General features: G+C 74.0%; 48 protein-coding genes and 2 pseudogenes (1 of these 50 running past the window's edge). 21 read left to right on the plus strand and 29 right to left on the minus strand.

What is annotated here, in order from left to right:
- The first annotated feature begins 169 nt into the window (after nucleotides 1–169).
- Nucleotides 170–934: a cytochrome P450 gene (locus ACFYNS_RS01765; protein WP_388600070.1), complete on the plus strand. Its 765-nt coding sequence runs from the start codon at nucleotides 170–172 to the stop codon at nucleotides 932–934.
- A gap of 66 nt (nucleotides 935–1,000) precedes the next feature.
- On the plus strand, nucleotides 1,001–2,497 hold the full coding sequence (locus ACFYNS_RS01770) for a M28 family peptidase (RefSeq protein ID WP_388600072.1): 1,497 nt from the start codon (nucleotides 1,001–1,003) through the stop codon (nucleotides 2,495–2,497).
- A 94-nt stretch (nucleotides 2,498–2,591) separates the two neighbouring features.
- Here ACFYNS_RS01770 and ACFYNS_RS01775 read toward each other — a convergent pair whose 3' ends face one another.
- The 3 genes from ACFYNS_RS01775 to ACFYNS_RS01785 all read right to left on the minus strand — a co-directional run bounded on the left by ACFYNS_RS01775 (nucleotide 2,592) and on the right by ACFYNS_RS01785 (nucleotide 4,771).
- Complete coding sequence (locus ACFYNS_RS01775; RefSeq protein WP_360298253.1) at nucleotides 2,592–3,089, minus strand: NUDIX domain-containing protein; 498 nt, start codon at nucleotides 3,087–3,089, stop codon at nucleotides 2,592–2,594.
- 65 nt (nucleotides 3,090–3,154) lie between these two features.
- Nucleotides 3,155–3,772, minus strand: a complete 618-nt coding sequence (locus ACFYNS_RS01780) for a hypothetical protein (RefSeq protein WP_360298252.1) — start codon at nucleotides 3,770–3,772, stop codon at nucleotides 3,155–3,157.
- Nucleotides 3,773–3,961: 189 nt separating this feature from the next.
- Nucleotides 3,962–4,771: an aspartate/glutamate racemase family protein gene (locus tag ACFYNS_RS01785; protein ID WP_360303730.1), complete on the minus strand. Its 810-nt coding sequence runs from the start codon at nucleotides 4,769–4,771 to the stop codon at nucleotides 3,962–3,964.
- Between the two features lie 134 nt (nucleotides 4,772–4,905).
- Here ACFYNS_RS01785 and ACFYNS_RS01790 point away from each other — a divergent pair.
- Nucleotides 4,906–6,054: pseudogene (locus tag ACFYNS_RS01790) on the plus strand (glycosyltransferase).
- A 55-nt stretch (nucleotides 6,055–6,109) separates the two neighbouring features.
- Here the strand turns inward: ACFYNS_RS01790 and ACFYNS_RS01795 are convergent.
- On the minus strand, nucleotides 6,110–7,510 hold the full coding sequence (locus tag ACFYNS_RS01795) for a TerD family protein (RefSeq protein WP_388600075.1): 1,401 nt from the start codon (nucleotides 7,508–7,510) through the stop codon (nucleotides 6,110–6,112).
- 399 nt (nucleotides 7,511–7,909) lie between these two features.
- On the opposite strand from ACFYNS_RS01795, the gene ACFYNS_RS01800 reads away from it, so the two are divergent.
- A complete protein-coding gene (locus ACFYNS_RS01800; protein ID WP_360296515.1) occupies nucleotides 7,910–8,572 on the plus strand; it encodes a DUF6643 family protein in 663 nt (220 codons plus the stop codon).
- Between the two features lie 80 nt (nucleotides 8,573–8,652).
- On the opposite strand, the gene ACFYNS_RS01805 is transcribed toward ACFYNS_RS01800, so the two are convergent.
- The 5 genes from ACFYNS_RS01805 to ACFYNS_RS01825 form a co-directional block, all read right to left on the minus strand.
- Complete coding sequence (locus ACFYNS_RS01805; RefSeq protein ID WP_388600289.1) at nucleotides 8,653–8,955, minus strand: DUF779 domain-containing protein; 303 nt, start codon at nucleotides 8,953–8,955, stop codon at nucleotides 8,653–8,655.
- 128 nt (nucleotides 8,956–9,083) lie between these two features.
- Entirely contained in the window at nucleotides 9,084–10,607 is a 1,524-nt protein-coding gene (locus tag ACFYNS_RS01810) for an aldehyde dehydrogenase family protein (RefSeq protein ID WP_360296521.1), read from the minus strand.
- Between the two features lie 92 nt (nucleotides 10,608–10,699).
- Nucleotides 10,700–12,046, minus strand: coding sequence for a GAF domain-containing protein (locus tag ACFYNS_RS01815; protein WP_388600077.1), 1,347 nt, complete (start codon nucleotides 12,044–12,046; stop codon nucleotides 10,700–10,702).
- 191 nt (nucleotides 12,047–12,237) lie between these two features.
- Entirely contained in the window at nucleotides 12,238–13,623 is a 1,386-nt protein-coding gene (locus ACFYNS_RS01820; protein ID WP_388600079.1) for a family 2B encapsulin nanocompartment shell protein, read from the minus strand.
- Nucleotides 13,624–13,731: 108 nt separating this feature from the next.
- Nucleotides 13,732–15,144, minus strand: coding sequence for a family 2B encapsulin nanocompartment shell protein (locus tag ACFYNS_RS01825; protein WP_360296530.1), 1,413 nt, complete (start codon nucleotides 15,142–15,144; stop codon nucleotides 13,732–13,734).
- A gap of 492 nt (nucleotides 15,145–15,636) precedes the next feature.
- Between ACFYNS_RS01825 and ACFYNS_RS01830 the strand changes: the two genes are divergently transcribed.
- Nucleotides 15,637–16,239, plus strand: a complete 603-nt coding sequence (locus tag ACFYNS_RS01830; RefSeq protein ID WP_360296533.1) for a hypothetical protein — start codon at nucleotides 15,637–15,639, stop codon at nucleotides 16,237–16,239.
- A gap of 183 nt (nucleotides 16,240–16,422) precedes the next feature.
- Nucleotides 16,423–18,903 (plus strand): right-handed parallel beta-helix repeat-containing protein, encoded by a 2,481-nt coding sequence (locus tag ACFYNS_RS01835; RefSeq protein ID WP_388600084.1) that lies wholly within the window; start codon nucleotides 16,423–16,425, stop codon nucleotides 18,901–18,903.
- Here the strand turns inward: ACFYNS_RS01835 and ACFYNS_RS01840 are convergent.
- On the minus strand, nucleotides 18,873–21,356 hold the full coding sequence (locus tag ACFYNS_RS01840) for a hypothetical protein (RefSeq protein ID WP_388600086.1): 2,484 nt from the start codon (nucleotides 21,354–21,356) through the stop codon (nucleotides 18,873–18,875). The genes ACFYNS_RS01835 and ACFYNS_RS01840 overlap by 31 nt on opposite strands.
- Before the next feature lie 222 nt (nucleotides 21,357–21,578).
- On the opposite strand from ACFYNS_RS01840, the gene ACFYNS_RS01845 reads away from it, so the two are divergent.
- The gene (locus tag ACFYNS_RS01845; RefSeq protein ID WP_360296539.1) at nucleotides 21,579–22,436 is read left to right on the plus strand and encodes a DeoR/GlpR family DNA-binding transcription regulator; all 858 of its coding nucleotides are present in this window, start codon (nucleotides 21,579–21,581) and stop codon (nucleotides 22,434–22,436) included.
- Between the two features lie 163 nt (nucleotides 22,437–22,599).
- Here the strand turns inward: ACFYNS_RS01845 and ACFYNS_RS01850 are convergent, their stop codons facing one another.
- Nucleotides 22,600–23,739 (minus strand): PLP-dependent cysteine synthase family protein, encoded by a 1,140-nt coding sequence (locus tag ACFYNS_RS01850; RefSeq protein WP_360296542.1) that lies wholly within the window; start codon nucleotides 23,737–23,739, stop codon nucleotides 22,600–22,602.
- 154 nt (nucleotides 23,740–23,893) lie between these two features.
- On the opposite strand from ACFYNS_RS01850, the gene ACFYNS_RS01855 reads away from it, so the two are divergent.
- Together ACFYNS_RS01855 and ACFYNS_RS01860 are read left to right on the plus strand one after the other, a co-directional pair.
- On the plus strand, nucleotides 23,894–24,205 hold the full coding sequence (locus ACFYNS_RS01855) for a hypothetical protein (protein ID WP_360296544.1): 312 nt from the start codon (nucleotides 23,894–23,896) through the stop codon (nucleotides 24,203–24,205).
- A 144-nt stretch (nucleotides 24,206–24,349) separates the two neighbouring features.
- Complete coding sequence (locus ACFYNS_RS01860; RefSeq protein ID WP_360296546.1) at nucleotides 24,350–24,943, plus strand: ATP-binding protein; 594 nt, start codon at nucleotides 24,350–24,352, stop codon at nucleotides 24,941–24,943.
- Between the two features lie 48 nt (nucleotides 24,944–24,991).
- On the opposite strand, the gene ACFYNS_RS01865 is transcribed toward ACFYNS_RS01860, so the two are convergent.
- The 5 genes from ACFYNS_RS01865 to ACFYNS_RS01885 all read right to left on the minus strand — a co-directional run bounded on the left by ACFYNS_RS01865 (nucleotide 24,992) and on the right by ACFYNS_RS01885 (nucleotide 30,576).
- Complete coding sequence (locus tag ACFYNS_RS01865; RefSeq protein ID WP_388600090.1) at nucleotides 24,992–27,586, minus strand: ABC transporter permease; 2,595 nt, start codon at nucleotides 27,584–27,586, stop codon at nucleotides 24,992–24,994.
- Nucleotides 27,583–28,329 (minus strand): ABC transporter ATP-binding protein, encoded by a 747-nt coding sequence (locus ACFYNS_RS01870; protein ID WP_360296551.1) that lies wholly within the window; start codon nucleotides 28,327–28,329, stop codon nucleotides 27,583–27,585. Before ACFYNS_RS01870 ends, ACFYNS_RS01865 begins: the two co-directional genes overlap by 4 nt.
- The gene (locus tag ACFYNS_RS01875) at nucleotides 28,326–28,631 is read right to left on the minus strand and encodes an SHOCT domain-containing protein (RefSeq protein WP_360296554.1); all 306 of its coding nucleotides are present in this window, start codon (nucleotides 28,629–28,631) and stop codon (nucleotides 28,326–28,328) included. Before ACFYNS_RS01875 ends, ACFYNS_RS01870 begins: the two co-directional genes overlap by 4 nt.
- A gap of 165 nt (nucleotides 28,632–28,796) precedes the next feature.
- Complete coding sequence (locus ACFYNS_RS01880; RefSeq protein ID WP_360296557.1) at nucleotides 28,797–29,342, minus strand: GNAT family N-acetyltransferase; 546 nt, start codon at nucleotides 29,340–29,342, stop codon at nucleotides 28,797–28,799.
- Nucleotides 29,343–29,346: 4 nt separating this feature from the next.
- On the minus strand, nucleotides 29,347–30,576 hold the full coding sequence (locus tag ACFYNS_RS01885; RefSeq protein WP_360296559.1) for an ROK family protein: 1,230 nt from the start codon (nucleotides 30,574–30,576) through the stop codon (nucleotides 29,347–29,349).
- Nucleotides 30,577–30,593: 17 nt separating this feature from the next.
- Here ACFYNS_RS01885 and ACFYNS_RS01890 point away from each other — a divergent pair, with 17 nt between their 5' ends.
- The 3 genes from ACFYNS_RS01890 to ACFYNS_RS01900 all read left to right on the plus strand — a co-directional run bounded on the left by ACFYNS_RS01890 (nucleotide 30,594) and on the right by ACFYNS_RS01900 (nucleotide 33,390).
- A complete protein-coding gene (locus ACFYNS_RS01890; RefSeq protein ID WP_388600096.1) occupies nucleotides 30,594–31,883 on the plus strand; it encodes an MFS transporter in 1,290 nt (429 codons plus the stop codon).
- 99 nt (nucleotides 31,884–31,982) lie between these two features.
- A complete protein-coding gene (locus ACFYNS_RS01895) occupies nucleotides 31,983–32,813 on the plus strand; it encodes an alpha/beta fold hydrolase (RefSeq protein ID WP_360300369.1) in 831 nt (276 codons plus the stop codon).
- 112 nt (nucleotides 32,814–32,925) lie between these two features.
- Nucleotides 32,926–33,390: a DUF4442 domain-containing protein gene (locus tag ACFYNS_RS01900; RefSeq protein WP_360300371.1), complete on the plus strand. Its 465-nt coding sequence runs from the start codon at nucleotides 32,926–32,928 to the stop codon at nucleotides 33,388–33,390.
- 111 nt (nucleotides 33,391–33,501) lie between these two features.
- On the opposite strand, the gene ACFYNS_RS01905 is transcribed toward ACFYNS_RS01900, so the two are convergent.
- The 5 genes from ACFYNS_RS01905 to ACFYNS_RS01925 all read right to left on the minus strand — a co-directional run bounded on the left by ACFYNS_RS01905 (nucleotide 33,502) and on the right by ACFYNS_RS01925 (nucleotide 38,279).
- Nucleotides 33,502–34,167, minus strand: coding sequence for a response regulator transcription factor (locus tag ACFYNS_RS01905; RefSeq protein ID WP_360300374.1), 666 nt, complete (start codon nucleotides 34,165–34,167; stop codon nucleotides 33,502–33,504).
- 28 nt (nucleotides 34,168–34,195) lie between these two features.
- Nucleotides 34,196–35,488: a sensor histidine kinase gene (locus ACFYNS_RS01910; RefSeq protein ID WP_388600101.1), complete on the minus strand. Its 1,293-nt coding sequence runs from the start codon at nucleotides 35,486–35,488 to the stop codon at nucleotides 34,196–34,198.
- Nucleotides 35,489–35,603: 115 nt separating this feature from the next.
- Nucleotides 35,604–36,311: a TetR/AcrR family transcriptional regulator gene (locus ACFYNS_RS01915; RefSeq protein WP_360300379.1), complete on the minus strand. Its 708-nt coding sequence runs from the start codon at nucleotides 36,309–36,311 to the stop codon at nucleotides 35,604–35,606.
- A gap of 220 nt (nucleotides 36,312–36,531) precedes the next feature.
- Nucleotides 36,532–37,584, minus strand: coding sequence for an endonuclease/exonuclease/phosphatase family protein (locus ACFYNS_RS01920; RefSeq protein WP_388600291.1), 1,053 nt, complete (start codon nucleotides 37,582–37,584; stop codon nucleotides 36,532–36,534).
- Nucleotides 37,585–37,634: 50 nt separating this feature from the next.
- Entirely contained in the window at nucleotides 37,635–38,279 is a 645-nt protein-coding gene (locus ACFYNS_RS01925) for a M15 family metallopeptidase (protein ID WP_360300381.1), read from the minus strand.
- A gap of 86 nt (nucleotides 38,280–38,365) precedes the next feature.
- Here ACFYNS_RS01925 and ACFYNS_RS01930 point away from each other — a divergent pair, with 86 nt between their 5' ends.
- From ACFYNS_RS01930 to ACFYNS_RS01940, 3 genes are all read left to right on the plus strand, one after another.
- The gene (locus ACFYNS_RS01930) at nucleotides 38,366–39,061 is read left to right on the plus strand and encodes a response regulator transcription factor (RefSeq protein WP_360300384.1); all 696 of its coding nucleotides are present in this window, start codon (nucleotides 38,366–38,368) and stop codon (nucleotides 39,059–39,061) included.
- Nucleotides 39,054–40,151, plus strand: coding sequence for a HAMP domain-containing sensor histidine kinase (locus ACFYNS_RS01935; protein WP_360300387.1), 1,098 nt, complete (start codon nucleotides 39,054–39,056; stop codon nucleotides 40,149–40,151). The genes ACFYNS_RS01930 and ACFYNS_RS01935 overlap by 8 nt, the downstream gene beginning before the upstream one ends.
- A gap of 180 nt (nucleotides 40,152–40,331) precedes the next feature.
- Nucleotides 40,332–40,784 carry a nitroreductase family deazaflavin-dependent oxidoreductase gene (locus ACFYNS_RS01940; RefSeq protein WP_360300390.1) on the plus strand — a complete coding sequence of 151 codons (453 nt, stop codon included), beginning with the start codon at nucleotides 40,332–40,334 and terminating at the stop codon, nucleotides 40,782–40,784.
- Between the two features lie 284 nt (nucleotides 40,785–41,068).
- Here the strand turns inward: ACFYNS_RS01940 and ACFYNS_RS01945 are convergent, their stop codons facing one another.
- On the minus strand, nucleotides 41,069–42,517 hold the full coding sequence (locus ACFYNS_RS01945) for a geranylgeranyl reductase family protein (RefSeq protein ID WP_388600107.1): 1,449 nt from the start codon (nucleotides 42,515–42,517) through the stop codon (nucleotides 41,069–41,071).
- Nucleotides 42,518–42,672: 155 nt separating this feature from the next.
- On the opposite strand from ACFYNS_RS01945, the gene ACFYNS_RS01950 reads away from it, so the two are divergent.
- Nucleotides 42,673–44,124 (plus strand): dipeptidase, encoded by a 1,452-nt coding sequence (locus tag ACFYNS_RS01950; protein WP_388600109.1) that lies wholly within the window; start codon nucleotides 42,673–42,675, stop codon nucleotides 44,122–44,124.
- Nucleotides 44,125–44,409: 285 nt separating this feature from the next.
- On the opposite strand, the gene ACFYNS_RS01955 is transcribed toward ACFYNS_RS01950, so the two are convergent.
- Entirely contained in the window at nucleotides 44,410–45,456 is a 1,047-nt protein-coding gene (locus ACFYNS_RS01955; protein WP_388600112.1) for an NUDIX domain-containing protein, read from the minus strand.
- Between the two features lie 286 nt (nucleotides 45,457–45,742).
- On the minus strand, nucleotides 45,743–46,312 hold the full coding sequence (locus ACFYNS_RS01960) for a TIGR03086 family metal-binding protein (protein WP_388600113.1): 570 nt from the start codon (nucleotides 46,310–46,312) through the stop codon (nucleotides 45,743–45,745).
- 62 nt (nucleotides 46,313–46,374) lie between these two features.
- On the opposite strand from ACFYNS_RS01960, the pseudogene ACFYNS_RS01965 reads away from it, so the two are divergent.
- A pseudogene (locus ACFYNS_RS01965) lies at nucleotides 46,375–47,259 on the plus strand (DUF6597 domain-containing transcriptional factor); the annotation flags it as partial.
- 188 nt (nucleotides 47,260–47,447) lie between these two features.
- Here the strand turns inward: ACFYNS_RS01965 and ACFYNS_RS01970 are convergent.
- Nucleotides 47,448–48,392 carry an ROK family protein gene (locus tag ACFYNS_RS01970; protein WP_388600115.1) on the minus strand — a complete coding sequence of 315 codons (945 nt, stop codon included), beginning with the start codon at nucleotides 48,390–48,392 and terminating at the stop codon, nucleotides 47,448–47,450.
- A gap of 351 nt (nucleotides 48,393–48,743) precedes the next feature.
- Between ACFYNS_RS01970 and ACFYNS_RS01975 the strand changes: the two genes are divergently transcribed.
- Nucleotides 48,744–49,748, plus strand: a complete 1,005-nt coding sequence (locus ACFYNS_RS01975; protein WP_360303787.1) for a LacI family DNA-binding transcriptional regulator — start codon at nucleotides 48,744–48,746, stop codon at nucleotides 49,746–49,748.
- A gap of 131 nt (nucleotides 49,749–49,879) precedes the next feature.
- Nucleotides 49,880–50,386: a MarR family winged helix-turn-helix transcriptional regulator gene (locus tag ACFYNS_RS01980; protein WP_360294465.1), complete on the plus strand. Its 507-nt coding sequence runs from the start codon at nucleotides 49,880–49,882 to the stop codon at nucleotides 50,384–50,386.
- Nucleotides 50,387–50,566: 180 nt separating this feature from the next.
- On the opposite strand, the gene ACFYNS_RS01985 is transcribed toward ACFYNS_RS01980, so the two are convergent.
- On the minus strand, nucleotides 50,567–51,844 hold the full coding sequence (locus tag ACFYNS_RS01985) for a DUF6986 family protein (protein ID WP_388600118.1): 1,278 nt from the start codon (nucleotides 51,842–51,844) through the stop codon (nucleotides 50,567–50,569).
- A gap of 382 nt (nucleotides 51,845–52,226) precedes the next feature.
- Here ACFYNS_RS01985 and ACFYNS_RS01990 point away from each other — a divergent pair, with 382 nt between their 5' ends.
- Nucleotides 52,227–52,676: a subtilase-type protease inhibitor gene (locus ACFYNS_RS01990; protein ID WP_074999670.1), complete on the plus strand. Its 450-nt coding sequence runs from the start codon at nucleotides 52,227–52,229 to the stop codon at nucleotides 52,674–52,676.
- Nucleotides 52,677–52,795: 119 nt separating this feature from the next.
- Here the strand turns inward: ACFYNS_RS01990 and ACFYNS_RS01995 are convergent, their stop codons facing one another.
- The 3 genes from ACFYNS_RS01995 to ACFYNS_RS02005 all read right to left on the minus strand — a co-directional run bounded on the left by ACFYNS_RS01995 (nucleotide 52,796) and on the right by ACFYNS_RS02005 (nucleotide 55,218).
- Nucleotides 52,796–53,758 (minus strand): electron transfer flavoprotein subunit alpha/FixB family protein, encoded by a 963-nt coding sequence (locus tag ACFYNS_RS01995; protein ID WP_388600121.1) that lies wholly within the window; start codon nucleotides 53,756–53,758, stop codon nucleotides 52,796–52,798.
- An 89-nt stretch (nucleotides 53,759–53,847) separates the two neighbouring features.
- Nucleotides 53,848–54,639: an electron transfer flavoprotein subunit beta/FixA family protein gene (locus tag ACFYNS_RS02000; protein WP_074999672.1), complete on the minus strand. Its 792-nt coding sequence runs from the start codon at nucleotides 54,637–54,639 to the stop codon at nucleotides 53,848–53,850.
- 210 nt (nucleotides 54,640–54,849) lie between these two features.
- Nucleotides 54,850–55,218: a thioredoxin family protein gene (locus ACFYNS_RS02005; RefSeq protein WP_360294454.1), complete on the minus strand. Its 369-nt coding sequence runs from the start codon at nucleotides 55,216–55,218 to the stop codon at nucleotides 54,850–54,852.
- Nucleotides 55,219–55,372: 154 nt separating this feature from the next.
- On the opposite strand from ACFYNS_RS02005, the gene ACFYNS_RS02010 reads away from it, so the two are divergent.
- On the plus strand, nucleotides 55,373–55,980 hold the 5' portion of the coding sequence (locus ACFYNS_RS02010) for a lysophospholipid acyltransferase family protein (RefSeq protein ID WP_360294452.1). Its footprint extends 112 nt past the window's final position; 608 of the gene's 720 nt are visible here — the first part of the coding sequence; its start codon is at nucleotides 55,373–55,375; its stop codon lies beyond the right edge, outside the window.

Genomic DNA, 55,980 nt, shown 5'->3' on the forward strand with positions numbered 1-55,980 from the left:
GCCCCCGCCGGCGCCCCCCCCGCGCGCCGCCCCCGGCCCCCCCCCCCCCCCCCCCCCCCCCCCCCCCCCCCGCGCGCCCCCCCCCCCCCCCGGCCGCCTGGCCGGGCTGCGCGGCGCCGGCTCCGTCGACCTGGTCAGTGGATTCGCCCGCCCGCTCGCGCTGCACACGATGTGCGATTTCCTGGGCGTCGCGCCGCCCGACGGACCCTGGTTCGAGGAGCTGTCCAACGCGATCGTCCGCGGCATGGACGCGGGGCTGGAGCCGGAACGCGCCGAACCGGGCATCAAGGCCAGGGCCGAGTTGAGCCGGATGGTCTCCGGGTGGCTGGAGACCGCCGACGAGGACGGCTTCCTCTGCGCCGCCCGCGCAGCCCGCGCGCAGGCCCCGGAGGTGTCCGAGGCGGTGCTGACCAACTCGCTGCGAGGCGTGCTGCACGCGGGGTACGAGTCGGTCAGCCGACTGCTGGGCAACGCACTCGCACGGCTGGTGGACGACCCCGCGCTGTTGGACCGCGCCATGGCGGAGAACGCGCTGGATCCACTCGTCGACGAGTTGCTCCGGCTCGACGGGCCGGTACAGGCGGACGCCCGGGCCTGCGTGGCCGACAGCGAGCTGAATGGTCAGCGGATCCGGCGCGGCGAGGTGGTCGTGCTGCTGCTGGGCGCAGCCGATCGGGATCCGGAGGTCTTCGCCGACCCGGACGCGGTGGACCTGACCCGGCGCAAGGGAGCGCATCTGGCGTTCGGCCGGGGCGCGCACGCCTGTCTGGGTGCGGGGCTGGCCACGCTGCAGTTGCGTGCGGTGCTCTCGGCCCTGCACACGGCCGGGATCGGCTTCCGGCCCCAGGGGCCCGCGGAGTACGAACCCACCGCGACGCTGCGCGGGTTGCGCACGCTGCCGGTCGCCGTGAGCGAGCCGGCTGCCTCCTTCTGAACCCCGAGCCGCAGCTGTCTCCCGGCTCCGCGGAACGTCCCGGACCGCCGTGCGAAGGGAAAGCCCGTGCCCGTCTTCGACCGTCCGCTCCGCCACACCCTGGGACTCGCCGCGGCTGCGGCGCTGTCGCTGGCCTGCCTGTCGGCGCCGCAGGCCGGTGCCGCGCCGCTGCCCTCCTCCGCACCGGCCGGCACCGCCGCCACCGGCCGGGCCGCCCTCTCCCCCGAGCAGTTGGCCGACCGGGTGCGGGGCCGGGACGTGGCCCGCCATCTGCGGGCCTTCCAGCGGATCTCCGATGCCAGCGGCGGCAACCGGGGCTACAACCGGCCCGGATTCACCCGCTCGGTACGGTACGTGGCCGGCAAGCTGGCAGCCGCCGGGTACCGGGTCGAGCGACAGCGGGTGCCCTACACCGACTTCGACATCGCCAAGGAGCGGCTGTCGGTGCGGACGGGGAGCGGCGATGGCCGGAATGTGCCCGTCCTGATGACCCGCTTCACTCCGTCGACCTCCGCGGCCGGTCTCGACGCACGGGTGGTCGCGCCGCCCCGCGGGAAGACAGGGTGCGCGGCGTCCGACTACGAGGGTGTGGCCGCGCGCGGGGCGGTCGTCGTACTGGCCCGCGACGCCTGCGGCTTCGGACATCAGCAGCAGGTGGCCGCACAGGTCGGCGCGCGGGCGGTGGTGATGTACTACCCGACCCCGTCGCCGCGGAACAACTACCGGCTGATGGGCCTGCCCCGGGAGAACTTCGTGATCCCCATGGGGATGGTCTCCCAGACCGACGGCGAACGACTGGCGCGGCAGGCCGCCTCGCACGACGGCGCCCGGGTGCGGCTGACACTGCGCGGACAGGACGTCCGGCGCACCACGGTGAACCTGATCGCCGAGACCAGGGGCGGCGATCCGGACGACGTGGTGGTGATGGGCGGCCACCTCGACAGCGTGCCGGAGGCGCCGGGCATCGACGACAACGGCTCCACCGCCGCCACCGTGCTGCAGACGGCGCTGGAGTTGGCACCGCACCAGGACCGGGTGCGCAACAAGGTGCGGTTCATGTGGTGGGGCGCCGAGGAACTCATCGACGTCGGCTCCGGCTACTACGTCGACCACCTCTCGCCCGCCGAGCGCGGCAGGATCGCCGCCGTCCTCAACGCGGAGCTGCTCGCCCCGTCCAACTACGGGCGCTTCGTATGGGACCCGGGAACCGGGGGCAGCCACCGGATCGCCGAGCTGTTCGCCGGGTACTTCGAGCGGCGCGGACTGCCCTTCGAGCGGCAGGATCCGGGCGCGATCGGCTCCGACCACCTGGTGTTCCAGGAGGCGGGCATCCCGGTCGGCGGGCTGGACGGGGGCAACCTGCAGGTGAAGACCCCCGAGCAGCAGGCCCGTTTCGGCGGCACGGCGGGGCAGATGTTCGATCCCTGCTACCACCAGCCGTGCGACCGGCTGGCGGCCATCGACCGGACGGCGCTGGACACCAACGCCCGCGCGCTGGCCTGGGTCCTGGGCGAACTGGCTCTCAGGGACGGCGGCGTGCGCGGGATCCGGGCCGCCGGGTAGCGCGGCGGTCACCTGCGGGACCCGGTGGCCGGGTTCCGCAGGTGACCGCGTGTGGCCTGGGGCCGTCAGGCCGCAGCCGTCGGGCGGCCGCCCGTCAGCCCGCCGCGTCCGGGGACGCGGTGAAGGAGGCCGGTCCCTCCTGGGAAGCCTGCTTGATGCGGAAGTGCGCGTACTCCTTCATCGACGGCAGCTCGTCGAGTCCGAACCAGCCGACCTCCAGCGACTCCTCGTCGTTGACCCGCACGGCACTCGCCGCCGCCGCGGTGGCCCGGCAGCGGAAGACGATGTCCATGAACTGGCAGATGTCCCCGTTGGGATAGGTGACGGGCTTGTCCAGCGCGTACACCCCGACCAGACGCTCCGCCACACACCGGACGTTGGTCTCCTCCTGCACCTCGCGCACCGCGCAGTCGGCCGGCTGCTCGCCGGGCTCCGGGATGCCGCCGATCACCGACCACCGGCCGGTGTCGGCCCGCCGCCCCAGCAGCACCCGCCCCCGGTCGTCGAAGACGATGACGCTGACGCCGGGCAGGTGGAGGAGCTGGTGACCGGCGGAGCGCCGCAGGTCGCGGATGTAGTCGGGAGTCGCCATGCTCCGACCCTAAGCCGGGCCGGGTCCGCGCGCCGATCGAGGCGGCCGCGGGCGGCCCGCGGGAGTCAGGCCGCCCGCAGCGCGTGCAGCCGGGTGCGGATGTGGTGGACCGCCGCCTCCGCGTCGTCCACCGTGACGGTGAACAGCCGGCCGTCGCCCAGCCGCAGCACCAGCCCCTCCCCCCGTCGGATGACGACGGCGGTGCCCTTCTCGGGCCGCCAGCGGTAGCCCCAGCCGCCCCAGTGCCGCGGGGTGACGCGGGGAGCGTGCTCGGCGTGTACGACGTCGCGCAGGTGGATGCGGCGGCGCGGCACACCGGCGTGCCCGCACCGCACCTCCAGCGTGTCGTTCTCCACCTTCACCTCGACGTGGACGAAGGCCAGGGTGCCGAAGAGGACGAGCAGGCCGACGGCGACACAGCCGACGACGGACATGATCCGCGGCACGGCCCCACCGGGCCAGGTCATGTCCACCGCGAGATCGATGCCCAGCGCCAGGCATCCGGCACCGAAGGCGGCCAGAGCCCACTGCAGCCGGCTGCTGGCCCGCCCGGTCCACACCTGCGCGCCCGGCGGGGGGACGACGTGCCGCAAAGGCTCGGGGGTGGGGCGGCGGGCGGCTTCGCCGCGTGGTCCGGCGCCGCCCTGGGCGGATGCGGCGCCGTCACGGGGACGGTCACTCATGTTCGGCAGCGTACTCCCGGGAGCCCGCGCCGGCAGCCGGAGCGGGCCGTGTCAGGCACCCGGAACCGGACCGGGCCCCGGCCCGCAGCGGCCCCCGGGCCCCGCGGGCCCAGGTCCGGCGCACCCCGGGCGGGCGCACCCGCGGCAACCGGTCCCGGGAGCGGCCCGCGGCCGCCCCGGGACGGGCGGTCAGGCCCGCGCGGCGGGGGTGACGCTCCCCGCGACCAGCAGTCGGCCCTCCGGGTAGCCGACGGCCGCGTCCGGCAGGGCGGCCGTCCTGCCGCTGTGCAGCACGGTGAGCTCTCCGGTGGGCGCCGCGTCCGGCTTCGGGCTGACGCCGGCGCGGCGCAGCGCCTGGGCGCAGACGGCGGCGGCCGAACCGTACAGCGCCGGACCCTCGGCGCGGGTGCCGCGCAGCGCTTCCTGGATCCGGCCGCCGACCAGCTCGTAGTGGGTGCAGCCGAGCACGACCGTCGCCACGTCCGCGGGAGTGCGCTCCGCGGCCGCTCGCACGGCGTCGGCGATCAGGGTTTCGGAGCCGCTCTCCACGGCGTCCGCGAGTCCGTGGCAGGGCACTCCGGTGATGTCGGCGCCGTTCCCGAACTCCTCGATCAGCCGTCGCTGGTAGGGACTGCCGGTGGTGGCGGGGGTGGCCCAGATGGCGATCCGCCCTCCGGTGCGCACGGCGGCCGCCGCCGCAGGCTTGACGGCCGGGACGGTGCCGATCACGGGCAGTCCGGGCTCCAGTTCGGCACGGAGCGCGGGCAGCGCGTGCACCGAGGCCGTGTTGCAGGCGACGATCAGCGCGGCCGGGCGGTACTGGGCGGCGGCGCGGGCGCAGTCCAGCGCACGCGCGGCGATGTCCGCGCCGTCGCGGGGCCCCCACGGCAGTCCGTCCGGGTCGGAGGAGAGCACCAGCTCGGCGTCGGGGCGTGCGCGGCGCACCGCCGCGGCCGCGGGCAGCAGGCCGATACCGGAGTCCAGTAGCGCGATCTTCATGTGGAGGAACTGTACTTCACGGACGAAGACCGCCCCCGGCCACCGCTGCCCCGGGCAACGGTCCGTGCACACGGTTCCGCGTCCGGCGCGCGGCGGAACGCCGCCGCGGGCGGGTGTACGGCAGACTCCGCACGATGAGCGCGCTCACCTGGACCTCGGCCGTTCCGCTCGCCTCGCTGGCCACGTGGGCGTGGCTGCTGCTGGGGCAGGGATTCTTCTGGCGGACCGATGTCAGGCTGCCGCGCCCGGGCGGGCCGGAGCCGGCCCACTGACCCGCCGTGTGCGTCGTGGTTCCCGCCCGGGACGAGGCGGAAGTGCTGCCGCTGACCCTGCCGACGCTGCTGGCCCAGGACTACCCGGGGCGGACGCGGATCGTGCTGGTGGACGACGGGTCCCGGGACGGCACCGGCGCCGTCGCCCGGGAGCTGGCGGCGCGGGCGCCGGAGGGTCCGCCGCTGACGGTGCTCGAGTCCGGCGAGCCCGCGCCGGGCTGGACGGGGAAGCTGTGGGCGGTGCGGCAGGGCATCGGACACGCCCGCCGCGACCCGGTGGAGCCGGAGTTCCTGCTGCTGACCGACGCGGACATCGCGCATGAACCGGACTCGCTGCGCCGCCTGGTGCACGCCGCGCTGGGCGGGCAGCTCGACCTGGTCTCGCAGATGGCGCGGCTGCGAGTGCGCACGGGGTGGGAGCGGCTGATCGTGCCGGCCTTCGTGTACTTCTTCGCGCAGCTCTATCCGTTCCGCCGGGTCAACCGGCCCGGCGCCCGCACCGCGGCGGCGGCGGGCGGCTGTGCGCTGCTGCGGACCGCGGCCGCGGTCCGCGCCCAGGTGCCGGACGCCATCCGGGACGCGGTCATCGACGACGTCTCGCTGGGCCGCGCCGTCAAGCGTTCGGGCGGCCGGATCTGGCTGGGCCTCGGCGACCGGGTGCGCAGTGTGCGCCCGTACACGGGGCTGGAGCCGCTGTGGCGGATGGTGTCGCGCAGCGCCTACGCACAACTGCGCAACAGTCCGCTGCTGCTCACGGGCACCGTGCCGGGGCTCGTGCTGATCTACCTGGTGCCGCCGGTGTGGGCCTGCGCGGGCTCGCCGGTCGCCGGAGCCGGATGGCTGGCGATGACCCTCTCGTACGTGCCGATCCTGCACTACTACCGACAGCCGGTGTGGCTGGCGCCGCTGCTGCCGGTGACGGCGGCGCTGTATCTGGCCATGACGGTCGACTCGGCGGTGCAGCACCACCGGGGCCGGGGAGCCGCGTGGAAGGGCCGCACCTACTCCTGAGGGCGCGGCTTCCCGAGAGCGCGGGCGGATCACCGCAGCGCGGCCCGGGGGCCCGTCACTTGCGACCCGGTGTCCACTGCATGCCCCAGCCGTACTCCTCGTCCACGGTGCGCTGCGGGCTGACACCGCGCCGGGGGACGAGGTAGCGGGCCTCGCGGCGCACCATCAGCTCGCCCCGCTCGTTGCTGATCAGGGCGAGGGCGCAGACGGTGGAGGGGACGGTGCACTCGTCGAGGGAGAAGTCGACCGGCGCGCCGTGCTGCGGCTGCAGGGTGACGGTCGCGTGCAGCCCGGCGAAGCTGCGGGCTCCCTCGTAGATGGTGACGAAGATGAGGATGCGGCGGAGTTCGGCGGCGTGGTCGAGGTTGATCGTGAGGTTCTCGCCGGTCTCCACCGCGCCGGTCCGGTCGTCGCCGTCCAGGTGGATGTAGGGCGGCCGGTTCAGCGAGCCGAAGGAGTTGCCGAGGGCCTGGACGACGCCCTTGCGTCCGTCGGCGAGTTCGTAGAGGGCGCACAGGTCCAGGTCGGGGCCGGTGAGGGCGCCCATGGCCCGGGTCAGCCGCCCGGCCAGGCCCTTCGGCGGCTGGGCCTGGGTGGTCCAGTTGAGGTTGACCCGCATCGCGCCCGAGGTGCCACCCTGTTTGGTGAGCGAGACCGAGGGCGCCTCCTTGGTGAGCGTCACCTTGGTCAGCCGCACCGGTGCGGACCCGGTGGCCGCGGGCGGCGCCGCGGGAGGCGCCGCGGGAGGCGCGCTCGGCGCCGTGGCGGGGGCCGGTGCGGCGGGCGCGGAGACCTGGGGCACCTGCGGGGCCCGCACGCCGGGCGGTGCGGGGACGTGCGGCGTCGGAGCGCTGCTCGGGTCCGGCGGCGGGGTGCCGGTGCCGGCCGTGGTGGGCGTGCTGCCGGCGGGCGCGGAGTCGTCGACGCTGATGCCGAAGTCGGTGGCCAGCCCGGCCAGTCCGCTCTCGTAGCCCTGCCCGACGGCGCGGAACTTCCAGGCGCCCTGCCGGCGGTAGAGCTCGCCGAGCAGGTACGCGGTCTCCCCCGCCGCGTCGGTGGGATCGAAGCGGGCGATCTCCTGGCCCGACGAGGGTCCGCCGACGGTCGCGTCCAGCAGCCGCACGTACAGGCCGGGGACCTGGCCGAAGCTGCCGCCGTCCGCCGAGGCGGCGACGACGATGCGCGTGATGTCCGCTTCGACACTGTCCAGTTCGACGGTCAGTTCGTCGGTGCAGGCGGCGCCTATCGGGTTCTTCCCCTCGTGCCGGACGGCGGAGGAGGAGTGCCGCGGCTGGTTGTAGAAGACGAAGTCGTCGTCGGAGCGGACCTTGCCCTGCTCGGTCAGGAGCAGCGCCGAGGCGTCGACGTCCGGCACGAGGGGGCCGGACGACCAGCCGAGTTCGACCCGCACCGCCGTGGCGGGTACGGGGACGTTCGTCCCCTTGCGCATCGTCATGGCCACTCCCCCTGGGTTCGGTTCCTGCGTACCGCTTCCCAACCTATTGCACCGCGCCACCGCTGCCGAAGCCCCCTCACCCCGACTCTCGCTCGAACATCTGGCAGAGGTATGGGCGTTCTATGTCCTAGCCGGTGGGCTTATGCTTCTGTCAGCTTCCCCTCCCGCGCGCCCGCACCAGGGACAGGCGGGAACAAGCCATGCACCTGTGCCTGATCAGCCGTCATCGTGGTCGGCATGGGGGGTATTCGCCCTGTTCGGGCTCTCCCGCGTGCGCCCCTGGCGCGGCTGCCTCCGATGGGGCGAAAACCGGCTCCTGCCTGCGCCGACAGGGAAGGCGTAGGCGTTCCTTCCGCACCTCTCTAGTGCCGATGCCGAATTTGGGCTTAACTTATGAGTATGACCTCCCCCCGCAGCTCTTACAGCGGCGGCTACTACGCTGCACCCTCCTACCCCGAGACGCCGATCTACGACAGTCTCGTCGCTGAGCGGGGCACGCCGCAGATCGCTCCCATCCGGGTGCCGTCGGCCTACGACACGGGAGGCACGGGCAGTGCGCTCGCGGCGCTGCCACCCGCCCTGCCCTCGGGCCCGGCAGCACCCCAGCAGCCCGGCTCCCTGCAGTACTCCGCACCGCCGCCGTCCTACGGCTACCCGGCGGCCGCCGCGCCCCAGCCGCAGATGCCGCAGCCCGCCCCGCAGCAGGCGCCGATGCGCCAGCAGCCGATGCGACAGGCGCCCGCCGCGCTCCCGCCCGGAGGCGGCGGCGCGGGCCAGGGCGGACCGGTGCCGCTGCAGCACACCCCGGCACCGCACATCCCGCAGCAGGCCCAGCGCGGCTACGGCTACCCGGGGCCGGGGGGCCCGGCGCAGCCGCAGCAGCCCATGCAGCAGCAGGGTCAGCCCCAGGTCCAGGTGCAGCAGTACCAGCAGCAGGCGGTGCACAACCAGGCCACGCAGTACATGCGCCCGGTGGCGCCGCGGCCGGCCGCACCCCGCCAGATGCCCGGGCAGTACGAGGAGCCCTACGACGGCTACCAGTACCCCGGCCGCGGCTACTGAGCGGGCCCGCACACCGCACCGGTGCCGCAGGCGTGCACCGCCGTTGGGGAGACGGCGGTGCACGCGGACGGCCCCGGTACTCAGTCCTCCAGCAGCCGGGACCTGATCAGGAAGCGCACTCCCTCGGGGGCTTCCAGGGAGAAGCCGCTGCCCCTGCCCGGGACGGTGTCGACGGTCAGATGGGTATGGCTCCAGTGGGCGAACTGGGCAGCCGACATCCAGAACGGCACCGGATCCGGAACGCCGTCGATCCGCAGCTCGCCCAGGAGGACGTCGGAATCCCCGGTGCGGAACTCGCCGCGCTCGTAGCACATGGGGCTGCTCCCGTCGCAGCAGCCGCCGGACTGGTGGAACATCAGCGGCCCGTGCTTGCCGGTCAGCATCCGCAGCAGCTCGGCGGCGGCCGGCGTGACGGCGACCCGCTCGGGCTCCGTACCGCCGTCCGCGCTCCGCCGCGCCGAAGCACCGTCCGCACCCCGCCCCGCCGGAGCACCCTGCGGCCGGGCCTCCATCAGAACAGGCCCATTTTCTGCGGCGCGTAGCTGACCAGCAGGTTCTTCGTCTGCTGGTAGTGGTCGAGCATCATCTGGTGGTTCTCCCGGCCGATGCCCGACTGCTTGTAGCCGCCGAACGCGGCGTGCGCCGGGTAGGCGTGGTAGCAGTTCGTCCACACCCGTCCGGCCTGGATGGCACGGCCCGCCCGGTAGGCGCGGGCGCCGTCGCGGGTCCAGACACCGGCGCCGAGCCCGTAGAGGGTGTCGTTGGCGATCCGCACGGCATCGTCGAAGTCCTCGAACCCGGTCACCGAGACCACGGGCCCGAAGATCTCCTCCTGGAAGACGCGCATGCCGTTGCCGCCCTCCAGGACGGTGGGCCGCACGTAGTAGCCGCCCTCCAACTCGCCACCGAGTTCGGCGCGGGCCCCGCCGGTGAGCACCCGGGCGCCCTCCTGCTGCCCGATGTCGAGATAGGAGAGGATCTTCTCCAGCTGGTCGTTGGACGCCTGGGCGCCCACCATGGTGTCGGTGTCCAGCGGATGGCCCTGCACGATGGCCTCGGTGCGCGCGACGCCGGCGTCCAGGAAGCCGCGGTAGTGGCTGCGCTGGATGAGCGCGCGCGAGGGACAGGTGCACACCTCGCCCTGGTTGAGGGCGAACATGGTGAAGCCTTCGAGAGCCTTGTCGAGGAAGTCGTCGTCCGCGGCCGAGACGTCGTCGAAGAAGATGTTGGGACTCTTGCCGCCCAGCTCCAGGGTCACGGGCTTGAGGTTCTCGGAGGCGTACTGCATGATCAGCCGGCCCGTGGTGGTCTCCCCGGTGAAGGCCACCTTGGCGACCCGGGCGCTGGCGGCCAGCGGCTTGCCCGCCTCGGCTCCGAAGCCGTTGACGATGTTGACGACACCGGGCGGCAGCAGGTCGGCCACCAGGCTCATCCAGTAGTGGATGGAGGCCGGGGTCTGCTCGGCGGGCTTGAGCACGACGGCATTGCCCGCGGCCAGCGCGGGGGCCAGCTTCCAGGCGGCCATCAGGATGGGGAAGTTCCACGGGATGATCTGCGCGACCACGCCCAGCGGTTCGTGGAAGTGGTAGGCGACGGTGTCCTCGTCGATCTGCGAGAGCGAGCCCTCCTGGGAGCGGATCGCGGCGGCGAAGTAGCGGAAGTGGTCGATGGCCAGCGGGATGTCGGCGGCCAGCGCCTCCCGGATCGGCTTGCCGTTCTCCCAGCTCTCGGCGACGGCCAGCTCCTCCAGGTGGGCCTCCATCCGCTGCGCGATCTGGTTGAGGAGCTGCGCGCGCTCGGCGGGCGGCGTACGGCCCCAGGCAGGTGCCGCCGCGTGGGCTGCGTCGATGGCCCGTTCGACGTCCTCGGCGGTGCCGCGGGCGATCTCGGTGAAGACGGCGCCCGTCACGGGGGTGGGGTTCTCGAAGTATCCGCCCTGCTTCGGAGCGACGTAGCTGCCGCCGATCCAGTGGTCGTAGCGCGGCTGGTAGCTCATCAGCGCGCCGTCGGTTCCCGGTGCGGCGTAGCGGCTCATGCTCTGCCTCCCTGTGCTCGGCGCACACGGCGTCCTGGCGTGTACGCAGGCGTCCTCGGCCCGCCCGGCGGTGGGCGGACGTTGCGGGGAGGTTAGTTGCGGGGACGTTGCGGATACGTTGCGTGCCTGCTCCCGGCGCCGCCCGCCGCGGGATCGGGCGGCCGCAGCCCGTAGGCGGCCCGCAGCTCCCGCACCCGTGCCGCGGTGCCCGGCGTGGGGCGTGCGGTGTGCAGGGCCTCCCACATCTCCAGATCCTCCTCCCCGGCCGCGGTGCACAGCCAGCGCTCCAGCAGCCGCGGCTCGGGACGGGTGAGCAGCCGGCGGCGCAGCCGCTGCTCCAGCAGCCGGCGCAGCCGCAGCACTCCGGGAGCCGACGAGGCCGGCAGCAGCGGACCGCTGCAGGCGTCCAGGGCCGCACCGGGGTCGTCCGCGGCGAGCGCGTCGACGACGGTGTCGTAGTCGGTGTGCGGGCGATCCCGCAGCCGGTAGGGCCGCGAGTCGAGCAGCGGGCCCAGCAGATGCCGCAGCCGGGAGAGTTCGGCGCGCAGCGTGACCGGATGCACGTCGCGCTCACCGTACAGTTCGCGTGCCAGCTCCTCACCCGTCAGCCCGTCGGGGTGCGCGGCCAGCAGCAGCACGATCTCGCTGTGCCGCCGCCCCAGTCGCAGCGGCCGGCCGGACGCGCGGGTCTCCGGAGTGTGCAGCAGCGCCTCGTCCCGGCCGAGGACGGCGAGCGTGCAGACGTCCGGCGGCAGCGGGGGCCCGCCCGCGCGGGGGTCCGCTGCCGGAGCGGCCAGGCACGCCTCGGCCGCGCGGGCCGTGGCCTGGACCAGGGCGAGGCTGTGCGGTGACGCGAGGTGGTCGCCGCCGGTCAGGTCGACGGCGCCGATGACCCGTCCGGTGCGCGGATCGTGCACCGGCGCGGCGGCGCAGGTCCAGGACTGCACCGGGCGGCAGTAGTGCTCGGCGCCGAAGATCTGGACGGCGTGGTCGACCGCGAGGGCGGTGCCGGGCGCGTTGGTGCCGCTGGCGCGCTCGGACCACCGGGCGCCGGGGACGAAGTTCATCCGCTCGGCACGGCGCAGCACCTGCCGGTGGCCCTCCACCCAGAGCATGGTGCCCTGCTCGTCACAGACGGACAGCAGATGGGCCCCGTCCTCGGCGATGGTGCCCAGCAGTTCACGGAAGAGCGGCATGGCCCGTGCCAGCGGGTGGGCGTCCCGGCGCCGGGCCAGCCCGGCGTCGTCCATCTCGACACCCGCCATGCTCTCGGGGGCCAGCCGCGCCCCGGCGCAGCGGCGCCAGGAGTCGGCCACCACGTCGCGGACGGGCGCGGCGACGGTGCCGCCGGTCAGGAATCGTTCGTGGGCCCGGCGCAACTGCCCGGCCCGCTGGACCGCGTCGGCACCGGCCTCGAGTGCCAGCCATGGATTGCGCACCCCGTCATCGTGCAGCGGGTCAGGGCCGCAGACAACGGCTCCGGCGCACTCCGCGCCGCGGGCCGCCGCCGGGTACGGCCGTGCCCGGGCCGCCGGGCGGATGGTCCGGCCGGCGGCCCGGGCGTCCGGGGCGGGGCATCCCGCGCGCCGCCCGGCTGCCCCGCCGGGGCCGCGGGCGCTCCCCGGCGCGGTCAGACCTCGACGTCCTCCAGGATGCCGAGCGCGTCGGGCACCAGGACAGCAGCCGAGAAGTAGGCGCTCACCAGGTAGGAGACCAGCGCCCGCTCGTCGATGCCCATGAAGCGCACGTTCAGGGAGGGTTCGATCTCGTCCGGGATCCCGGTCTGGTGCAGCCCGATGACGCCCTGGTCCTCCGCCCCGGTGCGCATGGCCAGCACCGAGGTGGTGCCGTCCGCCCGGATCGGGATCTTGTCGCAGGGCAGCAGCGGGATGCCCCGCCACGCGTGTGCCGTGGTGCCCTCGACCTGGACCCGCTCGGGGTAGATGCCGCGGCTGCTGCACTCCCGGCCGACGGCGGCGATGGCGCGCGGATGCGCCAGCAGGTACCGGGTCTTGCGGCGGCGTGAGATCAGCTCGTCCAGGTCCTCCGGCGTGGGGGCGCCGGTGCGGGAGCGGATGCGCTGGGTCAGGTCGGCGTTGTGCAGCAGTCCGAATTCCCGGCTGTTGACCAGTTCGTGCTCCTGGCGCTCGCGCAGCGCCTCCACGGTGAGCCGCAACTGCTCCTGCACCTGGTTCATCGGGTCGTTGTAGAGGTCGGAGACCCGGCTGTGCACCCTGAGTACCGTCTGGGCGACGGCCAGCTCGTACTGGCGCGGGTTCAGTTCGTAGTCGACGAACGTGCCCGGCAGCGGAACCTCGCCGAGATGGCCGGAGGCCAGGGCGATGTCGGCCTCGCCGCGCCGGTTCTGCGCGGGCAGGGTGCGGGTGAGAACGGTGTCGAGGTGGTGGCGCAGCGCCGGGGAGGCGTCGGCCGTGCGCCGGAACGTCTCGCGGGGCAGCGCCAGCACGGTGCAGCGCGTGGTGGCGCGCAGGGTCTGCTGCCAGTTGCCGGGGTCCGGGGTGAGGGTCTGGTCCCCGGCGTGGTCGCCGTCGGCGATGACGCCGAGTTCGATCTCGTCGTCGTACTGCCCGGCGGCCTCCTTGACGACCCGGCCGTGCGCGATCAGCAGCACTTCGTCCGTGGGTTCGCCGCGCACGGCCAGTGCGTCGCCGGGCTCGTACTCACGCTGGACGAAGCCGTCGGCCAGGGCGCGCAGGGCCGCTTCGTCCGCCAGGCCGCGCAGCAGCGGGATCTCCCGCAGCTCGGCGGGGATGACGTCGACCTCGGCGCCGGTGGAGACGAACTCGATCCGGCCGTCGCCCAGGGTGTGGGTGAGCCGCCGGTTGACGCGGAAGGTGCCGCCGGTGGTCTCCGTCCAGGGCAGGACGCGCAGCAGCCAGCGCGGGGAGATCCCCTGCATCTGGGGCGGTGTCTTGGTCGTGGTGGTGAGCTTGCGCGCGGCCGCCGTGGAGAGGCTGGCGCGGTCCTGCCGCAGTTCTTCGGGATGCGTGGTCATGTATGCCCGTTTTCCTGGTGTTTCCGACTGCCTGTTCTTCCTGAGGACGCTTTCCCGGTCACCGCGAGGACGGCTTTCCGGGCCGGGGACCGATGCCCCGGGCACGGGTCAGTGGCCGATCTCGACGTCCTCGAGAATTCCGAGCGCGTCGGGCACGAGGACGGCCGCGGAGTAGTAGGCGCTCACCAGATACGACATGACGGCCTTTTCGTTGATCCCCATGAAGCGGACCGAGAGCCCCGGGCTGTACTCGTCGGGAATCCCCGTCTGGTGGAGTCCGACCACCCCCTGGGCCTTCTCGCCGGTGCGCATCGCCAGGACGGAGGTGCTGCCCTGCGGGGTGACCGGGATCTTGTTGCAGGGCAGGATGGGGACGCCGCGCCAGGCGGGAACCGAGTGCCCCTCGTGGTCGACGGACTGCGGGTAGAGCCCGCGCCTGCTGCACTCCCGGCCGATCGCGGCGATCGCCTTGGGGTGGGCGAGGATGACGCTGGGGTCCTTCCACACGGTGGCCAGCAGTTCGTCCAGGTCGTCCGGGGTGGGCGGGCCGGAGCGGGTGTGGACGCGCTGCCGCGTCCCGGCGTTGTGCAGCAGGCCGATCTCGCGGTTGTTGACCAGTTCGTGTTCCTGGCGCTCGCGCAGCGCCTCGACGGTGAGCCGGAGCTGCTCCTCGAGCTGGTTCATCGGGTGGTTGTACAGGTCGGCGACCCTGGTGTGGACGCGCAGCACGGTCTGGGCGACTTCGAGTTCGTACTCGCGGGGGCTCAGTTCGTAGTCGACGAACGTGCCCGGCAGCGGCGCCTCCCCCGCGTGTCCGGACGCCAGCTCGATCGCGGACTCGCCGTCCTCGGTGCGCTGCGAGGGGAGGAGGGCGCCGGCGGATGCCAGGTGGGAGCGGAGCGAGTCGGCGCCGGCCAGTACGGCGTCGAACGCGCTGCGCTCCAGGGTGAGGACGGTACCGCTGGTGAGTGCGGTCAGGGTGCGGTCCCAGGTGCCCGTCTCGCCGGTCATCAGCTGGTCGCCGACGAAGTCGCCGTCCGCGAGCACGCCCTGGGTGACGTCTTCGTCGTACCGGCCCCGGACCGACTGGCGCAGTTTGCCGTGTGCGATCAGTACCAGCCGGTCGGCGGGCCGGCCCTCCTCCAGGATCACCTCGCCGGGGCGGAAGTCGCGCTGCTCGCACCGGTCGGCGAGGGTCTCCAGCACCGCGTGGTCGTCGTAGCCGCGCAGCAGCGGCAGCTCGGTGAGCTCCAACGGGATGACCCGGACCTCGGCGCCGGTGGAGACGAACTCCACCCGGCCGTCTCCGAGCGTGTGGGACAGCCGCCGGTTCACCCGGAAGGTGCCGCCTGTCACCTGCACCCACGGCAGGGCCCGCAACAGCCACCTCGAGGTGATTCCCTGCATCTGCGGGGGCGTCTTCGTGGTGGTCGCGAGATTCCGTGCCGCTTCCGTGGCGAGACTCTGCTGCGCCTGGTCCGCATTCCCGTTTCCGGAATTCCGCTCCGCCGCAGTCGTCATCCGACACCGCCAATCCTTGTGATGCGCCGTCATATGGCCTGATGCGCAACGAAGTTAAGTGGGCCGCCGAGGAAGCGGCAATCGCCCGAAAGAGATGGGCACGCCCCGAATGCCCGCGCGATTCGCGGGTAAGATCACCAAATTTTCTCACCGAGCGTGACGATTCCTCGGGCGATCTCACCGTGTGCGACATCCACCCAGCATCGCGCCCCTTTCCGCCCCTCGGCCCGAGCAGATGTGCGGAAAAAGCGGGCGCACACACATCCGACCCGTGCCCGGTGTCCGGCAGTCGAATGCCACTCAGTAAACTCAGCGGATCACGAGGGGAACGCACGAGCCCGCGACCAGCCCGAGGACGGAGAGGGGACCGACGGACCCGAAGAACCGGCAGCCGGTCGCACGGCAGCCGGTGAACTGTACGGCCCGGGGCTCGACGCCTCCTCTCGTGCGGGTACCGCACCCGGTGGACGAACGGCGAGAGGGGGTGCAGCGGTGCGCACTGTCGCCGGTCTGTGGCGCTGGCGGAGGAACCCGCTGTACCGGCGCACCGACCGCCGGGAGGCATGGCTGGCCCTGTGTGCCGTGCTGCTGATCGCTCTCGCCGCCCCGCTGGCGGGGTGGGCCGCCGCCGAGACCGCCCACGCGGCACTGCTGCGCACGGCACACGAGCAGCAGCACCAGCGGTCGCGGATCCCGGCGACGGTCCAGCACGTGACGGTCCTGCCGCCGTTGGACTCCGAGACCGAGACCGGCGCCGGGGCGCAGAACCGCCATCGGATCACGGCGCGGTGGGAGGGGCCGGACGGCGCCCCGCACACCGGCATCGTCGTACTCCGCCACCCCGTGGAGCCCGGCGCCAGCTTCCCGGTATGGACGGACGCGCACGGGCGTCTGACCTCCCGTCCGATGAGCGCCCACAGCGCCCGCTCCTACTCACTGCTGGCCGGCCTGGCCATCGGCGCGCTCACCGCCGGAGGGCTGGAGGCCGCCAGGCGGCTGACCGTACGGTTGGTGCTGCGGCGCCGGTACGCGCGCTGGGACGAGGAGTGGGTGCGCATCGGTCCCGACTGGGGCCGCACCGGAACCAGCACCTGACAAACACCCCTTCCCGGCATGTCCGTTCCGAACGGGTGTCCGCGCCGGTCACTCGGTCGGACCCGTCACCGCAGAGCACCAGCGCACGCTACGGTGGTGCGGCCGGCCCGGACAGCGCACGCAGTGCTCCGCGCGACCGGCGCAACGCATCTCCGCACGCACGAGGTTGGGGCACAGCACTCCATGGCACAGGGCTCGGTCCAGGTGACGCACAGCGGCACGTCGCGGTGGCGGCGGCGCACGGGCGAATACGCGTCGTTGTCCGCCGCGCTGGAGGCGGCGGGCGACGGCGACGTCCTCACCGTGGCACCCGGCACCTACCGGGAGAACCTGGTCATCGAGCGCATGGTGACCCTGCGCGGCCCCGAACGCGGCGGCTCCGGACCGGTCCGGATCGCCCCCGCCGACGGGGTGGCGCTCACCGTACGGTCCGCCGCGCTGGTCCAGGATCTGCAGATCGAGGGCCAGGACTCGGCCGTGCCCGCGGTGCTCGTGGAGGACGGGGCACCGGAACTGGCCGGGCTGCGGGTGATGACCCGCTCGGCCTCGGGGATCGAGGTGCGCGGCGGCGCGCGGCCCACGGTGCGGCGCTGCACCGTGGACAACCCGGCCGGGATCGGCTTCAGCATCACGGGGGGCGCCGGGGGCGTCTTCGAGGAGTGCGAGGTGGTGGCCGCGGGCCAGTCCGGTGTCCTGGTGCGGGACGGCGCCCGGCCGCGGCTCGCGCACTGCAGGGTGCACCTCGCCTCGGGCGCGGGCATCGCGCTGCAGGGAGAGGGCAGCACGCTGGAGGCGCTGGGCTGCGAGGTGTACGAGATCAAGGGCAGCGGCCTGCGCGTCGCCGGGCGCGCCAGCGGGCACTTCACCGACTGCCGGGTGCACCGCACCTCGACCGACGGGGTCACCCTGGACACCGACGCCGTGCTCACCCTCGCCGACTGCGACATCCACGACATCCCGGAGAACGCGGTCGACCTGCGGTCCCGCTCCGTGCTGACCCTGACCCGCTCCACGGTGCGCCGGTTCGGCCGCAACGGCCTGTCGGTGTGGGACCCGGGAACCCGCGCGGACGCCAACGGCTGCGAGATACACGAGAGCACCGGCGACTACCCGGCGGTGTGGGTCAGCGACGGTGCCACCGCGGTACTGGACACCTGCCGGGTGCATTCGGTGCCCGACGCGCTCTTCGTCCTGGACCGGGGCTCCCGCGCCGACGTCCTGGACAGCGACCTCTCCCAGGTGCGCGGCACCGCCGTCTCGGTGAGCGACGGCGCGGTCGTGCAACTGGACGACTGCCGTATCAGCAAGGCCGCCACCGGCGCCTGGTTCCGCGACCACGGCAGCGGCGGGGTGCTCAACGGCTGCACCATCGACCAGGCGGCGACCGGCGTGATCGTCACCAAGGGCGCCGATCCCACCATCGAGCGCTGCACGGTCAGCGGTTCCGGCGAGGCCGGGTTCTACGTGTCCGCCGAGGGACGCGGGACGTTCCACAACTGCCGGGTGTCCGGCTCGCGCGGCTACGGCTTCCACGTGATCGACGGCTGCCGCACCACGCTGCGCCGCTGCCGCACCGAGCGGTGCACCCGCGGCGGCTACGAGTTCGCCGAGGAGGGCCCGACCGTCGAGGACTGCAGCAGCGACGAGAGCGCCACCGCGGTCACCGCGACGCCCGCCGCGCCCTCCCCCGCTCCCGTCTCGCCCGCCCCGCCCGCCGACGGCTCCGCGGGGCTGCTGACCGCGCAGGCCGCGGTGCCCCGGCAGCGCTCGGAGAGCCCGTCGTCGGCAACGGCACCGGCGGCCGCCGCACCCGGCGACGGCACCGCCGACGCGAGCGCGGACGAGGAGGAACCGCGCCCCGCCAAGGAAGTGCTGGGCGAACTCGACGGGCTGGTCGGGCTGGACGCGGTCAAGCGCGAGGTCCGGGCGCTCACCGACATGATCGAGGTCGGCCGCAGACGGCAGCGTGCCGGGCTGAAGGCGGCGTCCGCACGGCGGCACCTGGTCTTCACGGGGTCGCCCGGTACCGGCAAGACCACGGTGGCCCGCCTCTACGGCGAGATCCTGCACTCCCTGGGGGTGCTGCGCCGCGGGCATCTGGTGGAGGTCTCCCGCGTGGACCTGGTCGGCGAGCACATCGGGTCCACTGCGCTGCGCACCCAGGAGGCGTTCGAGAAGGCCAAGGGCGGTGTGCTGTTCATCGACGAGGCGTACGCGCTCGCCCCGCAGGACTCGGGCCGCGACTTCGGCCGCGAGGCCATCGACACCCTGGTGAAACTGATGGAGGACCACCGGGACGACGTGGTGGTCATCGTGGCGGGCTACACCACCGAGATGGAGCATTTCCTGGCCGCCAACCCCGGTGTGGCCTCGCGCTTCTCCCGGACGATCACCTTCGGCGACTACGCCCCCGAGGAGCTGCTGAGCATCGTCGAGCAGCAGGCCGAGGAGCACGAGTACCACCTGGGCGGCGGCACGCGGCAGGCGCTGCTGGAGTACTTCGGGCAGCTTCCCAAGGGCCCCTCGTTCGGCAACGGACGTACCGCGCGGCAGACCTTCGAGGCGATGGTCGAGCGGCACGCGGGCCGGGTCGCGCAGCTTCCCGACCCGAGCACCGAGGACCTCACCCTGCTCTACCCCTCGGATCTGCCCGGCCCTGGCTGAGCAGCCGGCGGGCCGGCCGTACCGGACCTCCGCCGGTCCGGCTGCCGGCCGGGGCGCCGGTCCGCGTTCTGCGGCGGGCACGGGGACGCGCCGGCCGCGACAGTCCGCCGCGCGCGGTCCGCGAGGCGGGCCAGCAGCCCGGCCCGCTCCTCGGCGAAGGCCGGGTCCGCCTGGTAGTCCCCGTGCGCCAGGATCGGTTCGGGCAGCGGCAGCTCGCGGGTGCGGCCGTAGGCGACGGGGTCGCGCAGCGGACCGCGGTCGACTCCGACGCACGCTTCGGGCGGTCCGGGCTCGGGAGCACCGGCGCGCTCGGGCCGCACCGGGCCGCCGATCGGGTCGGTCAGCCGCCACAGGTTGCGCCAGCACTCCAGATCACCGTGCAGGGCGGCCAGCCGGTGCGGCCCGAAGTAGGCGGGGAACCAGCGCCCGTAGAGCCGTTCCAGGGGTGAGCCGTAGGTGAGGAGCGCGACCTGGCGGCGGGTACCGGGGTCCAGCTGCCAGACCGCCGCTGCCGCCAGGACGCTGCCCTGCGAGTGGCCGGAGATCACCAGGCGCCGCTCGGGCCGCCGGTCGGTCCACATCGCCATCCGCCAGGCCAGGTCGGGCACGGCGCGTTCGGCGTAGCAGGGCGGCGCGAACGGGTGGGCGCAGCGCGGCCAGAAGGTGCCCACATCCCACAGGATGCCGATGGTGCGGCGGGCCGAGGCGTCCCGGTAGGCGCGGCGGCCCCAGGCCAGCAGCAGGACGAAGGCGAACCCGACCAGCCAGGAACCGAGGGCCTGCACGGCGTCGGCGGACCCCGCGACGACGCTGGGGGCCCCGTCCGTAGCGCGCCCGGGAACCTGGCCGGTCAGCAGCGTGCCGAGCACGGCCGCACCGCCCATGACGAGTGTGCCGGCGGCGACGGCGGCCACCAGCCGGGGTGCCCGGTCGGTGAGTCCGGCACGGGCGATCGTGGCGGCGATCCGGCGGGAGCGGGACGGGTCGGGCAGCGATGCGGGGTACCCGGCCGCCACGTCGTCGGTGAGTCGCCGGGTCTCGCGCCACACGCGCACGGCGGACCAGCCCGCCAGCAGCAGCACCAGGGCCAGCAGGACGGGGATGATGGACGCCTGCCAGGTGAGGATCGTCGGCGGGCCGGCGATGCGGCCGCCGCTGCCGCCGGACGCACCGGGGCCGTCGAGCCAGTCACCGACCCGTTGGCAGACCCCGCCGGAGAGCACACCGCCCAGCGAGCAGGCGAGCATCGCCACGCATCCGGAGGCCGTCCCGTGCAGCGCTGTGCGGGGGACGCGCGTGCGGCGGTGCAGTCGCAGGCCCAGCACGCCGAGCGCGACCACGAGTGTGCCCTGGAGCACCGCGAGGATGCTGAACGTCTCGTCGCCGGGGAGGGTGCCGCCGGAGGTCCATTCCGGACGGCTCCAGCCGGTGTGCACGACAGCCGACAGCAGGACGGCGAGGGAGGCCACGGGCAGCCCGCGCACCGCGAGCGAGTCGGCGCCGTCGTCGGGTTCGGTCTCCTTGCGGCCCCGGCCGCAGACGACGAACAGCACCCCGGCGGCTCCCGCCAGCACCAGTCCCGTCAGCAGCCGTCCGGACAGGTCCAGCGCGGTGCTGCCGCCGGGTGCCCGGTCGTGCCGGGCGGTGGCGGCGGTGAGCGCGGCGGCGACGGTCAGGAACCCGGCAGCGGTGTGCGCGGCACGCAGCCGGGCGACGAGGCGCTTGCCGTACCAGAAGCCGGGCAGCGACAGCGGTGGCCGCCCCTCGGCCGCGGGGGCGTCCTCGGGGACGGTGCGCTCCAGCGGCGGCTGGGATTCGTAGGCGCTCCAGGTGCGGTGCGAGAGCCACCACAGCAGGGCGGTCACGGCAGCGGGCAGCACGGCGGCCAGGGCGAGCCGGCGGCCCGGCTGGCTCCACCAACTGCCGGGGGCCGCGGGCTCCTCGGGCGCCGTCAGGAACGCCAGCCAGGAGCGTTCCCCGGCGCAGCGGGCGGCCCCTGCGCACTGCCAGGCGACCAGGTCGAGTGCGACCTCGCAGGCCGCGGCGACCAGCAGCACGGTCAGGGAGAGCGCCAGCAGCCGCACCAGCAGCCCGTGCAGCCGTACGGTGCGGGCACGGCCCCGGGAGGCGGGCCGGGTCCAGTGGGCCAGGTTGGCCACCATGAACGGCAGCAGGATCAGCCACAGGGCGCGGGCACCGTTGCCGGAGGTCAGGTTCGACCAGCAGTACGCCTCCGGTACCGCTCTGCCCGTGTAGTCCCCCGGGCGTTGCTCGGCGTACGTGTCGTCGGTGCGCCGGTGGATCGCCGCCGTGCCGTCCCCGGTGACGCGTTCGGTGCGCGGGTCGCCGAGCATCTCGGCGGCGGTCGTCCCGCCCACTCCGTGTACGAGCAGTTCCAGGGCGAGGCCCGGCGCGTCGCCGGGTGCGCCGCTGGGTGCATGGTCTGTCGGCACTGTGCTTCCCCCGGTTCCCCCGAACGGTGTGTCAGCTTCGTGTCGGCCGGTGCCAGCATCACTGCCCGCGCTGCGCCGTGCCAGCCCCCCACGGGTGAAAGCGGGGTACGCGGGGCTCGATCGAGACAGCGGCGCGGCTGTGGCGCGCGTGGGAGGATGGGCCGACCGGAGGCCTCCCCACAGCCCCGACACCCGGTCGCGAAAGGAACGGAGACAGCGGCAGTGAGCGACAACCAGAACCTCCTCGCCGAACAGCGGCGCGCGCTGATCCTGGAGGAGGTGCGGCGCCGGGGCGGCGCCCGGGTCAACGAGCTGACCAGGAAACTGTCGGTCTCGGACATGACGGTGCGGCGCGACCTGGACGCGCTGGCCCGGCAGGGCGCCCTGGAGAAGGTGCACGGCGGCGCCGTTCCGGTCGCCGAGGCCAGCACGCACGAGCCGGGGTTCGAGGCGAAGTCCTCGCTGGAGCTGAGCGCGAAGGAGGACATCGCGCGAGCGGCGGCCACCATGGCCCAGCCGGGCACCGCGATCGCGCTCTCGGGCGGTACGACGACGTTCGCGCTGGCGCGGCACCTGCTGGAGGTGCCGAACCTGACGGTGGTCACCAACTCGGTGCGGGTCGCCGACGTCTTCCACGCGGCGCAGCGGAGCGGCGCCGGGGCCGGGCCCGCGGGAAGCCGTCCGGGCGCGGCGACGGTGGTGCTGACGGGCGGGGTGCGGACGCCCTCGGACTCGCTGGTGGGTTCGGTGGCGGACGCGGCGATCCGCTCGCTCCACTTCGACGCGCTGTTCCTGGGGGTGCACGGCATATCGGTGGAGGCCGGGCTCTCCACCCCGAATCTGGCGGAGGCGGAGACGAACCGGCAGTTCGTGGGCTCGGCCCGCCGGGTCATCGTGGTCGCGGACCACACCAAGTGGGGCACTGTGGGGCTGAGTTCGTTCGCCTCGCTGGACCAGGTGGACGCGCTGGTGACGGACAGCGGGCTGCCGCCGGCGGCGCGGGAGGAGATCCAGGAGCGGCTGCCGGAGCTGGTGGTGGCCGGCGAGCAGGACGGCGAGGGCTTCGCGGGCACGCTCTGAGCCGGGACCCGCGGCCGCCCGGCGCGCCACGCCGGGAGACGGCACCGCTCGGCCGGCGCCCCGCGGGGCTGCGCACGGCCCGTCTGCGGACCGGTGCGGCGCTCCGCTGGCCGCCGGGGGGTCTGGGGTCCCCGCGCCGCCTTGCGGGCCCGCGGCGGGGCGGCTAGTGCGGCTCCGCCCACTCCCCCGAGGCCAGGAACCGCTCCAGGGTGCGGGTGTAGGGAGCGATGTCCAGGCCCTGCCGGGCCAGCCAGGAGTCGGCGTAGTACTTGTCCAGATACCGCTCGCCCGGGTCGCACAGCAGGGTGACGACGCTGCCCTGCTCGCCGTCGGCCAGCATCCGGGCGACGATCCGCAGGCTGCTCCACAGCCCGGTGCCGGTGGACCCGCCGGCCTTGCGGCCCAGCACCCGGTCCAGCTGCCGTACGGCGGCCACGCTGGCGGCGTCCGGGACCTTCATCATCCGGTCGACGGCGGCCGGCACGAAGCTGGGCTCCATCCGGGGCCGCCCGATGCCCTCGATCCGGGAGCCGCAGTCGCTGGTGGCCTCCGGGTCGCCGCGCGTCCAGCCGTCGAAGAAGCAGGAGTTCTCCGGGTCGGGGACGCAGACCCGGGTGTCGTACTGCATGTAGCGGATGTAGCGGGCGAAGGTCGCCGAGGTGCCCCCGGTTCCGGCGGTGGCGACGATCCACGCCGGTTCCGGGTACCGTTCCCCGGCGAGCTGCTGGTAGACGGACTCGGCGATGTTGTTGTTGCCCCGCCAGTCGGTGGCCCGTTCGGCGTAGGTGAACTGGTCCATGAAGTGGCCGCCGCTCTCCGCGGCGAGCCGTGCCGAGACCTCGTAGACGGTACGCGGATCGTCCACCAGGTGGCAGGTGCCGCCGTGGAACTCGATCAGCCGGGTCTTCTCGCTGCTCGTCGTGCGCGGCATCACCGCGATGAACGGGACGCCGATCAGCTTGGCGAAGTACGCCTCGCTCACCGCGGTGGAGCCGCTGGACGCCTCGATGACGGGCCGCCCCTGCCGGATCCAGCCGTTGCACAGCGCGTGCAGGAACAGCGAGCGCGCCAGGCGGTGCTTGAGGCTGCCGGTGGGGTGGGTCGACTCGTCCTTGAGGTACAGGTCGACGCCCCACTCCTCGGGCAGCGGGAAGGCGAGCAGGTGGGTGTCGGCGCTGCGGCCGCTCTCGGCCCGCACCTTGCGTACCGCCTCCTTCAGCCAGCCGCGGCGGTCGGAGTCGCTGCGGTCCACGTCCTGGGTGGGGAGGGCGGGGACGGGAGGGGCGGGTTCGGTGGTGCTCACAGGCCGATCATAGAGGGGGGTCGGTAGACAGCGGCGGACATGGGCATGCTCCTGGCAAGGGGTTGGGCTCTCCGGGGGTGTACGCGCACCGCCCGGGGGTACCCCGGTACCTCGCTGGGCAGATCCGGTGGGAGCCGGTGGGAGGCGGTGTGCAGTGGCGGAGCCGGAGTTCGACGCGACTGGAGTGGGGATCAGCCGGATGCTCCGCTCCCTCACCCGGGCGGGCCATGTGCTGGTGCGGGACGGGGAGCTGGTGCTGCTGACCAGTTACGGCAGCGAGATCGACAGCGCACCGGTCGACGAGGTGCGGATCAGCGGCTACGGGCTGCGCGACCAGGTGCCGGCGACGCTGCGCGGCAGAAGCTATCTGCTGCGCCTGGGCCAGCAGCACCGGGAGGGTCTGCTGTCGGCCCTGCGGACGGCGCGTGCGAAGGCCGCCGCCGAGCGCGGCGTGCTGGGCCGGTGAACACGCCCGCCTACCGCCGTTCCGTGACCGGATCGTCGCAGTGCGTTTGCACCTCGGCCGGTCCGCTCCCATCCTGGCTCTGTAGCGCACATCACATGTGATCCGTCCCCGCCACCGGCGGCCCCTCGTGAGGGAGTCACAGTCGTGATCAGTCCACCGAGCAGCACCCCTGCACCGGCCCCGGCGCGGCACTGCGCCGTGGAGTTCCAGGCGCTGCCCCCGCGCATAGGGCAGGTCCGAAGAATCGTCTCCGCGCAGCTGCGGTACTGGCGGCTGGACGCCGTCCTGGACGTCGCGGCCCTCCTGCTGACCGAGTTGCTGGCCAACGTCCACCGGCACGCGGATCCCCGGGGCGGCGGCGCCGGCCCGGCTCCCGCCGACAAGCACTGCACCGTGGAACTGTCCCTGGTCGGGGACCGGCTGACGGTCTCGGTGCACGACCACGACCCCCGGCTGCCGCGGGTCCGCGGCGCGGCGTCCGACGAGCCGCTGCCCACCAGCGGGCGCGGCCTCGCCCTGGTGGCGTCGCTCAGCGAGAGCTGGGGAGTGCGGGCCCGGCCCGACGGTTCGGGAAAGACCGTGTGGTTCTCGCTGCCGGTTCCGGCCCCGGAGCCGGCCGCGCGGGGCCGGGGCCGTACGGGCCGTGCCGCCCGGGACGGCGCCGCACCCGAGCAGCCGGCCGCCGGTCCGGCCCCGGTGCCGCCACCGGCCGAGGTGGAGCCGGCGACAGCGGGCTGAGGAGGCGGAACCGGCGGCCGGTACGGTCTCCCGGCCGGGTCCGGGCCGCTATTCGGCGCCGATGGCGCGCAGCACGTCCAGGCGTGCCGCCCGGCGCGCGGGGCGCCATCCGGCCAGGAGGCCGGCGGCGACCCCGACGAGGGCGACCACCGCCAGAGGGAGGGGCGGCAGGCTCAGGACGCCCAGCCCCCGGCTGTCGGTGGCGCGCACCAGCGCCCAGCCCAGGAAGCTGCCGAGGGCGAGGCCGCCCAGCGTCCCGAAGGCGGCGACCAGCATCGACTCCCACCGCACCATGGCCCGCAGCTGGCCGCGGGTCTGCCCGACCGCGCGGAGCAGCCCCAGCTCCCTGGTGCGCTCGTGCACGGCGAGGGTGAGGGTGTTGGCGATGCCCAGCAGCGCGATGAGCACGGCCAGTCCCAGCAGCGCGTAGACGAGGGTGAGCATCATGTCGATCCCGGCGGCCGCGGACTGCGCGTACTCCTCGCGGGTCTGCACCTCCGGCTTGCCGTACCGGTCGGCGACCCGCTGGACGGCCGCCCGGCCCGCCTGCGGCGAGACGCCGTCCTCGAAGACGACCGACAGCAGCCGGTCGGCGTCCTGGGTGCGGTGCGGCGCCCACGCCCGGCGGCTGACGACGTAGTCGCCGGTCAGCTCGCTCGTGCCGTAGACGGCGCGGACGGTGAAGCGCTGCTCGCTGCCGTCGGTGAACTCCAGCCGCACGGTGGAACCGGGCCGCCAGCCGTGCTTCCCGGCCTCGGAACGTGAGACGGCGACACCGCGTCCGCCCAGGTCCGCGAGCGAGCCGTGCACGGTGCCAAGGTTCAGGACCCGGTCCAGCTTCGCCGGGTCGGCGACGGTCAGCTCCTGTCCGGCGCCCTCCACCCGAGCGGTGCCCCGGCCGAGTCCGAGCGCGGTCTCCACCTGCGGAAGCCGCTGCACGGCGGGGGCCAGCCGCGGACTCAGCCCGCTGCCGCCCGCGCCGAAGCCGGGAGCGCTGACCGCGACATCGCCGGCGAAGTTGCGGTCGACCGCCTGGTCCATCATCGCCTTCACCGAGGAGGCGAAGACGGTGAAGAGGGTGACCACGGCGACCCCGATCAGCAGCGCACCGGCCGTCGCGGCGGTGCGGCCGGGGTTGCGCAGCGCGTTGCGCCGGGCCAGCGCACCGGTCGTCCCGCGCAGCCGGGCCACGGGTCCGCCCAGTACGCGCACCGCGAGCGTCGCCGCCGCCGGGCCGAGGACGAGGAAGGCGGCCAGTGCCGCGACGGCCCCGCACGCGGTCAGGGTCACCGATCTGTTCCCCGGGGCGGCGCCCAGGGCGGTGAGCGCCGCGCCCGCCGCGCCGAGCAGCGAGCCGAGCAGCGCCCGGCGGCGGGAGGCGGCGACGGGCTCCACCGCGGTCTCCCGCAGCGCCGCCAGCGGCGCGGTGCGTCCGGCCCGCACCGCGGGCAGCAGCGCGGAGGCCAGACATACGGCGATCCCGACGCCGAGCGGCAGCAGCAGCGACAGTGCGTCGATGACCAGGGGGCCCTCGGGGAAGGGGAATCCGACGGCCGGGAAGAGCGCCTGGAGCCCGGCGGCGACACCGATCCCGGCGGCGGCCCCGGTGGCGGCGGCGAGGGCGCCGACCGCGGCTGCCTCGCACAGCGTGGTGGTCAGCACCTGGCGGCGCGAGGCGCCCAGGGCGCGCAGCAGCGCGTTCTCGCGGGTGCGCTGCGCGACGACGATGGCGAAGGTGTTGTGGATGGAGAAGACGGCGACCAGCAGGGCGACTCCGGAGAAGACGAGCAGCATGCTGGTGAAGAGGGTCAGGAAGCTGCCGGAGACGTTCTCGGAGTTCTCCTCGGCCGCTTCCTGTCCCGTGACGGCCTCGACCCCGCGGGGCAGCGCCGCCTCCAGCCGCTCGGTGAGCTGCTGCTGACCGGTGCCGTCCGCGGCCCGTACCCGGATGGCGGCGGCCCTTCCCGGTGCGGGCATCAGGTACTTCTCGGCGTCCGCTCGCGTCATGCCGGCGAAGGTGGCCTTCCCCATGCCGCTCTGGCCGCCGAAGGTGGCCAGGCCGACGATCTTCACCGGCACCGGATCGGGAGTGCGCAGGGTCGTGGTGTCGCCGATCGTGAGGCCGCCGGAGGCGGCCGCGCCCTCGTTGACGACGATCTCCCCGGCGGCGCGCGGGGCGCGGCCCCGGGAGATCTCGTAGGGGTTCAGCCGCCGGTCGGCGATCCAGTTGCCCGCGGTGGTGGGCGGACCCTGGCCGCCGACGGGTCCGCCGTCCGCGCCCACGAGCTGTCCGGCCCCCTCGATGCTGGGTTCGGCTGCCGCGACGCCCGGCGTGCCGCGCACCGTCCGCAGCGTTGCGCGGGTGCGCAGCGGGCTGCGGGCGCCGGCCGGCTCGCCGGAGGTGGTGATGACGCTGCTGCTGCGCACCACCGCGTCGGTTCCGCCGGTGGCGGTGCCGAACAGGGCGTCGAAACCGGCCCGCAGGGTGTCGCCCATGACCAGGGTGCCGGTGAGGAAGGCGACGCCCAGCACCACGGCGGTGAAGGTCCCGGCGAACCGCCGCTTGTGGGCACGCAGGGAGGCCAGGCTGAGACGCAGCGCGGCGGCGCCGCCGCTTCGGCGGCCGGGCACCGCGGCGCTCATCGGGCCGCCTCCGCCCGGTCGCAGGCGGCGAGCCGGTCCAGGACGCGCTCGGTCGTCGGCTGTTGTATCCGCCCGGCGAGCCGTCCGTCGGAGAGGAAGACGACCTCATCGGCGCAGGCGGCGGCAACCGGGTCGTGGGTGACCATGACGACGGTGCGGCCCATCTCGTGCACCGCACGGCCGAGGAGGCCCAGCACCTCCTGGCCGGAGCGGGAGTCGAGGTTCCCGGTGGGCTCGTCGGCGAAGACCACCTCGGGCCGGGCTGCCAGCGCCCGGGCGACGGCGACGCGCTGCTGCTGTCCGCCGGAGAGTTCAGCGGGGCGGTGGTGCAGCCGGTCGCCGAGCCCGACGATCCCGGTGAGGTCCGCGATCCACTCCGGGTCGGGGCGGGCACCGGCCAGGTCCTGCGGGAGGGTGATGTTCTCGGCGACGGTGAGCGTCGGCAGCAGGTTGAACGCCTGGAAGACGAAGCCGACGCGCTCGCGACGCAGCAGGGTCAGCTTCCGGTCGCCGAGTGCGCCCAGTTCGGTGTCGCCGATCAGCGCCTGCCCGGAGGTGAGCGTGTCCAGCCCGGCGGCGCAGTGCATCAGGGTGGACTTGCCGGAACCGGAGGGCCCCATGATGGCGGTGAAGCGGCCCGTCTCGAAGCCGAGTGTCACTCCGTCGAGTGCGCGGACCCGCGTGTCACCGCTGCCGTGGACCTTCACGGCGGCGGTGACCCGGGCTGCGGCGGTGTCGCTCATCGCGTGCCCTCCGGGCGCTCCGCGCGCCGCTCGCGGGTGCTCTCGGCCAGCACGGAGGTGCGCCGCCAGTACTCGTCCTCGTCGATCTCGCCCTGTGCGAAGCGCCGGTCCAGCAGGTCCAGCGGGGTCTCGGTGCCGTGCGCGGCGTGCTGCCGCCGCTGCCAGGGGCCGCGGCGGCCCCGGAGGACCGTGCGGCGCAGCAGGAGGAGGCCGGCCGCGACGAGGGCGGCCCAGATGAGCGGGAAGAACAGGATCCAGGGGCCCGGTCCCCCCGCGCCGTGCCAGTGCGCCAGGGTCTGCATGGTCGTCAACTCCTCGGTAGCGGTCGGTGGTGCCTTGCGCTACCGAGACTGCGCGCGGGGAGGGGTTCGGGTCGTCGTACGGCCGGCGGCGGTACGGGTACCTCGCCGGGAGTACCGCGGGGGTGCCGGGCTGCTCCGGGGCGGAAGCGGGGCGGCCCGGCGGGGCTACTCCGCCGGGAGAAGGTCCCGGCGCGTCGGGGCGGCGGCCTCGCGGCGCATGCACACCCGGGGCCAGCGGTCCAGCCCGGCGGCGGTCTCCCGGGACCGGATCTCCCGCAGCCCGGGGCCGAGTTCGTGCGCGGCGAGGGTGCGGAAGCCCAGGCGCGCGTAGTAGGGCGCGTTCCAGGGGACGTCGGTGAAGGTGGTGAGGGTGAGTGCGGGTGTCCGCTGGGCCGCCGCCCGGGCCGCCAGGTGGTCGAGAAGGGCGCGCCCGATGCCGCGCCGGGCGCGGTCCGGGTGGACGGAGAGCTGCTCGATGTGCAGGCAGCCGTCGACCGGTTCGGTGAGCGCGTAGGCGACCGGCGGGCCGCCGTCGTCGTCAGCGGCGACCCACAGTCCGCCCGCTTCCGCGAACTCGCGCAGACACTGCCGGGTGGGCGGCTCGTCGTCGGCTATCTCCGGCATGCCGATGCCGCGGAACCACTGGCCCGCCGCCCGTTCGATCTCCTGGAGCCTGCCGAGTTCGCGTGCGGTACCCGCTCGGATGCGCATGCGGTCATCCTCCCAGCACTGCGAGCGGGTCATCGAGCACCGGCTGCCATGCCGACTCGGCTGCTCCCACGAGGGAGTTGTGCGCCAGTTCGCTGGGCAGGACGGGGACGCCGCCGCTGCGTCCCCACAGGCTGCGGTCGGCGACGACGCCGCGCAGCCGTTCGCCGTCGGCCTCGACCAGGGCGCGGTGCAGTCCGGCGAGCACGATGCGGTCGGGGTTGAGGATGTTGACGAGTCCGGCGAGTCCGAGCCCGAGCCGGTCGACGAGCCGGCCGGCCGCGTCCCGGACCGCGGGGTCGGTGCCGTACTCCGTGCGGAGCAGTTCGGCGGCCTGGGTCAGCAGGGAGGTCCCGGGGCTGGCCGGGCGCCCGGCGGCGGCGAGGAGCGCCGCGGGGTCGGTCTCCACGTCCAGGCAGCCGCGGCTGCCGCAGTGGCAGGGGCGGCCCTCCGGGTCCACCGTCAGATGGCCGACCTCCAGGGCCAGGCCCGAACTTCCGGTGTGCAGCCGCCCGTCCAGCACGAGCGCGCCGCCCACGCCGTGGTGCCCGGTGCCCACGACGAGCAGATGGCGGGCTCCGCGTCCGGCGCCGTGCCGGTGCTCGGCCAGTGCGGCGACGTTCAGGTCGTTGGCGGCGAAGCCGGTGACGGTGGCGCCGTCCGCACCGGTGACCCCGGCCTCGGCGAGGCAGGCGCGGAAGGTGTCGCGCACCGGGGCGCCCGCCTCCCAGGCGAGGTGCAGCGGATTGAGCGCGGTGCCCTCCGGTTCGGCCACGGCGGAGGGTACGGCGAGTCCCGCGCCCACGCAGCGCCGTCCGCGGGAGCGCAGCAACTCCGCGCCCGCGGCCACGACTTCGCTGATGACCTGCGCGGGGTCGGCGTCCACGGTGCCGCAGCCGGGCGCCGTGGCGACGATGCGCCCGCCGAGGCCGACCAGCGCCGCGCGGTAGCCGTCCGCGTGGATCTGCGCGGCGAGCGCGACGGGTCCCGCGGGGTCGACGGCGAGCCGGTGCGAGGGCCGGCCCTGACTGCCCACGGGTGCGGTGGGGTGGGCGTCGACGGTGATGAGCCCGAGGGCCTCCAGTTCGGCTGCGACGGCTCCCGCTGTCGCGCGGGTCACCCCCAGTTCGGCCGTGAGCACGGCGCGGGTGGGCGCCTGCCCGGTGTGGACCAGCTCCAGTGCGGGCCCCAGGGCCGAACGCCCTCTTTCCAACCTCGTTGTACGTGTCCGGGTCACGCCTCTATTCTCTCTTTGTGCCGACACTAAACAAAATACGGTCGGCGCTCGCCGGTGCGAAGGAGCGCGGCGGCCGGTCCCCCGCCGCTCCCCACCGCCCGGACCTGCGCCGCTTCCGCCACGCCCTGACCGCCTTCTTCGCTCTCGATGGTTTCCTCTTCGCCGGATGGGTCGTCCGGATCCCCGCCGTCAAGGCCCGGACGGGCGCCTCGGACAGCGCGCTCGGCCTGGCGCTGCTCGGCCTCTCGGCGGGCGCCGTGGTCACCATGATGGCGACCGGACGGCTGTGCTCGCGCTTCGGCAACCAACCCGTCCTGCTCGGCTGCGGATTCCTGCTGCCCCTCAGCGTGGCACTTCCGCCGCTCACCCGCTCACCGCTCGCCCTCGGCCTCGTGCTGCTGGTCTTCGGCGCCGCGTACGGCGGGATGAACGTCGCCCTCAACAGCACCGCGGTCGACCTGGTGGCCGCGCTTGACCGCCCCGCGATGCCGGGCTTCCACGCCGCCTTCAGCCTCGGCGGCATGCTCGGTGCGGGCCTGGGCGGCCTGCTGGCGGGCGCGTTGAGCCCCACCCGGCACCTGCTGCTGCTCGCCGCGGCCGGGCTGGCCCTGGCCGCGCTCGCCGCCCGGCCGTTGCTGCGCTTCCCGCTGCCCGCCGCCCGGCGCCCGCAGCGCCCCCGCCGCACCGGCCCCCCGCCCGGAGACGACATGCCGGGGGCGCGCTCCGGCCCCGCACCCGCCCCGGATCCGCCCCGCGGCGCCCGCCGGGCGGTCGCGGTCCTGGGGATGATCGCGCTGTGCACCGCGTACGGCGAGGGAGCGCTGGCCGACTGGAGCGCGCTGCACCTGATGGACGACCTGGGCGCCGGCCCGGCCCTCGCCGCCGCCGGCTACTCGGTCTTCGCCGGGGCCATGACGGTGGGGCGGCTCTCCGGCACGACGCTCGTCGAGCGCCTGGGGCCCGGCCGGGTACTGATCGGGGGCGGGGCGCTGGGCTGCTGCGGCATGCTGCTGGGCGCGCTCGCGCCGTCGGTGTGGGCGGCCCTCGCGGGCTTCGTCGTGACCGGGCTCGGCCTGGCCAACGTCTTCCCCATCGCCATCGGACGGGCAGGAGACCTGGCGGGGCCCGGCGGGGTGGCGGCGGCCTCCACGCTCGGGTACGGCGGCATCCTGCTGGGCCCGGTGGCGATCGGCTTCCTGGCGGAGCGATTCTCGCTGCAAGCGGCGCTGCTGACGGTGGCGCTGCTGGCGGGAGCCGCCGCACTGACCGCGGCGGCAGTACGGCGCGCCGTACTGCCGGACGGGTGAGCGGAGCGGGAGCGGCCGGAATCCACCTGGCCGGATCCTTGCGTTCCTCGTCACTCCAGCCAGTGGTCCGGCAGCCCCGCGGCCCGCAGAGTGGTGCGCATGAACGACACCTGGACGCTGGACCGTACCTACGAGAGTGCCCTGGGGACCGTGCGCTGGGCCGCCCTGGGCGACCCGGCGCTGCCGCCCGTCGTGCTGCTGCACGGGACACCCTGGTCCTCCTACACGTGGCGGAACGTCGCCCGGAGCCTGGCCGGAGGTCACCACGTCCACGTGTGGGACATGCCCGGATACGGCGCTTCGGCCAAGCACGAGGGGCAGGAGGTGTCGCTGCGTGCCCAGGGCGAGCTGTTCGCCGAACTGCTGGATCACTGGGGCCTGGAGCAGCCCGCCGTGGTGGCGCACGACTTCGGCGGCGCCGTCGCCCTGCGCGCGCACCTGCTGCACGGTGCGCGCTACTCCCGGCTGGCACTGGTGGACGTCGTGGCTCTGGCTCCCTGGGGGTCGCCGGCCTACCGGCTGCTGGGCGAGCACTCCGAGGTGTTCGCCCAGCTCCCGCCCGCTCTGCACGCGGCGCTGGTACGGGAGTACGTCTCCTCCGTCGGCGGGCCCGGCCTGCCCGGGGACGTCGTGGCGCGGTTGGCCGAGCCGTGGCTGGACCCGGCGGGGCGGAGCGCCTTCTACCGGCAGATCGCACAGAACGACCAGCGCTGGACCGACGAGATCGAGCAGCGGTACGGCGAGCTGACGCTGCCCGTCCTCGTCTGCTGGGGCACCGAGGACGCCTGGATCCCGGTCGACCGTGCGCACCGGCTGGCCGCGGCGATCCCCGGCGCCCGGCTGCGGCTGCTCGACGGCGCCGGACACCTGGTCCAGGAGGACGCCACGGCGGAGCTGACCAGGACACTCGCCGGCTTCCTGGAGGAGTGAGCGGTACCCTCCGGCCGGACGGTCCGCGGCTCGCCGGTCCGGTGCCGGTCCGGTGCGGGAGTGATCGCCGCCACCTGTTACTCGACAGTAGGGTCGTGGTAGCTTCGCGGCCATGGCTCAAGTGCTGCGCACCCCGAAGGGGCTGCTGCGCGTCCTGAACTGGTACCCGCCGTACCGGTTCGCGGGCATCCGCGTCCTGGAGATCGCCGACGACTGGAGCAGCGCCCGGGTCCGGCTGAAGCTCGGCCGGCTGAACCGCAACTACTTCGGCACCCAGTTCGGCGGTTCGCTCTACTCCATGAGCGACCCCTTCTGGGCGCTGCTGGCGGTCAACCGGCTCGGCCCGGACTACGTGGTGTGGGACAAGAGCGCAGAAGTCGAGTTCGTCTCCCCCGGCCGCGGTGACGTCTTCGCCGACTTCAAGCTCACCGAGGACCGGCTGGAGGAGATCCGCGCCGCAACGGCGGACGGCTCCAAAGCGCTGCCCTGGTTCGAGTCGACGGTCACCGCCGCCGACGGCACCGTGGTCGCCCGCGTCCGCAAACAGCTCTACGTGCGCCGCAAGCGGGACAGGTGACGGGAGGCGGTCCGCTCTCCCGGCTCCGGCGCGCGGAGTCCCGCCCCCCGGGGTCCCGGCTCCCCCGGTTCACCGCGCGGGTTCCGGCCGGACCGGCTCCGGGCGCGGCGCTCAGCCGAGCCAGCCCGGACGCACCAGGCCGGACTCGTAGGCCAGGACGACGAGCTGGGCGCGGTCGCGGGCGCCCAGCTTGACCATCGTCCGGCTCACATGGGTCTTGGCGGTCAGCGGCGAGACGACGAGCCGGCGGGCGATCTCCTCGTTGGAGAGCCCGATCCCCACCAGCGCCATCACCTCCCGCTCGCGCTCGGTGAGTTCGGCCAGCCCCTCGACCGCGGCCGGCTCCTTGGAGCGGGCCGCGAACTCCTCGATCAGCCGCCGCGTGACGCCGGGCGACAGCAGCGCGTCCCCGTCGACCACGGCGCGGACGGCCCGCAGCAGTTCGTCCGGCTCGGTGTCCTTGACGAGGAACCCCGAGGCTCCCGAACGCAGCGCCTCGAACACGTACTCGTCCAGCTCGAAGGTGGTCAGCATGACCACCTTGACCGCGCTCAGCTGCGGGTCGGAGGTGATCCGCCTGGTGGCTGCCAGGCCGTCGACGAGCGGCATCCGGATGTCCATCAGCACCAGATCGGGGGCGCGTTCGCGTACCAGCGCGACCGCCTCCGCGCCGTCGGCCGCCTCCCCCGCCACCGCGATGTCGGGCTGCGCGTCCAGCAGCGCGCGGAATCCGGCCCGCACCAGAATCTGGTCGTCGGCGAGCAGCACACGGATCACGGTCTCTCCCCTCGGTTCGCCGGGGCGCTCACTGTAGCGGCGCCTGCTGCTCGCCGGAGCGCAGCGGAAGCGTCGCACGCACCCGGAAGCCGCCGTCCGCGCGCGCCCCGGCCTCGACAGTGCCCCCGAAAGCGGCGATCCGCTCGCGCATCCCCACCAGCCCGTTGCCGCCGCCGGCCGGCCCCGAACCGGTGGCCGGGCCGTCGTCGTCGACGCGCAGCTCCAGCACATCGCCGCCGTAGCGGACCCGCACCCGGGCGGCGCGCGATCCCGAGTGGCGCACGACGTTGGTGAGCGCCTCCTGGACGACGCGGAACGCCGCCAGGTCCATCCCCGGCGCCAGCGGCACCGGCGTGCCCTCGGTCCCGGTGGTCACCTGCAGCCCGGCGCTCGCCGCCTGCTCGGCCAGTTCGCCGAGCCGGTCGAGGCCCGGTGCCGGCGCGCGGGGCGCCTCTCCCGGCGTCCGGAGCGTCGCGAGCACCTGGCGCACCTCACCGAGCGCCTCCCTGCTGGCGGACTTGATGGTGCCGAGCGCGGTACGCGCCTGCTCCGGATCGGAGTCCAGGAGCGCGAGCCCGACCCCCGCCTGGACGTTGATCACGGAGATGCTGTGCGCCAGCACGTCGTGCAGCTCCCGGGCGATCCGCAGCCGCTCCTCGTCCGCCCGGCGCTGTGCGGCCTCCGCCTCCTCCCGCTCCCGCCGCGCCCGCTCGGCGACGCGCACCCGGGCCAGTTCGCCGGCCGTGCACAGCGCCACCATCCAGACGGCCATGAACAGGTCGGTACCCCACGGTCCCGGCCCGTCCTCTCCCGGCGGCAGCCAGCGGTAGAAGGCGTGGGCCGCCAGCAGCCGGCCCACCAGCAGCATCCCCAGCGCACCCCAGGTCGCGTACCGGTACCCGGCGACGAGCGCGCCGAACCCGGCCACCACGACGCTCAGCAGCACCGGCCCGTAGGGGTATCCGGCCGCCAGGTACCCCAGCGTCACCGCCGAGGTCCCGAACACCGCGGTACGCGGGAAGCGCCGGCGCAGCAGCAGCAGAAGCGGCCCGAGTGCCAGCAGCAGCCGGGCCGCGGGCTCCAGGTCCACGGCCGTCTCCCGCTGGTTGTGCGCGGCGAAACCCGAACCGACCTGCTGGATCACGAGAACGGCGAGCGAGGAGGGCCAGGGCAGGCGCCACCGCCCCGGTCCGGGCCCGAACCGGGGCCACCACCGGGAAGGTCCCGGCGCCTCCGCGGCCGGTGCCGACCCGGAGTCGGTGGCCCGGGGCTGCTCCGCGGCGCCGCCGGCCGGACGGGAGGAGGGTGATGTGCTGGTCACGCCTTCACGCTAGCCCGGCCGCGGGCAGCGCGGCGTCAGCCGAGCGCGGTGGTCCCGCCTACTCCGCGGGGAGTACGCGGGCGGCTCCCGGGGGAACGGGTCGGCGGGGCGCGGCTCAGCGGCGGAGGCCCACCTGGTCGGCGAGACGCTCGACTGCGTGGTCGAAGAACGCGTCCCGCGCGTCGATCACGTTGGCGAACTGCCCGAACAGCTCGAAGCCGACCAGTCCGAACAGTTGCGCCCACGCGGCCACCGCCTCCGCGGCGACCGCCGGGGGCAGCGGCACCTCCAACTCCCCGACCAGCCGTTCGGTGTCCGCCAGGACCGGCGCGGGCGCGGCCGCGGCACGGGCGGGCGCGCGCAGCGCCCCGACCGCGTAGGCGTCGCTCAGCACCGTCAGCATCGCCAGAGCGGCGCGGGAAGCCGGCCGGATGGTGGCGGACGGTGCCGCGTACCCGGGCACGGGCGAGCCGTAGAGCAGCGCGTACTCGTGCGGATGCGCCAGGCTCCAGCCGCGGACGGCGCGGCAGACGGCGCGCCAGCGGACGAGGTGCGTGTCTCCTGCCGACTCGGCTTCGGCGAGCGCCTCCTCGGCCGCTGCCCCCAGCGCGTTGTAGGCGTCCGTGATCAGCGCGGTCAACAGGTCGTCGCGGCTGGGGAAGTAGCGGTAGAGGGCGGAGGAGGCCACCCCGAGTTCGCGGGCGACGGCGCGGAGGGAGAGCCGGGAGGCGCCCTGCTCGGCGAGTTGGCGGCGCGCCTCTTCCTTGATCGCTTCGGTGATCTCACCCCGCGCCCGCTGGCGGGCGCCCTGCATCCTGCTCATACGGAGCAGTGTGCCAGCTGTGCGAGCAGTGCTCAACAGCGAGAGCACCGCTCACCGCCCGTCCCACGTACCGCCCGCCACACACCGCCCCGGCATACCGCGGTCTCCGACGGCGCCCGGTGTGCGAGCAGCGCACTGCAGCGAGAGCGCCGCTCACCATCCCGGGCAGGTGCGGTCCCCGACGCGCCGACGATATGGCACCCGGCAGGTCACCCCGGGTTCACCAGCCGATCCCCGCCGCCACCGGCCGGTGATCACTGCCCGTCGCCGGCAGCAGCCACGCGCTCTTCGGCTCCACTCCGCGGACCAGGATGTGGTCGATCCGCGCCAGCGGGAACCTCGCGGGCCAGCTGAAGCCGAACCCGTCCCCGGCGACCTCCTGGGCGGAGCGCAGCCGCGAGGTGAGGCCGTCGAACGCGCGATCGTCCATCGTGCCGTTGAAGTCACCGAGCACCAGCATCCGCTCACTGCGCTCGGCGGCGACGGCCACGGCGAGCTTCGCCGCGCCGGCGTCCCGCGAGTCCGTCCAGAAGCCACTCCGGGGCATCACCCGCACGGACCCCAGATGCGCCACGTACACGGCCAGCGGCCCCTTCCCGGTGGCCACCGTGGTGCGCAGCGCACGGGGCGGTTCCTCCGGGCCCTCGGCCCGCGCCTGCTCGGCCAGCGGCCCGGCATCGCCCCGCAGGACGTCGACCGCCCGGGTCTCCGACAGCGGCAGCCTGCTCCACAACCCGACCGTGCCGCGCACGGTGTGGTGCGGATACTCCTTCGCCAACACCTTCTCGTAGCTGCCCGCGGCCCGGTCCGTCAGCTCCTCGAGCGCCAGCAGATCCGCGCCGGAGGCCGCCAGTTCACGGGCGGTGCCGACCGGATCGGGGTTCCCCGCGGCGACGTTGTGACTGACCACGGTGAGGTCACCGCCCCCGTGGGAGCTGTCGCCGAGCAACCCGCCGAACAGGTTCAGCCACACCGCGACCGGCAACAGCGACGCGACGGCCGCGGAGGCGGAGCGGCGCCGCAGCGCCCCGGCGAGCAGCACCGGGACGAACAGACCGAACCACGGCAGGAACGTCTCCACCAGACTGCCCAGCCCGGCCCGGTCGGTGAGCTGCCCGTGCAACAACAGAAGCAGGCCGAGCAGCAGCCCACCCGCCGTGAGCAGCGGGCCGCGCCGCCAAGGGCCCGGCCGGGGGCGGCCCTCGGGCCGGGTTCCTCCGTCGTCGGCCGCCGGACTGTCCGCTCCGGTCGCCGCCGTGTCCACCTGTGTCATCGTCTGCTCTCGCTCACTCGTGCTCTCGCTGTTCACCGGCGCTCCCCTGATCACTGCCGCATGCGCGGGTCGCGGGCGGGGTCGGCATACCTCCGCGGGCAGCCACCGGTGGTCGCCCGGGGGCGCAGTTCGAAGTGCCAGGGTTCGTTCTCGTAGATCCGGCACAGCCCGTAGGCGGCACCGTGCCGGGACAGCCACTCCGTCGCACCGGAGCCTCCGATGTCGACCGCCTTCCCCGAGACGTGCGGGGAGGTCGCCGCGGTGGCCACCCATCGGGCCGCCTCCCCCGCGGACCCGTACCGGGCGACCGCCTTGCGAAGGAGAGCGTTCTGGTATGCGGGCGAACGCCGGCCGCTGTTGACACGGAAGGCGACGCCGCCGTCCGCGGCATCCCTCGCCGCCCGGCGCAGGGCCTTGAGCAGTTGCGGATCGAGCTCGGCCACGGCCGGATACGTGTCGTCGAAGACCGTCACTCCGTCGGGGACGACACCATCGGCCGCAGCGCCCGCGGAAGGCGTGGAGGACCGCGGGGACGAGGCGGGCGAGAGCGATGCGGACTTCGATGTCCGAGGGGTCAGAACGGCGGCGCCTCCCGCCGTGACACCTGCTACCGCCAGGACGGCCGTCAGGCCGACGACGGTCGGCCGGCGAGCACGAGGGGGCGGTTTCCCTGCCGGGGGCTGGAGTCGGAACATACCGCGAGTGAAGACAACCGGGTGTTGCCGGCACGTATGCGATTTTCGATACGCGGACGATATGTGCCGACTCGTATCCTCGACGCATGCGTGTCTTGCTCGTCGAGGATGAGCCCTATCTGGCCGATGCGATCCGCGACGGCCTGCGCCTGGAAGCGATCGCGGCCGACATCGCCGGTGACGGCGAGACCGCCATGGAACTGCTCGGCATCAACACCTACGACATCGCCGTCCTCGATCGCGACATTCCCGGCCCATCCGGTGACGAGATCACCAGACGCATCGTCGCCTCCGGCAGCGGCATACCCGTCCTCATGCTCACCGCCGCCGACCGCCTCGACGACAAGGCGTCCGGGTTCGAACTCGGCGCCGACGACTACCTCACCAAGCCCTTCGAGCTCCTGGAGCTGGTGCTCAGACTGCGGGCCCTCGACCGCCGGCGCGGCCACAACCGGCCTCCCGTACGGGAGATCGCGGGCCTGCGTCTCGATCCGTTCCGCCGCGAGGTCTACCGCGACGACCGCTACATCGCCCTCACCCGCAAGCAGTTCGCGGTCCTCGACATCCTCGTCGCCGCCGAGGGCGGGGTCGTCAGCGCCGAGGAGTTGCTGGAGCGCGCGTGGGACGAGAACGCCGACCCGTTCACCAACGCTGTCCGCATCACGGTCTCCGCGCTGCGCAAACGCCTCGGCGAACCCTGGATCATCGCCACCGTGCCGGGCGTCGGCTACCGGATCGACACAGCACCCGCCGCCGGGCACGGTGGTGCCGACCGTGGCTAGGCAGCCCGGCTTGAGCGTCCGCCTCAAACTCACCCTCAGCTACGCCGGATTCCTCATGCTCGCCGGTGCCCTGCTGCTCGTCGCCGTGGGAGTGTTCCTGCTGCGGCAGGGATGGCTGCAGACCAATGAATCGGGGGCGGTACGACTCACGCCGGGCACCCTCTTCGTGCGCGACTTCGCCCCGACGGCAGCCGCTGTGATGGTGTTCCTCCTGGTGTTCGGCCTCCTGGGAGGATGGGTCCTCGCCGGACGCATGCTCGCCCCGCTGGACCGCATCACCCATGCCACCCGCACGGCAGCGGCCGGAGCGCTGTCCCACCGGATCCGGCTGCCGGGCCGCAGGGACGAGTTCCGCGAACTGGCCGACGCCTTCGACACGATGCTCTCGCAGCTCGAAGCACACGTCGCGGAACAGCAGAGGTTCGCCGCCAACGCCTCGCACGAGCTGCGTACCCCGCTGGCGATCTCGAAGACGCTCCTCGACGTCGCCCGCGCCGATCCGCACCACGACACCGGGGAACTCGTCGACCGCCTGCACACCGTCAACACCCGGGCCATCGACCTCACCGAGGCACTGCTGCTCCTCAGCCGGGCCAGCCGGCGGTCCTTCACCCGGGAGGACGTCGACCTGTCCCTCGTCGCGGAAGAAGCAGCCGAAGCGCTGCACCCGCTCGCCGAGAAGCACGGCGTCACCCTGGAGACCAGCGGCGACATCGCCCGCACGAGCGGTTCGCCCGCGCTCCTGCTGCAGCTCACCACGAACCTCGTGCACAACGCGATCGTCCACAACGTGCCGGAAGAGGGCCCGGAAGGAGGCACCGTGCGGGTGCACACCGGCGTCCGGCCCGGGTCCGTGGTGCTCACCGTCGAGAACTCCGGGGAGCGGCTCACCCCGCAACTGGTCGCGACCCTCACCGAGCCCTTCCGGCGCGGCACCGAGCGCGTCCGCACCGACCAGGCAGGCGTCGGGCTGGGCCTGGCCATCGTCAAGACCGTGGCCGAGGCGCACGAGGGGACCCTCACCCTCACCCCGCGCCCGGCCGGCGGGCTCCGGATCACCGTGGAGTTGCCCGCGGCGTCAGGAGGGTGAGTTCCAGGGGTCCCGGGGGCCCGCCCTCCGCGAGAGCACTGCTCTTGTTTTGGAGCACTGGAAGTGCAACACTGCTTCACGACGAGAGCAGTGCTCTCGATTCGGATCATCGATTCGACGACTGGGCACCCTGCCGGTCCGCTTCCCGCCCACCCGACCACTCCTCGACGGAGGACACCGATGTCACCCGAGCCGTACGTCAAGCGCCCCGGCTGGTTCACCAACAAGGTGCTGAACCGGACCGTCTCCTGGCTCTCCAGGAGGGGTGTCAGCCTGGTGGGTTCACGTGTACTGGCGGTCAAGGGCCGCAAGAGCGGCGAGTGGCGCCGCACACCGGTCAACCCGCTCCGGCACGAGGGCGGGCTCTACCTGGTCGCGGCCCGCGGGCACGTCCAGTGGACGCGCAACATGCGGGCCGCGGGCGGCGGCGACCTGTTCCACGGCCGACGGGGCCGGCACTTCACCGCCGTCGAGGTGCCCGACGCGGAGAAGCCGGAGATCCTGCGGGCCTATCTGCGCAAGTGGAAGTGGGAGGTCGGGGCGTTCTTCGAGGTGGGCCCGGACTCCCCCGACGAGGAGATCCGGGCGGTGGCGGACCGCCATCCCGTCTTCCGGCTCACCCTGACCGACTGAGGGGCGCACCGGCCGGGCGCACGGGGGCCGTACGCTCCGTGCACGACGCGTCACCGCTCGGGACACCCCGCGGTGCGCGCCCCTCCCGCGGACCGCACAGCCGGCCGAGCCTTCGCAGACCACCGGGCCCAGGACGGAGCACGGAGACGGCCGGGACCCGTGCGAGCCGTGGAGCCCGGGCGCTGTGGCCCCTCCGGGCCCCGCACGGTGCCGGCCGGCGCCGCACCCACGGCACCCGGGACCGTCGGCAGCGGACCGTCCGCCCCGAGGCGGCAGTCGCGCAACTACGCCGGGCGGCCTCCCGCGGTCGGCTCGTCGCCCCCGCCGCCGTCACCGCCGTCCCGTCCCTCGCGTCCGCCGGGAGTGTCGCCGCCACCGGCTCCGGACGCGGAGTCCACTGCTGCGGATGCGGACGCGCCGTCCGTCGCCCGGGCCTCCGCGGCCTCGCGCCGGTCGAAGGTGTCCAGCGCCCGCCGGGCGAGCGGGTGGACCCGGACGACCTCGGCCAGGGAGGTGGCGCCGCGGGCGAAACGGGCGAAGACGTTCCACGCGGGGCGGAATCCGGTGAGCGCGGCGTGGAAGACCCCGGGGCGGCGGGAGAAGATCCGCAGCAGCCGCCGTCCCACCGCCATCTCGACGCCGAGACCGGCCTTGATCGCGAAGGCGTAGTTGAGGGCCTGCCGACGCGCGTCCACCGCGTCGTGCGCCTCGGCGATCCGGACGGCCCACTCCCCCGCCAGGCGTCCCGAGCGCAGCGCGAAGGAGATGCCCTCACGGGTCCAGGGCTCCAGCAGACCGGCCGCATCCCCGCAGACCAGCACCCGGCCGCGGGAGAGCGGCGAGTCCTCGGCCCGGCAGCGGGTCAGATGGCCGGAGGAGACGCGGGGTTCGAAACCGGCCAGACCGAGGCGGCCGATGAAGTCGTCGAGGTAGCGCTTGGTGGCAGCGCCCTCGCCGCGTGCCGAGATGACTCCCACGGTGAGGGTGTCGCCCTTGGGGAAGACCCAGCCGTAACTGCCGGGGAGCGGACCCCAGTCCACCAGCACCCGCCCCGCCCAGTCCTCCGCGACGCTCTCCGGGACCGGGATCTCGGCCTCCAGGCCGAGATCGACCTGGTCCATCCGGACCCCGACGTGGGCGCCTATCCGGCTGGCGCTGCCGTCGGCGCCGACCACGGCGCGGGCGAGGACGGGCTGCTCCTCTCCCGCCAGGACGACGGCGACCGTGCGGCGGTCGGGCACGGCCGGGCCGTGCTGTTCGACCCGGGAGACCGAGGTGCCGGTACGGATCTCCGCACCGGCCTTGACCGCGGACTCGACCAGGCCGTTGTCGAACTCGTCCCGGTTGACGAGCCCGAAGAGCATGTTGCGCGAGCGCCGGGTACGGGACAGCTTGCCGTTGAGCGCGAAGGTCACGGCGTGCACGCGCTCCCGCAGCGGCAGGTCGAAGCCGGGGGGCAGCGCGTCGCGGGAGGGGCCGATGATGCCGCCGCCGCAGGTCTTGTAGCGCGGCAGTTCGGCCTTCTCCAGCAGCAGCACGCTGCGGCCCGCGACCGCGGCCGCGTAGGCGGCCGCGGCCCCGGCGGGCCCGGCGCCGACCACGACCACGTCCCAGACGGGGCGCTCTTCGCCGCCGCCCGCCGCGCTCCCTTCGAGGGGCTGGTCCGCCTGATCCGCCCCGGAGCTCTCCGAAGGCTCGACGTCCTCGTTCCCGGCTGCGTGCTCGCTGCTCACGATGTGTTGTGCTCCCGCTTGACCTCGGCGTACGGATGGCCCACCGCATCCTACGGGCCCGCCCATGTGCGATACACATGTCTCCGTACACGTGTGCCAACGTCGCGCCCACAAGGAGCGTTCCCATGCAGCACCCCCCGTCCGACCCGACGGCTATGCCTCACTCATCCGCTTCGTCTACTTCCTCCGCGTACTCCGGACCGGCAGCACCGGGCTCCGGCTCCGGCTCCGACTCCGGCGCCGGACAGGGAGTCGCCGCGACGGTCGCCTCGCTGATGCCGCGGGCGCGGACGGAACTCGCCGAGCTGGTGGCCTTCCGCTCGGTGGCGGATCCGGAGCAGTTCCCCAGGAGTGAGTGCGAGGGCGCGGCCGACTGGGTCGCGGAGGCGCTGCGCGCCGAGGGCTTCCAGGACGTGGCCGCCCTCGAGACGCCGGACGGCACCCGTTCCGTGTACGGATTCCTGCCCGGCCCGGCGGGAGCCCCCACGGTGCTGCTGTACGCACACTACGACGTGCAGCCGCCGCTGGACGAAGCGGCCTGGCACACGCCGCCGTTCGAGCTCACCGACGGCGACGACGGCCGCTGGTACGGACGGGGCGCGGCGGACTGCAAGGGCGGGTTCATCATGCACCTGCTGGCCCTGCGGGCCGTGCGGGAGAACGGGGGGCTGCCCGTCTCGGTGAAGATGGTCGTGGAGGGCTCCGAGGAGCAGGGCACCGGCGGTCTGGAGCAGTACGCGCGACAGCACCCCGAACTGCTGGCGGCGGACACCATCGTCATCGGGGACGCGGGCAACTTCCGCTGCGGTCTGCCGACCGTGACGGCTTCCCTGCGCGGTATGACTCTGCTGCGGGTCCAGGTGGACACCCTCGAAGGCAATCTGCACTCGGGGCTGTTCGGCGGAGCGGCGCCCGACGCGCTGGCCGCGCTGCTCCGTACGCTCGACTCGCTGCGGGACGCCGAGGGCAACACCGTCGTCGACGGCCTGGCCGCGGACTCCCGGTGGGAGGGGATGGCCTATCCGGAGGAGGACTTCCGGCGGGACGCCAAGGTGCTGGACGGGGTCGGGCTGAGCGGCGGCGGGGCCGTCGCCGACCGGTTGTGGGCACGGCCCGCGGTGACGGTCCTGGGCATCGACTGCCCGCCCGTGGTCGGTGCGACCCCCTCGGTGCACGCATCGGCACGTGCGCTGGTCTCGCTGCGGATCCCGCCGGGCACGGATGTGGAGAAGGCCATCGAACTGCTGGTGGCGCACGTGGAGTCGCACGTGCCGTGGCAGGCGCGGGTGTCGACGGAGGTCGTGGGCAAGGGCCAGCCCTTCACCGCGGACACCTCCAGCCCGGCGTACACCGCGATGGCCGCGGCACTGAGCACGGCCTACGACGGGCAGGAGATGCAGGTCGCGGGGATGGGCGGCTCGATCCCGCTGTGCAACGCACTGGACGCGCTCTACCCGGACGCCGAGATCCTGCTCATCGGACTGAGCGAGCCCGAGGCGCAGATCCACGCCGTCAACGAGAGCGTGGACCCGCGCGAACTGGAGCGGATGGCGGTGGCCGAGGCGCTGTTCCTGCGCGGCTACGCGGAGCAGGCCGCAGGAGCCTGAGCCCGGTCCCGGGCGCAGTCCCGAACCCCTGGTGTCCGCGGCGGACCCGGACGCGGGTCAGCCGAAGGCCGCCCCGGATCCGCCGTGGATCCCCCGTGGACCTGCCGTAAATCTGCCGTGGACCGGCACCGGCTCCCGCTACGGCGCACAGCACGGAAGGCCGTCGCCGAGCGCCGGGAGGCGGCCCCTGGTGCCGGGCCAGCCCCGGCCCGGCACCAGGGGCCGACCCGGACGGCGGAGAGGCTGCCGCCGGGGCGCCGCCGGGCGAGGAAGGGAGGGCCCGGCTCAGCGCAGCAGCTTGCCCGGATCGGCCGCGCCGGTCGGGACGCCGCCCTCCAGGTACAGCGGCTGTCCCGCGCGGCGGGCCCGCAGGGCGCAGCGGAGCCGCTCCAGTCGCACCGGAGGCAGCAGTTCCGCGGCCTCGCCCTCGGTGACGAACCGCCAGCCACGGAGTTCGGCGCTGGGCAGCAGAAGCGCTGCGGCCTCCCCCGGGGTGAGCCGTCCACCGTCGAAGAGCAGCCGCATCCCGCCGAACCCCGGCGGCTGCGGCGGTTCCCAGTCGGCGACGAGCAGCCCGAGCTCACCCGTCAGCCGCAGCCCGAGTTCCTCGAACACCTCGCGCACCCCGGCGGCGCTGGGGGCCTCCCCGCGCTCCACGACGCCGCCGGGGAACTCCCAGCCGGGCTTGTAGGTCGGGTCGACGAGCAGCACCCGGTCGCGGTCGTCGAACAGCAGGATTCCGGCGGCGACCGTCTCGGCCGTCGGCTCGGGGGTCTGCACGATGTCCACCGCGCCCTCCCCCGCGCCGATCGCCTCGGCGAGGCGCTCGGCGGTGTGCCGCGGACCGAGGTGGGTGGTGTCGATGGTGTGTGCCTCCGACTCGATCCAGGGCAGCGCCTCCTGGTAGGGACGCAGATGACTCAGGCACCAGGCTCTGGTGGTACCGCCGTCCGCGGCGGCGCGGGTGTCGATCCGCTCGCGCAGCACGGCCTCCTCGGCGTGCAGCAGCAGGTGCCGTACGGGGATGCGGCGCGCGGCGAAGGCGCCGAACATCTCGTCCCGGTATGCGCGGCGCAGCAGCGTCATGGGTGTGATCAGCGGCCCGGGGACCTCGCTCAGCAGAGCGGCGGCCGTGTCCGCCACGAGCCGCCGCCACGAGCGCAGGTCCTGGAAGTCGGCTACCTGTGCCAGGTGTTCCTTCGGCAGCATCCAGCGCAGTTCCGCGCCGATGACTTCGGGATCGTAGAGCGTGCTGCCTGGGAGCAGGTCCAGGAGTTCGTACGCCGCAGTGGTCTTGCCCGCGCCGAAAGCGCCGTTCAGCCAGACGATCACGGTGTTTCCCCCTCATCCGTTGTCCCCGTTCAGTTGCCCGCATCACCCGGTGCGGGAAACGCGCCGGGGCGGCTCTCCCGGCGCTGAACGAGGCACGGCGCCCGCGCCCCGGCGCGTACGGCAGGCGCGTGCGACCCCCGAGAGGGGGATCAGTGTCCACGGACGGAGGTATTCCGACCCTGATCCGGGCGGTGGCCCGGCGGCGGCCCGGCCGCCGGTCGCCGGACCGTCGGAGAGCCGAGCGGCGGGCGGCCGCCGCCGGCTGCGGGGAACGGCGCGATCGGCGTCAGCGGGAGGACCAGCCGGGGTCGCGGCCGGAGAGCATGAGCAGCCGTTCGAAGGGGGTGGCACCGGGAGGCGGCGGGATCTCCTCGCCGAAGACCCCCGCTTTGCGGGCCATGGGCGCCATCTCCGCGAAGGCGGGCCCGGCTTCGTCGAGCGCGGCCGGATCGGGCCGGTAGTCCTGGTCCGTCGCGCGGGCGAGGTCCCAGCCGTGCACCAGCAGATCGCCCATCACCATGTGCGCGACAGTGCGCTGCGGCAGCCCCATGCCCTGGGAGACACCCTCCAGCGCGTCGGGGGCCGACCACGCCTTTGCCAGCTCGACCGTCTCCTCCCGGAAGCGGGCGCGCCAGTCCCCCGTGAGCCGGTCAGGGGTGCTGCTGAAGTCCGCGGTGCCCCGGCCGGCCAGCGCCTGGAAGCCGATGACGACGTGGAAGAGGTGATTGAGCAGGGCCCGCACATCGTAGTCGGCACACGGCGTGGGCAGGCTCAGCTGCTCGTCCCGCACCCCGCGGACCACGGGGTCGGTCGCACGGGCCGCGCTGTCGATGAGAGGGGAGATCGTGTTCGCCATACCGCCACGCTAGGCCGGGCCCGCGGCGGCGACTTGAAGAAACACGACATAGCATCCGCGTCATGGCAGGTCGCAGCGGTCCCACGGGAAGCGGGAGCACGGGAAGCGGGAGCACGGGCCCCGGCGACGGCGAAGCCGGCGAGGCCCCCCGCCGGGACACCCGGGGCATCGTGCAGGCCCCCGGCCTGCTGGCGCGGGTCGACTTCCGGCGCAGGCTCCCGGCCGAACCGCTGCGCCGCTGGATCGAGCACTACTGGCTGATCGACTGGAATCTGGAGCAGCCCTACGTCGCCCGGGTCGTACCGCACCCGTGCGTCAATCTCGTCCTCGAACGGCGCGGCCCTGCGGATGCGGCACCGGCGACGGGGCTGGTGTCCGGGGTGGGCACCGGCGTCTTCTGCACCGAACTCGAGTCCGTCGGACGGGTTGTCGGGGTGCAGTTCCGGCCCGGCGGGTTCCGGCCCTTCCTGGCCGCGCCACGCCCCCTCACCCAGCTCACCGGTGGAGGGCTCGCGCTCGACGAGGCGTTCGGCCCGCACGGCGCCGCGCTGCCGGCCCTGGTGCTGGCCCCGGACCGGGAGGGGGAGCGGGTGGCCGCGCTCGACGCCTTCCTGCTCTCCCTGCGCCCTGCCGCTGACCCGGCGGCCGAACAGGCCATGGCCCTGGCGCACCGGGTGCGCACGGACCGCTCGGTGCTACGGGTCGAGCACCTCGCCGCGGCCGGGGGCCGCTCGGTGCGGAGTCTCCAGCGGCTGTTCGCCACGTACATCGGGGTCACCCCGAAGTGGACGATCCTGCGGTACCGGGTCCACGAGGCGATGGAGCGCGCCGGCGGCCCCGGAACGGACTGGGCCCGGCTCGCCGCCGAGCTCGGCTACAGCGACCAGTCCCACCTCATCCGCGACTTCACCGCGGCGGTGGGCGTCTCCCCCGCGGCGTACGTCCGCGCCGCGGCGGCGGAGCCGCGCCCTCCGGCCTCCCCCGGCCCGGGGGACCGCGGGCCGGAGGACCACGGGCCGGAGGACCACGGGCCGGAGGACCACGGCTCGGGGTCCGGGCGCGCAGGGCCCGGTGCCGGAGGGCGGGACCGGCTTCCCTGACCCGGGCCTGCGGCCGGGGGCGGGGGCGGGGCGGCTCAGACGGTGCCGGTCTCCAGCAGCCTCCAGCCCGCAGCGCCCGCGCCGATCAGCCCGGCGTCGGTACCGGTGGCGGCGGGGGCCAGTGCGAGGTCCTGGATGTAGGGCAGGGTCGCGTACCGCTGGAGTTCCGTACGCAGCGGGGCGAAGAGCACCTCGCCCGCGCGGGCGACGCCGCCGCCGACGACCGCGATCTCGACCTCGACGAGGGTGGCGGTGGCGGCGATGGCGGCCGCCAGCGCGCGAGCGGCCCGTTCGAAGGCGGCGCGGGCGGGCGGGTCGCCCGCGCGGGCGGCGGCGGCCACGCCCGCGGCGGTGGCGTCCTGGTCGGGCCCGGGGCGCCAGCCGGCCTGCAGGGCGCGGCGCGCGATGTTGGTGCCGCTGGCGACGGTCTCGACGCAGCCGTAGGAGCCGCAGGGGCACAGGCCCCCGTCCATGTCGACGCTGATGTGCCCGATGTGGCCGGCGTTCCCGGTGGGCCCCGGATGGAGGGCGCCTCCCAGGATCAGGCCCCCGCCGACGCCCGTGGAGACGACCATGCACAGGGCGTCGGAGTGGCCCTTGGCGGCACCCTGCCAGTGTTCGGCCGCGGCGATCGCCGGGCCGTCGCCGATGAGCGCGACGGGGAGGCCGCCCGCCCGCTCACGGACGCCGGCGACGAGCGGGTGGGCGCGCCAGGCGGGGATGTTGACCGGGCTGACGGTGCCGGCCTTGGCGTCCACGGGGCCCGCGCTGCCGATGCCGACCGCGCCGACGCGGTACCAGTGCGGGGTTGTGGTCAGTTCGCCGAGCACCTCGTCCACGGTCGCGGCCATCCGCTCGGCGCTCTCCTGCGCGGGGGTGGGCCGCTGGGTGCGGGCCAGGAGCCCGCCACCGCTGTCCACCAGGGCACCCGCGATCTTGGTGCCACCGATGTCGAGCGCGGCGACGAGGTCGTTGGGCATGGGCGGTCGGCTCCTGCGCGTGCGGTGGCGGGCCCGCACGGTGCGCGGGGCGGACCGCACAAGTCTTGCAAGACTTCCGTGATCTGACAACGTTGTCCAGACTTGCCGCGCCGACGCCGCTATGCTGCTCCGTACCGCGATCACCGAACCTGCCCGCAGGGCCGGCGCACTCCTCACCGCCGGACAGTACCCGCCGCCCACCACCCCGCACCGCGCCGACCTCCGCTCCCCAGGACAAGGACAGCACCCGTGGCCGCCGACGCCTCCGATCCCGCCCGCCCCCCGCTCCCCGCGAGCCTCCACGCCGCAGGAGCGCGCCACGGCGGGCGCCGCCACGGGGGCCGGCCGACGATGAAGGACGTGGCCGCCCAGGCGGGCGTCGGCCTCAAGACCGTCTCACGGGTCGTCAACGGCGAGGCGGGGGTCTCCCAGGACACCGAACAGCGGGTGCAGGAGGCCATCACCTCGCTCGGCTTCCGGCGCAACGACAGTGCCCGCGTGCTGCGCAAGGGGACCACGGCCAGCATCGGCCTGGTGCTGGAGGACCTCGCCGACCCGTTCTACTCCCCGCTCAGCCGCGCGGTGGAGGAGGTCGCCCGCGCGCACGGGGCGCTGCTGATCAACGGGTCCAGCGCGGAGGACCCGGAGCGGGAACAGGAACTCGCGCTGGCACTGTGCGCCCGCCGCGTCGACGGCCTGGTGATCATCCCGGCCAGCGACGACCACCGCTATCTGGCCCCCGAGATCGCCGCGGGTGTCGCCACCGTCTTCGTCGACCGGCCCCCGGGGCGGATAGCCGCGGACCTGGTGCTCTCCGACAACTTCGAGGGCGCACGCGAGGGCGTCGCCCATCTGATCGCCCACGGGCACCGGCGGATCGGGTACATCGGCGACCGGCCGGGGATCCACACCGCGGAGGAGCGGCTGCGCGGCTACCGGGCCGCGATGGCCGAGGCGGGGCTGCCGGTGACGGAGTCCTGGGTGGCACCCGGCGGCACCCACGCCGACCGGGTGCGGGCCGACGCGGTCCGGATGCTGGAGGGCGGCCGCGGCGGTGAGCCGGTGACCGCGTTCTTCTCGGGCAACAACCGGGTGACGGTCACGCTCGTGCGGGTGCTGGCCGCGCCCGAGCGGCGGGAGCGGCCGGTGGCGCTGGTGGGGTTCGACGACTTCGAGCTGGCCGATCTGCTCTCACCGCCGGTCACGGTCGTCGCCCAGGACCCGGCCGACCTCGGTCGCAGCGCGGCCGAACTGCTCTTCAGGCGGCTGGACGGCGCCGACGACGAACCCCGTACCGTCTCGCGCCCCACGACGCTGATCGCCCGTGGCTCGGGCGAGATCCCGCCGAGCGGCTGAGCGCGCCGCCAGTGGGGGGACGGCGGAGCGTCGTACCGCGGGAGACAGCGGCGCCGGCGCGCCGGCGCCGCTGTCTCCCGCGGTACGGACGGGGCCGCCGGCGTTCCCAACTCCCGTGCTTAAGTGGGTACATGGCTGAGAAGACCCCGGAAGGGACACCAGCGGCGGCCTCCGCGACGGCGCCCGCCACCCCGTCCGCTCCCGCCGTGCTCACCGCGGCGCCCGGCTACCAGGTGCGGCGCCTTCATCAGGCGTATCTCGCGGGGTGGCTGCGGACGGTCGGCCCGACACTGACCGGACCGCAGTTCGCCGTCCTGACGACGGTGGGGGTCAGCCCCGGCTGCGACCAGAGGTCGCTGGCCTCCGCCGTCGCCCTGGACACCTCCACCATGGCGGACCTGGCCCGGCGCCTGGAGGATCGCGGGCTGCTGGAGCGGCGGACCGCGGCGGCGGACGGGCGCCGCAAGCTGCTCTTCCTCACGGCGGAGGGCGAACGGGCGCTCCGCGAGGCCGACGGTCGGGCGCGGGAGCTCAACGAGCGGCTCCTGGCCCCCTACGAGCCCGCGGACCGCGAACGGCTGCTGCGCGAGCTGACCGCTCTGGCCGACGACTGGGAGCGGCTGAGCGCCGGCATCTGACCGGGCGCGTTCCGCCGGGGGCGGCGGAACGGACACCCTGCGCCGATCGACGGCACGGCGCGGACCTGGCCCTCCCGGCCGCAGCGCCCGGGCAGCCCTTCCGGCCGCGCAGCGTGCCCGGCGCGGCGGGGCCCGGGCGGCCGCGCGAGACCTGGGCGGCCGCCCGGAGAACGGACGGGCTCAGCGGCCCGCTAGGCGGTCGAGCCCGGAGCGGTCGAGCCCGGAGACCGCGGTGACCTCGGCCGCGTCGAGCGCGCCGCAGTCGAGGCCGCGCAGCAGATAGCCGCTGAGGGCGCGGGCGGTCGCCGGCTCGTCCATCACCTCGCCCCCGGCCTGCTCGACATAGGCGGCCAGCCGTTCACCGGCCCGCCGCATGCCCTCGCGGTAGAAGGCGTACACGGCGGCGTAGCGGGTGGGCAGATGGCCGGGGTGCATGTCCCAGCCCTGGTAGTAGGCGCGCGACAACGAGCGCCTGACCAGCGAGTGGTGCAGCCGCCAGGCGTCGTGGACCTGCTCCTGGTCGCCGGTGGGGATGATGTTGGTGGAGCCGTCGGAGAGCCGGACCCCGGTACCCGCGGCGGCGACCTGCATCACGGCCTTGGCGTGGTCGGCCGCGGGGTGGTCCATGGCCTGGTAGGCGGCGGAGACTCCGCACGAGGCGCTGTAGTCGAAGGTGCCGTAGTGCAGTGAGGTGGCGCGGCCCTCGGCGGCGTCGATCAGCCGGGCGACGGTGGCCCGGCCGTCGGCGCCGAGGATCGACTGCGTGGTCTCGATCTGGATCTCGAACCCGATCCGGCCCGGCGCCAGGCCGCGGGCCTGCTCGAACTCCGCGCACAGCCGGGCCATCGCGGTGACCTGCTCTGGGTAGGTCACCTTCGGCAGGGTCAGCACCAGGCCGCCGGGCAGTCCGCCCGCCTCCATGAGGCCGGTCAGGAAGAGGTCGAGGGTGCGGATGCCGCGGTCGCGGACGGCGGCCTCCATGCACTTCATCCGGATGCCCGCGCAGGCGGGAGCGGGCCCGGGGGTGCCTTCGGCGAAGGTGTCGGCGATCAGTGCGGCGGCCCGGAGGGCGGCGGCGTCCTCCTCGTCGTCGGGCCGGACGCCGTAGCCGTCCTCGAAGTCGATGCGCAGGTCCTCCACGGGCTCCCGGCGCAGCTTGTCCTGGATCCGCGTGTGGACCGGCCCGGCCAGCGCCTCGTCCATGCCGAGGACTCGGGCGAGGGATGCGGCGTCCGGCGCGTGGGCGTCGAGCAGCGCCCGGGCGGTTTCGCCCCATTCCCGTACGGTGCCGGGCGTAACGGTGTCGGCGGGGACATAGACGGTGTGCACCGGCTGCCGGGTGCTCGGCTCCCCCGGGTAGCGGCGGGCGAGTTCGGCGTCCACCGGCTCCAGCAGCCGGGACACCCCTTCCAGTACGCCGCTGCCCAAGCTGGTCCCGACGGTCCCGCCCTGCGCCATCTGTACTCCCTCTCCCGCACTCCGACCCGACATCAACAAAACGTTGAAGTCGGTGCCGTGACGCTAATGGTGGCCTGACCAGCCAGTCAAGGGCCTCCTGGGGGCGGGTGCAGCGGAGCCACCGGGAAGGGCGGGGGCCGGCCCGAACCACGGTTTCCGGTCGTCGTGAAACACGACGATCAGGCCATCCGGACGGGACGAGCGCGCGAGACGGGGGTGTCACCGCAGGCCGCAGGAGCGGAAAGGTGTCACTTTGCGCCACTGATTCAACGCAAAACGTTACCGAAACAGCAGGGGTCGATGTGCTTTGTTCACGCGGACTCGGCAAACTCACTTTCGCCGATAGATCCGGCACTTACCCCAAAGCGGAAGGAAGCACACAATGCGGAAGACCGCACCCTGGCGCACCGTCCTCACCACGGCGGCTGCTGTCACGGGCGCCGTCAGCGCCCTCGCGCTCACGGCAGCACCCGCCGAGGCCGCGCCTGCCAAGGCCACCTCGCTGTACGCCCCCTCGGCCCTGGTGCTCACCATCGCGGACGGCGAGAGCGCCGCGACCACGGCACCCCAGCGTGCCGTCACCCTGAACTGCATGCCGGCCCCGTCCGGCAGCCACCCCGCCGCGCAGGACGCGTGCGCCCGGCTGCGGGCCTCCGGTGGGAACTTCGACGCCCTGGCGGAGGGCGGCGAGCAGACCTTCTGCACCAAGGAATGGCGGCCCATCGTGGTGACCGCCCAGGGCGTGTGGCAGGGCGAGCGCGTCAACTACGAGCGCACCTTCGCCAACGCCTGCCAGAAGCGAGTCGAGGGCAGTTCCGTCTTCGCCTTCTGACCGACGCCCCGGAAGCCGCCGGCGGAGCCCAACCGGCCCCCGGAGGCGGCGCGGCAGGAACGTACTGAGCCCCGCACCTGACCGGTGCGGGGCTCAGCCGTCGAACTGCCGGGGGAACGTCAGCCCTTGCGGGCCTTGATCTCCTCGGTGAGCTGGGGGACGACCTGGAAGAGGTCGCCGACGACGCCGTAGTCGACCAGGTCGAAGATCGGGGCCTCGGAGTCCTTGTTGATGGCCACGATCGTCTTCGAGGTCTGCATACCGGCGCGGTGCTGGATCGCACCGGAGATGCCGGTGGCGATGTAGAGCTGCGGCGAGACGCTCTTGCCGGTCTGGCCCACCTGGTGGGAGTGCGGGTACCAGCCGGCGTCTACCGCCGCGCGGGAGGCGCCCACCGCGGCGCCCAGCGAGTCGGCCAGCCCCTCGATCAGCGGGAAGTTCTCGGCGCCGTTGAGGCCGCGGCCGCCGGAGACCACGATCGCGGCCTCGGTCAGCTCGGGGCGGCCGGTGGACTCGCGCGGGGTGCGCGAGGTGACCTTGGTGCCGGTGGCGGTGTCGCCGAAGCCGACCGCCAGTTCCTCGACCGCGCCGGCGGCGGGAGCCGCCTCCGGGGTGGCCGAGTTGGGCTTGACGGTGATGACCGGAGTGCCCCTGGTGATCCGGGACTTGGTGGTGAAGGCGGCGGCGAAGACCGACTGCGTGGCCACCGGGCCCTCGTCACCGGCCTCCAGGTCGACCGCGTCGGTGACGATGCCGGAGCCGAGGCGGACCGCGAGCCGCGCCGCGATCTCCTTGCCCTCCGCGGAGGAGGGCACCAGCACGGCGGCGGGCGAGACGGCGTCGTAGGCCGCCTGCAGCGCGTCCACCTTCGGGACGACGAGGTAGTCGGCGAATTCGGAGGCGTCGGCGGCCAGTACCCGGGTGGCGCCGTACTCGCCGAGCGTCTTGGCGGCGTCCGCGGCGTTCGGGCCGAGGTGCACGGCGACCGGTTCGCCCAGCCGGCGGGCGAGGGTCAGCAGTTCGAGGGTGGGCTTGCGGACGGCGCCGTCCACGTGGTCGACGTAGACAAGGACTTCAGCCATGGGGTGCTCTCCTGCGGAAGATCAGTGGGAGGTCGATGGGACGAGGGTGCGGCCGGTTCCGGCGGAGCCGCCGCGGCGGCCGGGCCGCCTCAGACGAACTTGCGCTCCGCGAGGAACGCGGCGAGCTGCTTGCCGCCCTCGCCCTCGTCGTCGACGACGGTGCCCGCGGCACGCGGGGGGCGCTCGGCCACGTCCTCGACCTTGGTCCAGGCGCCTTCCAGGCCGACCTCTTCGGCCTCGATGTCCAGGTCGTCGAGGTCCAGCGACTCGACGGGCTTCTTCTTGGCGGCCATGATCCCCTTGAAGGAGGGGTAGCGGGCCTCGCCGGACTGGTCGGTGACGGAGGCGACCGCCGGGAGCGGGGCCTCGAGCTGCTCGGTGGCGGTGTCGCCGTCACGGCGCCCGGTCACCTTGCCGTCCGCCACGGAGACCTCGGACAGCAGCGTCACCTGCGGCACGCCCAGCCGCTCGGCCAGCATCGCGGGCAGCACGCCCATCGTGCCGTCGGTGGAGGCCATGCCGCAGACGACCAGGTCGTAGCCGGTCTTCTCGATGGCCTTGGCCAGGACGTAGGAGGTACCCAGCGCGTCGGTGCCGTGCAGGTCGTCGTCCTCGACGTGCACGGCCTTGTCCGCGCCCATGGACAGCGCCTTGCGCAGGGCGTCCTTGGCGTCCTCCGGGCCCACGGTGAGCACGGTGATCTCCGCGTCGTCGACCCCGTCCGAGTCGGCGATCTGCAGGGCCTGCTCGACGGCGTACTCGTCCAGCTCGGAGAGCAGCCCGTCGACCGACTCGCGGTCGGTGGTCCGGTCCTCCGCGAAGTGCCGGTCACCGGTGGCGTCGGGCACGTACTTCACACAGACAACGATCCTCAAGCTCACGCCGGCTCTCCTACTGCTTCGACTCACGGGTTCCGGTCCGGTGGGACCGGGCGTCCGTCCACAATATTACTCGTCAGTACATCCAGCACGTTCCCCGTTCTCAAGACCGCCGAACTGTGACGTTGCCAACCGTCGCCGACGGGGAGCGGGAACAGCCCAACTCCATCACGCGGGACGGTGCGAAGCGAGTGCCCCGGGGCAGGATCTCGATCACTCCGGATCCGCGGCCGCCTGGGACGCGTCGACCGCGGCGCCCAGCGCCGCGATGACGTCCGCCTTGCGCGGCTGCCCCGTCGCCCGCCTGACGATCCGGCCCCGGGCGTCGAGGACGAACACCATGGGTGTGCCGGTCACCTCCAGCTCGCGCACGAGCGCCAGGTGCTCCTCGGCGTCGATTTCGAGGTGCGCGACGCCCTCGACCATGGCGGCCACCTCGGCGAGCGTGCGGCGGGTGGCACGGCAGGGCTGGCAGAAGGCGCTGGAGAACTGCAGGAGGGTGGCCCGCTCCCCCAGCCGCGCACCGGCACCGATCATCCCGGGGCTCAACCGCTCCACCCGCTCCACCACGAAGACCTCCATTCCTGTGATTCCTGCGATTACCGCGATTCCCGCGTGCATACGGACAAGTCTGCCGTGAGGGTAGCCAGGAGCAACGCTTTGGGGAACGATCTGCCGGAGTCGGAAGTTACGCCCCCGTAAGTACCGGCATCCCGAGACGAAGGGTTACCCCGACGTGGCAGATCTCCTCTACCCGCCGGTGATCGGTGCGGCACGAGCGTGGTTCAAGGCTCTCGACCTGCGCTTCGACATCCGCGGCACCGAACATGTGCCCTCCCGCGGCGGCGCCGTGCTGGTGAGCAACCACATCAGCTACCTGGACTTCCTCTTCACCGGCCTCGCGGCACGCCCCGCAAAACGGCTGGTGCGCTTCATGGCCAAGGAGTCGGTCTTCCGGCACAAGGTCTCCGGACCGCTGATGCGCGCCATGAAGCACATACCCGTGGACCGCTCGCGAGGCGAGCACGCGTACGAGCACGCGCTGCAGGCACTGCGGTCCGGCGAGGTCGTGGGCGTCTTCCCGGAGGCGACCATCTCCCCTTCCTTCACTCTGAAGGACTTCAAGAGCGGCGCGGCCCGGCTGGCACAGGACGCCCGGGTACCGCTCGTCCCGATGGCCCTGTGGGGCACCCAGCGGCTGTGGACCAAGGGCCACAAGCGGGACTTCGGCCGCAACCACTTCCCCGTCGGAATCCGGGTGGGCGAGCCGATCGAGGCGGAGCCGCACGAGTCGGTGCGCGGCATCACCGAGCGGCTGCGCGAGCGGATGCAGGAGCTGCTGGA

The organism is Streptomyces sp. NPDC006925 (genome assembly GCF_042869575.1).
GTDB lineage: Bacteria > Actinomycetota > Actinomycetes > Streptomycetales > Streptomycetaceae > Streptomyces.

Bases quoted from the DNA above. Each gene is read 5' to 3' on its own strand.
- ACFYNS_RS01975 (WP_360303787.1), top strand. From the start codon at position 48,744: ATGAAGGACGTGGCCGCCCAGGCGGGCGTCGGCCTCAAGACCGTCTCA.
- ACFYNS_RS01785 (WP_360303730.1), bottom strand. From the start codon at position 4,771: ATGAAGATCGCGCTACTGGACTCCGGTATCGGCCTGCTGCCCGCGGCC.
- ACFYNS_RS01940 (WP_360300390.1), top strand. From the start codon at position 40,332: ATGTCACCCGAGCCGTACGTCAAGCGCCCCGGCTGGTTCACCAACAAG.
- ACFYNS_RS01835 (WP_388600084.1), top strand. From the start codon at position 16,423: ATGGCACAGGGCTCGGTCCAGGTGACGCACAGCGGCACGTCGCGGTGG.
- ACFYNS_RS01870 (WP_360296551.1), bottom strand. From the start codon at position 28,329: ATGAGCGACACCGCCGCAGCCCGGGTCACCGCCGCCGTGAAGGTCCAC.
- ACFYNS_RS01895 (WP_360300369.1), top strand. From the start codon at position 31,983: ATGAACGACACCTGGACGCTGGACCGTACCTACGAGAGTGCCCTGGGG.
- ACFYNS_RS01990 (WP_074999670.1), top strand. From the start codon at position 52,227: ATGCGGAAGACCGCACCCTGGCGCACCGTCCTCACCACGGCGGCTGCT.
- ACFYNS_RS01995 (WP_388600121.1), bottom strand. From the start codon at position 53,758: ATGGCTGAAGTCCTTGTCTACGTCGACCACGTGGACGGCGCCGTCCGC.
- ACFYNS_RS01925 (WP_360300381.1), bottom strand. From the start codon at position 38,279: ATGTTCCGACTCCAGCCCCCGGCAGGGAAACCGCCCCCTCGTGCTCGC.
- ACFYNS_RS01920 (WP_388600291.1), bottom strand. From the start codon at position 37,584: ATGACACAGGTGGACACGGCGGCGACCGGAGCGGACAGTCCGGCGGCC.
- ACFYNS_RS01865 (WP_388600090.1), bottom strand. From the start codon at position 27,586: ATGAGCGCCGCGGTGCCCGGCCGCCGAAGCGGCGGCGCCGCCGCGCTG.
- ACFYNS_RS02005 (WP_360294454.1), bottom strand. From the start codon at position 55,218: ATGGAGGTCTTCGTGGTGGAGCGGGTGGAGCGGTTGAGCCCCGGGATG.
- ACFYNS_RS01930 (WP_360300384.1), top strand. From the start codon at position 38,366: ATGCGTGTCTTGCTCGTCGAGGATGAGCCCTATCTGGCCGATGCGATC.
- ACFYNS_RS01795 (WP_388600075.1), bottom strand. From the start codon at position 7,510: ATGACGATGCGCAAGGGGACGAACGTCCCCGTACCCGCCACGGCGGTG.
- ACFYNS_RS01880 (WP_360296557.1), bottom strand. From the start codon at position 29,342: ATGCGCATCCGAGCGGGTACCGCACGCGAACTCGGCAGGCTCCAGGAG.
- ACFYNS_RS01775 (WP_360298253.1), bottom strand. From the start codon at position 3,089: ATGGCGACTCCCGACTACATCCGCGACCTGCGGCGCTCCGCCGGTCAC.
- ACFYNS_RS01915 (WP_360300379.1), bottom strand. From the start codon at position 36,311: ATGAGCAGGATGCAGGGCGCCCGCCAGCGGGCGCGGGGTGAGATCACC.
- ACFYNS_RS01900 (WP_360300371.1), top strand. From the start codon at position 32,926: ATGGCTCAAGTGCTGCGCACCCCGAAGGGGCTGCTGCGCGTCCTGAAC.
- ACFYNS_RS01970 (WP_388600115.1), bottom strand. From the start codon at position 48,392: ATGCCCAACGACCTCGTCGCCGCGCTCGACATCGGTGGCACCAAGATC.
- ACFYNS_RS01780 (WP_360298252.1), bottom strand. From the start codon at position 3,772: ATGAGTGACCGTCCCCGTGACGGCGCCGCATCCGCCCAGGGCGGCGCC.
- ACFYNS_RS01960 (WP_388600113.1), bottom strand. From the start codon at position 46,312: ATGGCGAACACGATCTCCCCTCTCATCGACAGCGCGGCCCGTGCGACC.
- ACFYNS_RS01765 (WP_388600070.1), top strand. From the start codon at position 170: ATGTGCGATTTCCTGGGCGTCGCGCCGCCCGACGGACCCTGGTTCGAG.
- ACFYNS_RS01985 (WP_388600118.1), bottom strand. From the start codon at position 51,844: ATGGCGCAGGGCGGGACCGTCGGGACCAGCTTGGGCAGCGGCGTACTG.
- ACFYNS_RS01980 (WP_360294465.1), top strand. From the start codon at position 49,880: ATGGCTGAGAAGACCCCGGAAGGGACACCAGCGGCGGCCTCCGCGACG.
- ACFYNS_RS01820 (WP_388600079.1), bottom strand. From the start codon at position 13,623: ATGACCACGCATCCCGAAGAACTGCGGCAGGACCGCGCCAGCCTCTCC.
- ACFYNS_RS01810 (WP_360296521.1), bottom strand. From the start codon at position 10,607: ATGAGCCGCTACGCCGCACCGGGAACCGACGGCGCGCTGATGAGCTAC.
- ACFYNS_RS01805 (WP_388600289.1), bottom strand. From the start codon at position 8,955: ATGCTGACCGGCAAGCACGGGCCGCTGATGTTCCACCAGTCCGGCGGC.
- ACFYNS_RS01875 (WP_360296554.1), bottom strand. From the start codon at position 28,631: ATGCAGACCCTGGCGCACTGGCACGGCGCGGGGGGACCGGGCCCCTGG.
- ACFYNS_RS01800 (WP_360296515.1), top strand. From the start codon at position 7,910: ATGACCTCCCCCCGCAGCTCTTACAGCGGCGGCTACTACGCTGCACCC.
- ACFYNS_RS01950 (WP_388600109.1), top strand. From the start codon at position 42,673: ATGCCTCACTCATCCGCTTCGTCTACTTCCTCCGCGTACTCCGGACCG.
- ACFYNS_RS01825 (WP_360296530.1), bottom strand. From the start codon at position 15,144: ATGACGACTGCGGCGGAGCGGAATTCCGGAAACGGGAATGCGGACCAG.